A 54,489-nucleotide genomic window follows, 5' to 3' on the forward strand; every position below is an offset into this window, starting at 1 on the left:
TTGAGCGTGTTGCTGAGCTGAGCCATGCGCGGGAGCATCTCGGCCACGAGGTCGAACGCCGCGTCGGAACCGCCTTCGGGGTCGTCGCGGTCTGCCGCGTGCGGCTCCTGGGCGCTCATGCCACTCCTTTAAATACCTAAGTTAGGTATATGGTTGGGTCCGCGGCATCGCTTCACGGGCTTCTCGCGCCCGCCAAAAGGATACCTAAGTTACGTAGATGGTGAGAGTCTGCGTGCCTGTCGAGAGGGGACACCTCATGACCAGCACCTACGGTACGGAATCCGGTCGCGGTACGGCCGCCGGTACGGGCACCACCGCGCCCCGCACGCGCAGCGTCCTGATCTCCGGCGCCAGCATCGCGGGCCCCGCGCTGGCGTACTGGCTCCATCGGTACGGCTTCGCGGTCACGGTGGTCGAGAAGGCGGACGCGGTACGCGGCGGCGGCTACCCCATCGACATCCGGGGCACCGCCCTCCAGGTCGTGGAGCGGATGGGACTGCTGCCCCGGCTGTGGGACGCGCACGTGGACAGCCGGCAGGTGTCGTTCCTGGACCCGGACGGTTCGGTACGGGCCGCGCTCCGGCCGGAGACGATGACCGGCGGGGTGGACGGCCGGGACGTGGAGGTGCGCCGGGGCGATCTGGCCGACCTCCTGTACGGCCTCGTCCGCGAGGACGTCGAGTTCCTCTTCGGCGACTCGATCGCGACGCTGGACGACCGGGGCGACGGGCCCGAGGGGGGCGTGGACGTGGTGTTCCGCGGCGGAGCCCGGCGCACGTTCGACCTGGTCGTGGGGGCGGACGGCATCCACTCGCACACCCGGGGACTGGTGATGGGGCCCGAGGAGCGGTACCACCGCTCCCTCGGCCAGAGCTTCGCCGGCTTCACCCTGCCCAACGACTTCGGCCTCAGCCACGAGGGCGTCATCCGCAACACCCCGGGCAAGGGTGCGGTCCTGTACGCCGTGGAGGAGTCCGAGGACCTGCACGGCTTCCTGGTGTTCGCCTCCGACCTGGCGCCGAGGACCGTACCGGCGGCGGCGTTCCGCGACCCTGCCGCCCAGCGCGAGCTCGTCGCCGCCGTCTTCGCCGACGAGGGCTGGGAGGTTCCGCGCATGGTCGCCGCGATGCGCGAGGCGGACGACCTCTTCTTCGACGTGGCCGGGCAGATCCACCTGCCGTCCTGGTCCACGGGCCGGGTCGCGCTCGTCGGCGACGCCGCGTACGCCCCGTCGTTCTTCTCCGGGCAGGGATCGAGCATCGCGCTGATCGGTGCGTACGTCCTCGCCGGTGAGCTCGCCGTGCGGGAGGACCACACGGCCGCGTTCGCCGCGTACGAGAGCGGGCTGCGGGAGTTCGTGGAGGCCAACCAGGCCCTCGCGCACAGCGGACTCGCCGTCCTCGCGCCGCGTACGGCCGAGGCTCTCGAAGCGCGCAACAAGGCCCTGGCCGAGCCGACGTTCGCCTCCGGCGAGGAGGGGCGGAGCATCAACGCGGCGCTGGAGCTGCGCGACTACGCGGTGGGTGCCCGTGCCTGTGCCCGTGGTCGTGCGGGTGATCCGGTCGGCTCCGCCTGATCCGCCTGAGTCGCCTGATCCGTCTGATCGGGACGGCCGGAGCGTCGTACCCGCTGTCGGTGGAGTTCGTTGGACACGGGAAGAGCCGGGCACCACGCTGGGAAGGGCCGTGGGAGAGGCCCGGGCCAGGCTCCGGTCGGACTTGAGGAAGAAACTCTGCCCGGTGATGTCGAGAACCCGGGGCCGGCTCCGTCCCCGTAGTGAAAGCGACGAACGCGGCCGCGAGCGAACACGGTCGCCGCAGCGAGGAGAGACACCATGGCCAAGTACCTGATGCTCAAGCACTACCGCGGCGCCCCGGCACCGGCCAACGACGTGCCGATGGACAAGTGGACCCCGGAGGAGATCTCGGCCCACATCCAGTACATGAACGACTTCGCGGCCCGGCTGGAGAAGACCGGCGAGTACATCGACGGCCAGGCGCTCGCCCCCGAGGGAACGTGGGTCAGGTATGACGGTGAGGGCCGCCCGCCGGTCACCGACGGCCCGTTCGCCGAGACCAAGGACCTCATCGCGGGGTGGATGGTGATTGACGTCGACAGTTACGAGCGCGCCGTCGAGCTGGCCGGGGAGCTGTCGGCCGCCCCCGGCGCGGGCGGCGCGCCGATCCACGAGTGGCTGGAGCTGCGCCCCTTCATGGGCTCGCACCACCCCACCATCACGGAGTGACCTCACCGATGGGCGAGGCGGTGGACGAGGCGGCGAGCGGGGCGTCCGGCGGGGGGACCGGCGGCGCGTCCGGGACGACCGGTGGCGTGTCCGGGGCGACCGGGGCGACCGGGGCGACCGGCGGCGCGTCCTGGGCTACCGGCGGCGCGTCCGGGACGGCCGGCGGGGCGTCCGGCACGGCGTTGGACGAGGCTCTGCTCAGGAGCCTCACGCCGGGCGTGCTCGCCGTCCTCGTCCGCCGCGGAGCCGATTTCGCGGCGGCCGAGGACGCGGTGCAGGAAGCGCTGCTCCAGGCGGTACGCGTGTGGCCGGACGCCCCTCCGCGGGACGCGAAGGGCTGGCTGGTCACGGCTGCTTGGCGCAGGTTCCTCGACGCGACCCGGGCGGAGACCGCCCGCCGCCACCGCGAGGTCCGGGTGGAGGAGGAGCCCGTACCGGGGCCGGCGCCCGGGGTGGACGACACGCTCCAGCTCTACTTCCTCTGCGCCCACCCCTCGCTGACCCCGGCCTCGGCGGTCGCGCTGACCCTGCGCGCCGTCGGGGGGCTCACCACCCGGCAGATCGCCCGCGCCTATCTGGTGCCGGAAGCGACCATGGCGCAGCGCATCAGCCGGGCGAAGCGCACCGTCTCCGGCGTGCGGTTCGACCGGCCCGGCGACGTCGGCACCGTGCTGCGCGTCCTCTACCTGGTCTTCAACGAGGGCTACTCCGGCGATGTCGACCTCGCCGCCGAGGCCATCCGGCTGACCCGGCAGCTCGCCGCCCGCATCGACCATCCGGAGGTGTCCGGGCTGCTCGCGCTGATGCTGCTCCACCACGCCCGGCGAGCCGCGCGCACCGCCTCGGACGGCAGTCTGGTGCCGCTCGCCGAGCAGGACCGGGACCGGTGGGACACCGTGTCGATCGCCGAGGGCGTCGGGATTCTCCAGGCGGCCCTGGCCCGGGACCGGTTGGGCGAGTACCAGGCCCAGGCCGCCGTCGCGGCCCTGCATGCCGACGCGCCCACCGCCGCGGAGACCGACTGGCCGCAGATCGTCGAGTGGTACGACGAGTTGGCGCGCCTGACGGACAGCCCGGTCGTCCGGCTGAACCGTGCGGTCGCCGTCGGTGAGGCCGACGGCCCGCGCGCGGGATTGGCGGCACTCGCGGCGCTGGACGACTCGCTGCCCCGCCACACCGCCGTGGCGGCGTACCTCCACGAGCGCGACGGCGACCTCACGAAGGCGGCACGGCTGTACGCCGAGGCGGCTCACGGGGCCGCCGACCTCGCCGAGCGCGACCACCTGACGCGCCAGGCCGCCCGGCTCAACGCGCTTGTGGAGCGCTGACGTTGCCCGCCGGGTGGCCCTTCAGTGGCTGGTGGGACCTCAGCTCGTCCCGGTCGGCGGGGTGGCGCGGTTCTGGGTACCTCGCCGTCGGACGGTCACACCGGCGCGGCCCCGGGGGCGGTCCTGGCGGGGGATCAAGGCCGCGCGGACCTGGGACATGCGGCTGCGCACGTCGTCGTGGGGGACCGTTCCCGGTGGGCCCTCGATGGGTGCGAGGTCGCCCCGGCAGGGTCGGCAGAGACCGTCGAGCAGGGCGCCCTCGGGGCCGGGGGCCTTGCATTCACGGCATTCGGAGGTGCGCCGGGCGGACGGCGCGGGCGGGGGCGGCGGCGCTGCGATCCGGACGGGCGGCAGCTTGTCGATCAGTCGGCGCCGGACGAAGGAGGGCGGGTGGTGGACGGGGAACGGCAGTCCGCTGGTGAGCGCGTGGAGCAGGTAGGCCTCGTCGGCGCCGCGCTCGAACCACTCGGTGACCTGCGGTTCCAGCAGCACGCAGGCGGCCTCCGGCAGCGCCAGCGACTGGTTGATCTCGCCGAGGGCGGCCAGCAGGATGAACGCCCGTGAGCGCGTCGACCGTTGGGGCTCCGCCGGCACGTCGCCCCGGAGGAACGTGTTCCACCAGTCGGCGTCGCGGGCGGTACGGGAGAAGTGCGTACGGGTCACCCAGAGCAGCGAGGTCTCGTTGGCGACGACGATCTCGTCGCGGTGCAAGTGCCCGGCGGCCTGGAGCCTCCTGAGCGCGGTGCCCATCGCGCACTGTCCGTAGGGGAGGACTTTGGCGAGGGTCTTCACCGAGATGTCGGAGCCGTCCGGCAGCTGGTCGATGTAGGTGGCGATGGCGGCTTCGCGGGGCTCCAGATGTGCGAAATCGCTTGCGGAAGGCGGCTTCTGGTTCGGGGCGGAACGCTTGCCGTACCCGGGGTTGGACATCGGGTGAGCGGTACGGGGCATGGGGGCGTGCGGGGGGCAAGGGGCAGCACTAAGCTGGGCGGCAGCCATAGGGATCGCTCGATTCGATCTTGTTGGTCAGACCCCTGTCAGGTGTTTGCGCACCGGCAGGGGTCGACTCTTTTGTGGTCTGGATGAGGCGAACGCTAGATCGCCGACACCCTGCGTGGCAAGCCGGTCACCAATTGTCAACCCTGGGGGATTAATCGGGCGCGCGAGGGTGACGCGGTGGCGGTCCGAGCTGGGGTGATTGCCGCTCCAGGGCGGGGTGTTCGGGCCGTCGGCCGGGGCAGGGGCACCCTCGTGGGCGGCTTCCTGTGGGGTCCGTCCGCGTACGGATCCCCGTGAACGGCTTCCCGTGCGTGTCCGTGAGCGGCGCTTCGCGAGCGGCGCTTCGCGAGCGGCGCTTCGCGAGCGGCGCTCCGTGAGCGGCGCTCCGTGAGCGGCGTCTCGCGGCCAGGGGTGGGTGGGTGGGAGAACAGTCCCATCCAGCCCTTCCTTGTTAAGAGCGCTCGGATCTCGACGCTTGAGCTCCGGGTGTGGGGCGCGGCGGCATGGCATCCCCTGAACGGGTGAGCGCACTCGGTGGTGAAGAGGGTGCGCAGGCGCGAATGGTGTGCGCCTGCAGCGCGAACGGCACGGCCCGCGCGCGCGGTTGAAAGGAAAGCCCCAGGATCACCCAATGGGGGTTAGTTCACGCAGCGTCATGGTCACGCTGTGCCTCGGCTTGCTACTTTCTGTAATCACGGGCCGCCAAGAGGTGGTTCGGCGGCGCGTCGGCAGGAGGTCGGCCATGTGGGGCGAGTTGGGCATCCCGAACACTGTGAACACCCCGAGCATCCGGAGCACCGTGCGTTTCGCGAAGTCCCCGGGTCTGCGTTTCGCGAAGTCCCTGGGCGGGGGCAGCCGCAGCGAGGGCAGCAGCAGTGGCAGGGCCGGTCGCTGTGGCGGGGGCAGGCGGAGGGCCGTGGTGAGCGCGGGGCTCGCGGCCGGACTCTTCGCCGGGGGTGCCGGGGCGGCACTTGGCGCCAGTTGGCACGCCGTTCCCCGTCTGAAGAGCTCGGGCGCGCTCTTCAGCAGCGGCACCTACAGGTTCAACCCGAAGGGCACCGAGCACGGTGGATTCGAGTTCAAGGGGAAGCTCAAGGACACCGATTCCAGCGACGGTCACAACGTCTACCTGGAGGTTCGTGTCGAGGGATACGACTGGAACCGCTTCTACGGCAAGCAGAGGAAGACGGTCTCCCTCCACAAGGTCGTGTACGACGCGGCCGCTCTGTACACCAGCGATGCCAGCGTCCGGGTGTGCCGCGACAAGGGCACCCTCCACCCGGACAACTGCGCCGCCGCCCCGCACTACAAGAGGTGACACACGCCCGATGGGGGAGGGCGGGACTTCTCCGTGGGGGCCCGGAGGGGCGGGATTCCACGGGATGTCACGGATCCATCGGTGACCGAGCGAAAGAACACGTGGGTGCGGGCGAATCCCGGACCCCGATCCGAGGGGGTAAGAACCGTGCAGAACAGCAGGATCGGGACGCTGGTGGCCGACGACGTCTGCCTCTCCTACGGCTCCACCGTGGCCGTCAGGAATGCGCGGCTCTCCGTGCGGCCGGGGGAAGTGGTGGCGATCACCGGGCAGAGCGGATCGGGGAAGTCCTCCCTCCTCTACTGCCTGGCCGGAGTCGTCCCGGTCACCGGCGGACAGGTCGTCTTCGACGGCCGGCCGCTCGGCGGCCTGGGGGACGAGGAGCTGAGCGCGCTCCGCCGCGACCGCTTCGGATTCGTCTTCCAGTACGGCGAGTTGCTCCCCGAGCTGACCATCGAGGAGAACGTCGCCCTGCCGCTCCGCCTCGCGGGGCTCCGCAAGAGGACGGCCCTGGGCGAGGTGGGGGAGTTGCTCGACCGGCTGGGGATCGGCGGTCTGCGGGGCCGTCGGCCGTCGCAGGTCTCCGGAGGCCAGAGCCAGCGGGCCGCCGTGGCCAGGGCGTTGGTGCACCGCCCCGCCGTGGTGTTCGCCGACGAGCCCACCGGCTCGCTCGACAGCTCCAACGCCACAGCCGTACTCGACGAGTTCCTGACCCTCGCGAGGGACCGGGGGAGCGCGGTCGTCATGGTCACCCACGATTCGTCGGTGGCCACCAGGGCCGACACCCGCTGCACGATGTCGGACGGCGTGCTCGCGCAGCAGGTGACGGTATGAAAGAGCTGGCACTGGGGCTCAGGCTGCTGCTCGGCTCCGGCCGGGGGAACCGGGTCCGCTTCATCCTGATGGTCGTGGGCGGCGCGATCGGAGTGTGCTGCCTGGCGGCCGTGCTCACCATCCCCGCCATCCTGGACGCCCGCGACGGACGTGCCGCGGCGCGGCAGCCGGCAGCCTCCCCCGACCCCACCACCCCGGCGAACCCGCACGGCACCCGGCAGCTCCTCCTCGACGACGCGTACGGCTCCCGACCACTCAGCCGCGTCTTCATCGCCCGGGGCGACGAGGTACCCACCCCACCGCCCGGCATCCCGGAGCTTCCCCGGCCGGGGGAGGTGTACCTCTCGCCGGCCCTCCACGCCCTGGTCCAGGACCACCCGGCGCTCGCCGAGCTCCTGCCCGGCCACGAGCGGGGCCGGATCACCGCAGCGGGTCTCGGCCACCCCGACGAGCTGTACGCCTACATCGGGGTCACCCCGGACCGGCTGGCCAGGGGTACCGTCGTCACGGCCTACGGGGGCACCTACGCCGACGCCCCCGCCGTCGATCCCTCCACCCTCGACATCCTCCGCTTCACCCTCGCCACCCTCGTCCTCCTGCCGCTCGCGGTGTTCCTCACCGTCTGCGCCCGGCTCTCGGCGGCGAGCAGGACCCGCAGACTCGCCACTCTGCGTCTGCTCGGCCTGAGCGCCAGGGGCACCCAGCGGGTGAACGCGGCGGAGACCGTCGCCGCCGCGCTGCTGGGAGCGGTCGCGGGCCTGGGCCTGTACACCCTCGTCAACCAGGTCGTCGCGCGCACCGGCTTGCCGGGCCTGCGCTGGTACGCCCCCGACGGAGCGCTTTCGGTCTCCACCGTGGCGACCTGCCTGGTGGTCTGCCCGGTGCTCGCCTGGTTCGCCGGGCGGGCCGGAGGCCGGCGGGCCGCCCGGGACCCCCTCGCCGTACGCCGGACCGCACCACCGGCGCGCCCCCGGCACTGGGGCGTCTACCTCCTTGTCGCGGGCCTGGGGGTGGTGACCGCCTACTGCCTGCTGGGGGCGACCGGCCGGAAACCCGCCGACGAAGGGCTGTCCGGCCTGCTCGTTCCGGTGGCCGCCCTGCTGGTGGGCAGCGGCCTGATCCTCGCCCTCCCCTTCCTCAGCCACTGGCTTTCCCGCCTGGTCGCCCGGTCCACCGAGTCCCTGTCGCTCGGACTCGCCATGCGGCGCAACGAGGTGGAGCCGGGCAGCGCGCTCCGGGTCGCCTCCGGACTCGTTCTCGTGGTCTTCGCAGCCTCCCTCGCCCAGGGTGTGCTGGTCGAGCTGAGCCAGGTCTCCCGCCCCAACTCCTTCCGCCAGGACTACTCCGTCTCGCTGGACGGCGTGGACGCGGCGGGCCGGGCCGCCCTGACCGAGATCCCCGGCGCCCGGGGCCACGCGCTGGCGGTGCACTCGTGGACGGACATGAACCGCGAGGAACCCGGACCCGCCACGGACGCGGTGGTCGCCACCTGTGCCCAGCTGGCCGAGCTCGTCATCGACCTCCGAGGGTGCGTCGACGGGCAGGCCATGCGCCTCACCGCCCGGAACACCTCGGTCGGCGGCGACCTCGAACACCCAGGCACCACCTACCCGTTCACCTATCGCGAGGACGGCCGGACCCGGATGCTCGACGTCACCGTCCCCGGGGCGGAGGCCCACTACACGGCGTACGAACCCATGGCGGCCGACCTGCCTCTCCTGGTGCCGCCCTCCGCCTTCCCGGAGGGGGCGGTACCCGACCGGGCGACGGCCCTCCTCACCAGCGCCCCGGACGCGGACGCGGTGCGGAGGGTCCTGGACGGAATCGGAGCCGCCGCACCCACCGCCTACACCACGGCGATCGGCGTCGACGTGGGCGCGCTCCAGCAGATCGCCGTCATCGAGGCGTTGCTCGGCGCCGGAATGGTCCTCGGTCTGGTTGTCGGCGTCGCCGCCTACGTGGTCGCCGCCACCGACCGTGCGGTGGAGCGCCGTTCCCAGGTCACCGCCCTCGCGCTCCTCGGCGCCCGCCCCCGCACCCTGCGCGCCGTCCAGTGCGCCCAGGTCGTCCTCCCCCTGTTCCTGGGCCTGGCGCTCGCCCTGGTCACCGGCAAGCTCACCGAATCCAGCTACCTCGTCGCGGGCGGCGGCGACATCCTCTGGGACGCCGACGGCCTCCCCCTCCTCGCCCTCTGCGCGGCCGGCGTCCTCACCCTGGCCACCGTGGGTTCCCTCCCCCTCGTCGGCCGCCGGATCAACCCCGAGCTGATCCGGCGGGATTGAGGAGGGGGCGGCAGGACCGCCACCGACCCCTGGGGCCGGTGGCTCAGGGGCCCCGGGTCTCGGGTCTCAGGTCTCAGGTCTCGGGTCTCGGATCGGTCTGGCGTCGGGATGGCCCTCGGCGGCCGGCCTCCGGTGGACACGGCAGGCCGCGCCCGGCAGGCTCAGAGCCCCACTTTGCCGGTGGCCCAGTACGGCTTGGTGGTGACGGCGCGGCGCGGCAGTATCCGGCTGTCGACCAGGGCGGCCCGCTGGCGCTGGATGGACTGGGCGTGTCCCAGCAGCATCGCGCCGTCGAGCCGGGTGAACTCGCCCTCACCGGCGGCGCATTCGAGCCAGGCGAACAGTGCGTCCCCAGGAGCCTTGGCGACGGGCAGGAACTGGTACCGGGGCCAGCGGGCGGCCAAGGCCTCGACTGCGGGCGGCGGCACCTCGATGGCCACGAGGGACTGCTCGTCCATCCGGGCGTAGGCGTCGAGGGTACCGAGGGCGGAGCCGTCACCGAGGTAGAGGCGTCTGCCCCCGGTCTCGCGGAGCGGACGGTGTCGGCCGGCCAGCATCACGGTCTCCGCACCGGCCCGGAGTCCGCCCACCCAAGTGGCCCCGGGTCCCTGGGAATCGGTGGCGACGAGGATGCCGATCCGCTCGCAGTCGGCCCCGAGGCCCCCGCCGGAGCCCCCGCCGGAACCGGTGCCCCCGCCGGAGCCGGTGCCACTGCCGGTAGCGGTGCCAGGGCCGGCGCCGGGCGAGCCCACGGTCCGTACGGTGTAGCGGCGGCTCAGGGTGGGAGTGACCCGGAACTGGATCTCGTGTCCGGGGTGCCAGCCGCCGGGCGGCGTCTCGGCGCTCAACGTGAGTTCGAGGAAGCCGGGAGCGGGCTGCTGGACATCGAGTACGCGCGCACGGCGGCCCATGGCGGATTCCGCGAGTTTGCCTATGAGGGCGGGCGCTTGGGGCATGGTGATCTCTTCTCGGGGAGGCTGGCGGGGTGGGCCGGTGGCCGACCGGAGCGGGGGAGGGCCCAGGGCACCGACTGGCGACGCGGACGCGGAGGTACGGGACGAGTCCCGCGCGGTGTACGTGACCTGCACAGTAGGGCCTGTTCGAGCCGTACGCCCCCGACTGGGCGTCGTCACCCCTCACCTACCACCCGACGTCCGTTCACCAACCTGCCGGAACGGAGTTGATCACTTGGACGGGATGGTTCGGCCGGTGCGGCCACTCGCCCTGCGGGCCGCCGCCCTTGTGGGCGCGAGTGGAAGCGGGCGCAGGCGTTGGAGCGCTCGTCCCGCCCCTCGCCCCGCTCCCTCAGAATAGGGCCATGGCCCCTCTCGCTATCGCCCCGCGCCCGCTGAACGCGGACGAGAGAGCCGTGCTCGAACACGTTCTGTCGGCGGAGTTCGTCGGCGCGTCGCAGCTGCGGAGTCAGCTGGACGGTACCGAGGTGGTCGCCGTCTGGGGGCCTGACTCCGTGAGCGTCGACCTTCAGGTCCGGGAACCTTGCGAGCATGCGGGGCTGCGGCAGGCGCTCGTGCCCGTGGACGCGCACGTCCGAGACCGGTCGGGTGCCTTCGTCGGCGAGATCCTCGTGTGGACGGACCAGGGGGACACGCTCGCAGGCCTGGAGTTCGCCTGGGTCACCGACGAAATGCCCACGGCACTCCCAACCGTCGTGAACGGGCGGCTCAGCACGTCGGCTTGACCTCCCGTGCTGCGGCCTCCACCCCCGCCCTTCTCTTCGAAGGCAGGAGGAATGCGAGGACAAGCGGGACCGTGCTCAGCCCGAAGGTCCACCAGAACGCGGTGGAGAACGCCGCCAGCCGCTCCGACGCTGTGATCGTGCCGCCGAGGCGGCTCTGCAGGACGACGGCGATGACAGCCACACCGAAAGGCGCCCCGACACGCTGTACGACGCTGAACGCGGCGCTGCCGCGCGGGGCTTCGTCGTGGCTCAGGTTCGAGAAGGCGAGCGTCATCACCGGGAACGTCGTCGCGGCGAAGCCGAGTCCCTGGGCGAACTGCGCGGCCAGCAGCAGCGGCGTACCGCCGTGGGTGTCCGCGAGGGCGAACGGCACCGTACCGAGCATCGCCAGCGCCACCCCTGCGGCGACGACCAGGCGCCCGTCGTGCCGGGCGGCGACGGTGCGCAGGGCCACCACGAAGAACATCGTGCCGAGCCCCTGCGTGACGAGCAGCAGACCGGTGTGGAGCACCGTCGCCCCACGGACCTGTTGGTAGAAGAGCGGCAGCAGGAACGACAGCGCGTAGGTCGTGAACCCGCTCGCGAAGGTGATGACGCTCCCCAGGCCGAAACTGCGCCGGGCGAACATCCGGACGTCGACGAGCGCGGGGTGGCGGGCCCGTAGCGAGTGCACCGCGAAGGCGGCGAGCAGCCCGGCACCGCCGGCGAGCGGCGCCCAGGCGGAGGCGGCCGCGAAACCGTCGGCCCCCGACGTCCGGCTGATCCCGTACGCGATGGCGACGACCCCGGGCGTGAGCAGCAGGAACCCGGGTACGTCGAGCCGGTGGCCGCGCCGCCCGGCGGTCGCGGGCAGCAGGCCCGGACCGAGGGCGAGAGCGGCCAGGCAGACCGGCACGTTCAGGAAGAACAGCCAGTGCCAGCTCAGCGACTGCACGACGGCACCCCCGAGCACCGAACCGAGGAGCGGGCCGAGCAGGCCGGGGAGCGCGACCGCCGCCGTGGCGCGGTCGATTCGTTCCGGGCCGGCCGCCCGGGTGATGAGCGAGAGCGTGATCGGCATGACCATGCCGCCCCCGATCCCCTGGACCACCCGGAAGGCGATGAGTTCGGGCAGGGAGTCCGCGAGTCCGCAGAGCAGCGAACCGACGAGGAAGGCACCGATGGCGAACATCCACGCATGGCGCGCGCCGAACCGTTCGGAGAGCCAGCCGCTGACCGGGATCACGGAGACGAATGCCAGCAGGTAGCCCGTCGACACCCACTGGGTCCGGGCCACCGAGGCATGGAACGTCGTGTGCAGGTGGTCGAGGGCGATGGTGACGATCGTGGTGTCGAGGAGGGTGGTGAACGTACCGAGCGCCAGCACCAGGCCGATGAGGGTCAGCCGCCGATCGGTCACCTCGGGCGTGGCCGTGGAGGCCACCGGGGTCGCAGTCATGGCGGGGACACTACACCGTGCAGTGTAGCTCTGACTACACCGCCCGGTGTAGCCTGTTCGGGGAGGCAAGGATGAGCGCAGGCGGTACGAGAACGACAGGCACGACAACAGCCGGCACGGCCGGCGGCACGGTGAAAACGGTGCGGGAAGGGTCGCTGGAGAAACGGCGGGCGATCCTCGCCGCCGCACGGGACCTCTTCGTGCACCAAGGCGTGGACCGCGTCAGCATGGACGCCATAGCGGCCCGTGCCGGAGTTTCCAAGCGCACCGTCTACGACTACTTCGGCGACAAGCGGAGTCTCTTCCTCGCCATCCTCTCCGACGTCTCCCAGTCGCTGCTGGTGACCGTGGGGCGGGCGCTCGACGAGCACCTCCCGGAGGACGCGCGGATCACGACGGTCCCGCAACTGGAGGAGAGCCTGGCCGCGTTGGCGATCGAGCTCGGCACGACGATCGTCGGCTCCGCCGACTACGCCGCCGGGTTCGCACTCGTCGCCCAGGAACGCCTGCGGACACCGGCGACCGAGGACGACATCGCCACGGAGGCCGTGGCGAGGGCGTTCACGGAACGCCTCGCCCACTTCGCCGACGCCGGGCTCCTGGACGCGGACGATCCGGGCCTGGCCGCCGACCACTTCTTCGCCCTGACGGTGCTGCTGGCCTACGACCGCCAGCCGGTCCCCGCCAACCCCGACCCGGACCGGGTCCGGCAGACCATGGTCGACGGGGTGCGTGCCTTCGTCCGCGCGTACGGCGCACGCTGAGGGCCCGGCAGAGCGGGGCCACCCGGTACGTCCGCGTACCAGGGTGTCCCGCTCGGCCGGGCCCATTGCCGTCATCAGGGTCGGCCCAGTAGGTGTCAGCCCAGCCCGCCGGTGGCCCGGATGTTCTGGCCGGTGATCCAGCGGCCCTCGTCCCCGGCGAGGAAGGCGACCACGGCCGCGATGTCGGCGGGCGTCCCGAGCCGCCCGAGCGGCGTCATGGCCGGGATGGTGGCCAGCGCCTCGGCCGGGTTGGTGCCCCGCAGCAGGTCGGTGTCGGTGGCACCGGGGGAGACGGTGTTGACGGTGATCCCGCGCGCGCCCAGCTCGGCCGCCGCCCCTGCGGTGAGCTGCTCCAGCGCACCCTTGCTGACCAGGTAGGGCACGATCCCCGGGGCGGTCCGCAGGGTGTTGAGCGTCGAGATGTTGATGATCCGGCCGCCGTCCGGCATGTGCCGGGCGGCGTACCGCAGAGTGAGGAACGCGGCCTTCGTGTTCACCACGAACGCCTGCTCGAAGACCTCCTCCTCGATCGCGGCGAGCGGGGCCGGGGTGAAGGCCAGCGCCGCGTTGTTCACCAGGATGCTCACGCCGCCGGACGACTGCTCCTCGGCGGCCTCCATCAGCTTCTCGGCCGCCCCGGACTCCGCCAGGTCCAGCTTCAACGCCCTTGCCCGGCCGCCCGCCTCCCCGACGGTACGCACGACATCCTCGGCCGCCTCGGTGTTCTGCGCGTAGTTGAACACGACCTCGGCGCCCTCACGCGCGAGCCGTTCCACGACGCCCCGGCCGATCCCTCGGGAGCCGCCCGTCACGACGGCGGTTCTGCCTTCCAGCGTTCCCATGGTGCTCCCCTTGTCTTCCGCGCACTCCGGACACTTCGGTTCAGCGCTCCGAAGGTACGGACGCCCCACCCGCCGGATGCCGCCTCTCGCCGACAGCGAAATGCCCCGCGTTGCCCGGCAGAACCTGATTGCGTACCACGAACCGGAATCGTGCCCCCCGGAAGAGATCCGTCACCCCGCACTGGTGGGGTGGAGAGAGGCGGCAGGGGCGGTAGGGGTGGCCGGAGGGTGCTGAACGCCCTGTCCACGGGCACTGGTTGAGGCGGAACGAGGCATTGATCGTTCCGGGAAATTCACTCTTTGGTGTCATGTATCGAGGGTCAGTTTGACTGTGGGGAGAGCTTGGCTCTCAGGTGAGGACGGGGAGGTCCCGCCGGGCAACTCCTCGCCGGGCGCGGAGGCGACTTCGCCCCACCCGTCCTCCTCGGCGGCGAACCACTTCTCCGCGCCCGCACCGCTCAGATGGATGCCCGTGCGCCGGAACGTACCCGGGGCCACCGGCGACGACCACGGCGTCCTGCTTCTCGACCGCCCCGCCACGGGGAACCACCGGTCGCCCCACGACGCCATCCGGCGTGAGGCCCGGGCCGCTCAGGCCAGTTCGTCCGCGAGCAGGTCCATCAGCAGACCGTCCTCCCAGGCACCGGTGTGCTCGTTGTGCCAGTACGCCCGCATGATGCCCACCGGCTTGAACCCGACCTTGCCGTAGCAGCGGATCGCCGGGGTGTTGGCCGCCGCCGGGTCGATGGTCAGCCGGTGATGGCCACGTTCGCGCACCAGCCACCGGGCCAGCGTGCGTACCGCGTCGGTACCGAGCCCCCTCCCGCGCAGCCTCGTCGTCAGGAAGACGTCGATGCCGGCGCGGCGGAACTGCGGGTCGTTCTCCTCGCTGAACTGGATGGCGCCGACGACCTCGCCCTCGAAGACGATGGCCAGCTTGTCCTGGTAGCTGTCCGGGGGCGGTGACCACCAGGCCGCGACCTCCGGTTCGCGTACGACCCGGTGGAGGACCTCGGCGTCGCCGTCGGTCGTCGGCCGCAGCAGGACCTTCTCCCCGCTCAGCTCCATGCCGTCCTGGCCGTCATTGCCGTTGTTCACCTCGGACCGGTGTCAGTGCTCGATGGAGTCGATCAGCTCGCGGGCGCCCTGGCGCAGCAGGGTGACCGCGACCGAGGTGCCGAGGGTGGCGGGATCGAGCGGGCCGGCCCACTCGTGGGCGTTCAGGACCGTTTTGCCGTCCGGGGTGAACACGCATGCGCGCAGCGAGAGTTCGCCACTCCGGCCGAAGGTGGCGTAACCGGCGATCGGGCTGTTGCAGTGTCCCTGGAGCACGTGCAGGAACATCCGCTCGGCGGTCATTTCCCGGTACGTACCAGGGTGGTTGAGGCCGCTGACCGCGTCGATCGTGGCGCTGTCGCCCTCGCGGCACTGGAGCGCGAGCACCCCGGCCCCGATCGGCGGGCACATCGTGTCCGTGGAGAGCACCTCGGAGATGACCTCGGAGCGCCCGATGCGTGCGAGCCCGGACGCCGCGAGCAGCAGCGCGTCCGCCTCGCCCGCCGTGAGCTTCTCCAGCCGCCGGTTGGCGTTGCCCCGGAACGGTACGCATTCCAGATGCGGGTGCGAGGCCGACAGCTGCGCGATCCGGCGTACGGACGAGGTCCCGATACGGGTCCCCTCCGGCAGCTCGTCGAGCGTGAGGCCACCGGGGTGCACGAGGGCATCCCGTACCTCGTCCCGCTTCAGGAACGCCGCGAACACCGTCCCGGCCGGCAGCGGCCGGTCCGCGGGGACGTCCTTCACGCAGTGCACCGCGAGATCGGCCTCCCCGGCGAGCAGCGCGGCGTCGACCTCCTTGGTGAACGCGCCCTTCCCGTCCACCTGGGAGAGGTCGCCCATCCACTTGTCCCCGGTCGTCTTCACCGGGACGACCTCGGTGGCGATACCGGGGTGCAGCACCGCCAGTTCGGCCCGCACGCGCTCCACTTGGGCCAGGGCCATGGGCGAGTCGCGGGAGACGATACGGATGAGTTCGGGAGTGGCCATGTGTTCACGATAGACCCGCGAGGCGGGGCCGTGGGGCACCACGCGGGGGCCCGACACGCGGTCGGGGCCGGGGGCCGGGGTGGCCGGGCCGGGGAGCCCTCGGCATGGCTTCCCTGGAGCGGTCGACGTGGTTCCACCGGCCGTTGCCCGCGGCCGAACGCATGAAGGGGGAGATCGAGGGGGAGGACGGGCAGGTGAAGGAGGGTGTGGAACATGTCGGTCGAAAGGCTTGAGCCGTGTGTGCCGGAGCGGGGATCGTTCGCGGTCGACGCCCGGACGGGCAAGGTCGGGCGGGTGGTGGGCAGGGTGGGCCCCGATGTCCGGCTGCGTCCGCCCGGCGGCGGCCCGGAGTGGGACTGCCCGCCCGACGCGGTACAGCCGGCGCCACCCGGCGTGGTGCTCCGCGCACGGGTGACGGAGATCAACCGCGAGGGACAACTGCCCCGTTGAGGGGCCCGGCGGCCGGGTAGGGGCCGGTGGCCGGGCACGCGTCGCGGGGCGAACCCTCTTCGGGCCCGCCCCGCTCTGTGCGACGAGATGTGTTGCGTGACGAGAGGTGCTCCGTACGGAGAACGCCTCTGCGGGACTCCTCCGGCGGCGTCAGATCAGCCGGTGCATCCCGTAGTAGACGGCCAGGTCCGTGTAGTAGGCCGGGTCGCCCGAGTGTGTCTGCCGTTCGAACTCCGGGGAGTCCTTGATCTGTTCCTTCGTGAGGTCCACGTGAACCTCACGTTCCTCCGTGTCGATCCGGGAGACCGCGCCTGCGGGCAACAGGATCTCCCGCCCGAAGATCCACACACCGGTGTCCACCAGGAGATGGGCGGAACCCACCTCGTCGGAGTGGCTGTCGACCTTGCCGACGTGCCCGTCGACGGCCTCGACCGCGAATCCGGTCAGGTCGATTCCGGAGATGTGGCCGCTGGCAGGGTGGTAACCCCACGGGTCGGTGCTCATGGGTCGCTCCTTCCTCGGCGGTCCTTCGGTCGCGCTCCCGCCCCGCGTTCCGCACTGCCATGCGTACGGCGATTCCTGCAGCCGGCGGGATGCGCTCATTGGTTCGCGTGCCCGCGAACCCGGCCTTCATACCCGCGTTCCGCGAACGCAGCGGAGTTCGAATTCGGCTCCCCGTGAAGACGGCGGACGGGGGCGCCTGTTCGGGACGACCGTGTTCGGCGGTCACGGCGCCTCGGCCGGGAACACGAGTGCGCCGGCGGGACTTCCGGCGCACGCCCTACTCGCTACTCGCGCGTCCGGGTGCGCACCGACGGTTCCTCCACGTCACCGCTCTCCGTGCCCAGGCTCGCCAGCAGGCGCAGTCCGTCCTCGCCGGGACTGCCGGGCGCGGCGGAGAGGACCACCAGCTCCATGCCGGACTCGCCGGGCAGGCCGAAGTTCTCCTGGTGCAGTTCGAGCGGGCCGACCAGCGGGTGCCGGTACGGCTTGCGCCCGTGGGTGCGGGCGCGCACGTCCGCGCGGGCCCAGAGCCGGCGGAAGCGCTCGCTCCCCATCGCCAGCTCGCCTATGAGCGAGGCCAGGCGGGGGTCGTCGGGGTACTGGCCGACGGCCAGACGCAGATGTCCGACCACGTCCAGGGTGCAGGTCTCCCAGTCCGCGTAGAGACCGCGCTCGGCCTCCTCCAGGAAGAGGTGCCGGGCGGTGTTCAGGCCCGGCACCGGCCGGCCGAAGAGAAGTCCGGCGAGGCGGTTCCCGGCGAGCACGTCCAGGCGGTGGTTCATGATGAAGGCCGGGGCGTCCGCGACCAGGTCGAGGACCCGCAACAGCTCGGGCCGGATGCGGCTGCCCGGCGCCTTCGCCCGGCGACGCTGGGAGCAGGAGAGCCGGGAGAGGTGCCCGCGTTCGGTCTCGTCCAGGCCGAGCACGCGGGCCAGTGCGTCGAGTACCTGTTCGGAGGGCTGCGTGGCGCGTCCCTGCTCCAGGCGTACGTAGTAGTCGACGCTGACCCCGGAAAGGTGTGCGACCTCTTCGCGGCGCAGCCCCGCGACCCGGCGGCGGCTGTCGGCACGGATGCCGACCGACGACGGGTCGACCCGGGAACGCCGCGTCCTCAGGAAGCCCGCGAGATCGTCCATGGTCCCAGTATGGTCGCGGCCGCACCCGACGGGGCCCGGTGAGGGTGGTACCGCTGTTACCAGGAAGTCCGGTCCGACGGAAGCGGCGCCCCTGAACACCGGGCGTCGGGGCGACCAGACTCCGGGGCACCCGATCGAAGGAGTTCCCATGAAGACGCTGATCGTCCACGCCCACCCGGAGCCGAAGTCCTTGAACGCGTCGCTGAAGGACCTCGCGGTGTCCACCCTGGAGGGCGCCGGGCACGAGGTTCGGGTGAGCGACCTGTACGCGATGGGCTGGAAGGCGGTCGTGGATTCCGCGGACTACGGCCCCGCCGCCTCCACCCCCCTGCAGGTGGCGAGGGACTCGGGCCGGGCCTTCGACGCCGGGACGCTCACCCCGGACGTCCGCGCCGAGCAGGAGAAGTTGCTGTGGGCCGACACGGTCATCCTCCAGTTCCCGCTGTGGTGGTACTCGATGCCCGCGATCCTCAAGGGCTGGGTGGACCGGGTGTTCTCCTTCCACTTCGCGTACGGCGTCGGCGAGCACAGCGACACCAAGTACGGCGAGCGCTTCGGTGAAGGAACGCTCGCGGGCCGCAGGGCCCTGCTCTCGGTGACCACCGGTGGCCCGGAGTCGCACTACACGGCCCGCGGGATCAACGGTCCCATCGACGATCTGCTCTTTCCGATCCAGCACGGCATCCTCTACTACCCCGGCATCGAGGTGCTGCCGCCGTTCGTGCTGTACGGCACCGACCGGATGACCGACGCGGAGTACCCGGAGGTCGCCGAGGCATGGCGGCAGCGACTGCTGACCCTGGAGACGACCGATCCGATCGCGTTCCGGCCGCAGAACTTCGGCGACTACGACATCCCCTCGCTGCGGCTGAAGGAGGGCCTGGAACCGGCGGGCCGCAGCGGCTTCGGGCTGCACGTGCGGGGCTGAGCGGGAAGGCCCCGGCGGCCTCCTCGGCGGAGCCGGCCGAGGGCTGAGTGGGGCCGCCGGTTTCCCTCGCGGTCCTACTCAGCCCTGGCCTGAGTGCGTGGGCTCAGGCCAGGCGGGCGTGGCGCGGCGAGGATCGGTGCAACGGCGCACGGTCGAGGCGCCGGTCCCGCTGAGATGATGACGGAGATCTTCCATGTCCCGACGTATCGCCCTGTCCGTGGCCGCAGGTGTCGTCGCCCTCGGGGGCGCCGGGGCGTTCGCCCTCGCGTACGCCGACGAGGCGCGGCCCCTGACCCTGGCGCACAGCACCGCCCGTTACGAGGCGCCGAGCGGCGATCATGACGGTTCGCTGACCTTCACCACGGACGTCACGGCGTCCGGGGGCGTCAAGAGCGTGAAGGTGCTGGCCTGGCCCGGGGACTCGGTCCTCGCCGACCAGGGCCTGACCGAGAAGGAAATGGCCTACGCCGAGCCGGCCGTCTGCAAGCCCTCCGGTACGGACGCGGACACCGTGCGCTGCACCTACCGGGTGGCCGTCACCGGCGAGGACGCGAAGGACTCGCCGCGCGGAGCCTGGCACGTGGCCGTGCTGGCCACCGCGAAGGACGGCACCACGGTGCTGGACACCGAGGCCGCCGGCTTCACGGTGGAGTGAGGGTGGACGACGTGCACGGGCCGCCCTTCCTGTGCGGAAGGCGGCCCGTGCCGCGTACCGGAGTGCCCGGGTCTCTCAGACCTTCGCGGGCGACGGCCGCTGCCCCGGATCGGAGGAACCGGGGTCGGCGGAGCCAGGTTCCGCCGAGCCAGGTTCCGCGGCGCCCGGCCCGGTCGTACCCGCCGACCCGGCCACCACCGTGGTCGCACCGGCACCAGCACCGGCACCCGCCACCGCCTGCTCCACGTCGAACTCGGCCAGCAGCTCCTTGCTGAAGCCGAAGAGGTACGTGGCCGCGAACCCGGCGACGTACCCGACGAGCAGCCCGCCCGCGTAGATCGCGAGCGTGCCGCCGAGGCCGTGGTTGCCGTCGAGGAGCGGGAAGAGGGCCCAGCCGGACGGGCCGATCGCGGTCGAGCCGACCGAGGTGCCGAGCTGGTTGAAGAGGCCGACGAAGGCCCCGCCGAACGCGCCGCCGACGCACGCCGTCACGAACGGGCGGCCCAGCGGCAGCGAGACGCCGTAGATCAGCGGTTCGCCGACGCCCAGCAGACCGGCGGGAAGGGCGGAGCGGATGGTGCGGCGGATCGACTCGTTGCGGGGGAGGCGTACGTACACGGCCACGGCCGCGCCGACCTGGCCGGCGCCCGCCATGGCGAGGATCGGCAGCAGCACGGTGTACCCCTGCTGCTCGATCAGGGTGGTGTGGATCGGGATCAGCGCCTGGTGCAGGCCCAGCATCACCAGCGGCAGGAAGAACCCGCCGAGCAGGAGTCCCGCGCCCGCGCCGCCGTGCGAGAGCAGCCAGTCGGCGGCCGTACCGATGGCGGAGGAGGCCTCGCCGGCCACGTACATCAGGCCGAAGATCGTGACCAGTCCCGAGATCAGCACCGTGAGGGTCGGCGTGACCAGCACGTCCAGCGCCTCGGGCACCCACCGGTGGCACCACTTCTCCACGTACACCGCGAGCACCGCGGCGCCCAGCGCGCCGAGCACACCGCCCTGGCCGGGGGAGAGTTTCTGCCCGAAGGCCTCGATGTTCGCGACCCCCGGGAACACGATGATCGCGGCGACCGCGCCGCCGAGGACCGGCGTACCGCCGAACTCCTTCGCCGTGTTGTAGCCGACGAACACCGCGATCAGCGCCATGAACCCGGACGCGATCGCCGCCAGCGCGGGCGTCACGCCGGGGAGCCAGTCCAGGTTGACCAGCAGGCCGTTGAGCCCGGCGATGATGCCGCAGCCGATGAGGGCCGGGATCAGCGGGACGAAGATGTTCGCGATCTTCCGCAGGAGGAGCTTGAACGGGGTGGCGTTCCTCGCCTTCCGGGCCGCCCGCAACTCGGCTCCCTGGGCGGCGAGTTCATCGGCGGTCGTGGGGGGTGCGGCGGGCCCGGCGACGGCCTCGGCGACGGCCCCGGCGGCGGGTACCGGGGCCGTGGCGCGGGCCTCCTCCACCAGGGCTTCGAACTCCGGAGTGACCCGGGCGACGCTGCCCGGGCCGAGGACGATCTGGTACGTGTCGTCCTCGACCACGCCCATCACGGCGGGCAGCGCCTTCAGCGCCTCGTCGTCCACGAGGGACGGGTCGAGCAGGCCCAGCCGGAGCCGGGTCATGCAGTGGGCGACGGTACGGACGTTGGAGGCGCCACCGACGAGCGGAAGAATCGCGGCGGCTGTGGCGCGGTGCTTGTCATCTGTTGCCATGGTGCGTGGTGCCTTGCTGTGCGGGGGGTGGGGGGTCCGCCCCGGGCCCCGTCCCGGAGCGGGACGGGGGTCGGGACGGGGGTCAGGGGGAGGGGACGGCGGCGAGCGCGGCGCGCAGATGGCCGTCCGAGGCGGCCAGCAGACCGACGGCGGTGGGGCCGTCGACCTGGCCGAGGATGGTGAGGATCGCGGGCTTCACCTCACCGCCGGTGGCGGCGAGGGCGGCCTCGATCTCCTGGTCGGAGGCGCCGGTCGCCAGGGCGACGATCCGGCGCGAACGGGCGTGCAGCTTCTCGTTGGAGGCACGCACGTCGACCATCAGATTTCCGTACGTCTTGCCGAGCCGGATCATCGTGATGGTCGAGATCATGTTGAGGACCAGCTTCTGCGCCGTGCCCGCCTTCAGCCGGGTGGAACCGGTCAGCAGCTCCGGGCCGGTGACGACCTCCACGCCGTGTTCGGCGGCGGCGGCCAGCGCCGAGCCCTCGTTGCAGGAGAGCCCCACGGTGAGTGCGCCCCGGGCGCGGGCGTGTTCGACCGCGCCGATCGCGTACGGGGTGCGGCCCGAGGCGGAGATCCCGACGACGGTGTCCTCGGCGGTGATGCCCAGCGCGTCCAGGTCGGCGGCGGCCAGCTCGCGGCTGTCCTCCGCGCCCTCCACCGCCGTCACCATCGCGGTCGGGCCGCCCGCGATCAGCCCGACGACCCGGGACGGATCGGTGTTGAAGGTGGGCGGGCACTCGCTGGCGTCCAGCACCCCGAGGCGCCCGGCGGTGCCCGCGCCCATGTAGATCAGCCGGCCGCCGCGCGCCATGCGCGCCGCGATCGCGTCGATCGCGGCGGCGATCCGCTCCAGCTGACCGGCCACGGCATCCGGCACGGACCGGTCCTCGCCGTTCATGACCCGTGCGATCTCCAGGGTGGGCAGCCGGTCGATCTCGGCCAGCTCGGGGCGGAACTGCTCGGTGGTGAGGGTGGCGAGCTGGGCGAGGAGGCCGTCGTGGCCGGACGCGGTGGAGGACATGAGGCGTGGCTCTGCTTTCTCGTGGTGCTCGTACGGGGTGCGGGTGCTCGTGCGTTTCTGCGCGGGTTGCGCGTACGGGCTGCCGGTGCGGCGGCCGGTCAGCGGCGGCGGTGCGTGTGGCGGTGCGCGAGGGCCTCGTACGAAGCGGAGAGGGCGGGTGCCGCCGTCTCGTAGGTGCGCTGGGCGATGCCTATGAACAGGCAGTCCACGACGAGTAGTTGGCTCGTCCGGCTGGACATGGCGGCCGGACGCAGCTCGCTCTCGCGGGAGGTGGCGGTGGTCAGCACGTGGTCGGCGTACTGGGTGACGGCGCCGCCGGGGCGGCCGGTGATGGCGACAGTGGTGGCGCCCCGGTCGAAGGCGGCGCGCAGCGGCTCGATGACGTCGCTGGTCGAACCGGAGTGGGTGATGGCGATGGCGAGGTCCCCGGGGCGCAGCTGCACCGCGTTGGTGACCGCGAGGTGCGGGTCGGTGTGGGCGTGCGCGATGAGGCCGATCCGGAGCAGCTTCTGCGCCAGGTCCTGGCCGACGAGCGAGGAGGCGCCGGCGCCGTAGATGTCGATCCGGCGGGCGGTGGCGGCAGCGGTCACGACCGCGGAGAGCTGCCCGGTGTCGAGCCCGGCGGCGGTGTCCGCGAGGGTCTGCTGCTCGTCCTGGGCGAGCTTGGCGACGACGTCGGCGATCGGGTCGTCCACGGCTATGTCGGCGGTGACCGCGGGGGCCCGCCCCGACTGCTGGTGGGCGGCGAGCCCGGCGAGGGCGAGGCGCAGGTCGCGGTAGCCCGGGTAACCGAGGAGCCGTGCGGTCCGGACCACGGTGGCCTCGCTCGTACCCGTCCGCTCGGCGAGACCCGTGACGGTGAGCGCGGCGCACCCGGCGGGGTCCCCGGCGACCGCCTCGGCGACGCGCTGCATGGAACGGGTCATGGAAGGGGCGAGCGTACGGACCTTGGCGGCGAGGGCCGCCGGGGCCGGCGGGGAGTCGCTGCTGAAACTTTCCTTCAGTTCACTGGTCACTCCTGAAAGGTATTTTCATCACACTCGCCCGTCAACCCCCCATTGGTCCCGCTTGCGCGCGCCCCGCGAACGACGACGGCTCCCCCTCCGGGTGGAGGGGGAGCCGTCGTCGTTCGTGTGTGATCCGTGGCCCCGCGGACCCGCCGGATCAGGCGTGGCGGTGCGAGTGTCGGTTACCGGTGACCAGTCGGTAGAGGGCCAGCAGGATCACCGAACCGGCGATGGCGGCGATCCAGGTGGAGAGGTCGAAGAAGCCGTCGATCGAGTCGACGCCGAAGAGGACCTTGCCGAGCCAGCCGCCGAGGAGGCCGCCCGCGATACCGATGAGCATCGTGATGATGATGCCGCCCGGGTCCTTGCCCGGCATGAGCGCCTTGGCGATGAGGCCGGCGAGCAACCCGATGAGAATCCAAGCGATGATGCCCATGATGCGTCTCCTACCTCGTCATGCGAGCCCCCGTCGTGGGAAGCCCCGGTGTGTAAAGCCTTTGTGAGGTTGCGTCTTTACCGGTTCGCCGGGACCAAACCTGCGTTTTCCGGGGGAACTTAGGGACGGAGCGAACCCGTGCGCGGAGGGCATACGAGGGCGGGACGACGGGCATACGAAACGGCCCGCACGCCCGGGCGGGGCGTGCGGGCCGGCCGTGGACGGCGCGCGGCGTCAGAGGGGGCGGACCTGCTCGGCCTGCGGGCCCTTGGGGCCCTGCGAGGTCGAGAACTCCACCCGCTGGTTCTCCTCCAGCGACCGGTAACCGGTGGAGTCGATCGCGGAGAAGTGCACGAAGACGTCCGGAGTGCCGTCGTCCGGCGCGATGAACCCGAACCCCTTCTCCGAGTTGAACCACTTCACAGTCCCCTGAGCCATGCCATGCCTTTCCTGTGGGCGCCGGACACATGATCGTGTCGGCGATGCGGCGATCCTCTCCCAGTCGCCGGGAGGAGAAACGGATCGGCACGCACCGCACACGTACGAGTGACGGCCCCCGTGTCCCCGGCCGTAATCCGGCCCCTGTCCGGCCGTGACGGGACGGCTGCCCGACTGCCCTCCCGGCCGCCCTCCAGGCCCGCGCGCGGAGTCGCGGCCGGGGGGTACGGGCGCCGGGGGAGTGGCCGGGCGCGCGGGGTGACAATGGAGCCATGGAGCTGAACCCCCTGGAGCAGGCACTGCACACCGCCCGAGCCCTCGTCGTGGCCGACCTGGCGGCGGGAGACGTCGCGGACGCCGACATCGTGTCCCTCGTGGAGGACGCGGTGACCCAGCGGCGGTGGTGGGTGGAGCAGTGGCCGGACGGACTCGAATTCCTCGTCGGACTCGTTGCCCAGGACGTCCAGGACGCCCTGCTCGAACGGTACGGGCGGTGGCCGCTCTGCCCCGTCTGCGACGAGGGCGGCCCGCACGCGCTCGACGTCGAACCCGAGCTCGGCGCCGACCCGCACTGGGTCTGCACCCGCGCGACCGTGTCGGTGGCGCCGGTCGGGGCGCTCGCCGGAGTGCTGCGGCGGTGACCGTCTACATAGACCCCCCGACCTGGCCGGGCCACGGCCGTCTCTGGTCGCACCTGGTCAGCGACGAGTCCTTCGACGAACTGCACGCCTTCGCCGCCGCGATCGGTTGCCCGCCGCGTGCGTTCGAGCGCGACCACTACGACGTCCCGCAGTCGAGCTACCCGGACGCGGTACGCGCCGGGGCGCGGGAGATCGGCTCCAAGGAGCTGGTCCGCCGCCTGACCGAGGCCGGCCTGCGCCGCCCGAAGCACCGCCCCGCGCCGGGCCGTACGGCCACCACGGGCTGACACGCCCCGGCCGGCCACTCGCCGCCGGAACTCATCGCTCGGTGCCCGGCCCGTACGACCTCGCCAGGACGCACCACCGCCCCCGGAGGTGTCCTCCGGGGGCGGTCGCGTCACGGGTTCAGGGGGGTACGCGTCAGGCGCTGGGAGCCTCCGCCCGCTCGTCCGCGAGCGGGGCCCGGGGGCGCACGACCGTCGGGTCCGTCGCGTCGGCGGAACCCGCCCCCGCGACCAGCCGGGACCGGGAGGTGGCGCCGCGCTGGACCCGGAGCGCGAGGGTCACCGCCGCCAGGCCGACGACCAGCATCGCGGCGCCCGCCCACGCGGGGGAGGAGTAGCCGAAGTCGGCGTCGATCACCGCACCGCCGAGCCACGGGCCGGCGGTGTTGCCCAGGTTGAACGCGGAGGTCGTCGTCGCTCCGGCGAGCGTCGGCGCGGCACCGGCCACGTTGAACATCCGGGCGTTGAGCGCGGGCGCCGTGTAGAACGCCGAGAAGCCCAGCAGGAAGGCGAGGAGCACCACGGCGACCGGGCTCGACGCGAAGAGCGCGAGCGCCACCAGGAACACCGTGGAGGCCGCGATGCCGCTGAGCAGTACGCCGAAGAGGTGCGCGTCCGCGACCCGGCCGCCGATCGTCGTACCGACCAGAGCGCCGGCCCCGAAGAGCGCCAGCACCCACGGCACCCACCCGGAGTCCAGCCCGGCGACATCGGTCAGCAGCGGGGCGAGGTAGCTGAACGCGCAGAACACACCACCCGCCGCCAGCGCGGTGATCACGATCGCCAGCCACACCTGGCGGTCGCGGTAGATGGAGAGCTCCTGCCGCAGCTGTGGGCGCTGCTCCGGCACCGGGATGCGGGGGATCTTCGTGACGACCCCGACCAGCGCCACGGCCGACGCGGCGCCCACCGCCCAGAACGCCGACCGCCAGCCCAGGCTCTCGCCGAGGAACGCGCCGAGCGGCACGCCCAGCACGTTGGCGATCGACAGACCGCCGATCATCACCGCCATGGCCCGGGCGCGGGCGTTCTGCGGCACCATCGCGATGGCGACGGCCGCGCCCACCGCCCAGAAGCCCGCGCAGGCGAGCGCCGCGACCACCCGGGAGACGAAGAGGATCTCGTACGTCGGCGCCAGCGCCCCCGCGACCTGACTGAGCCCGAAGACCGAGATCAGCGCGATGAGCGTGGTGCGGCGCGGCAGCCGGAGCGTGGCCACGGCGAGCAGCGGGGCGCCCACGACCATGCCGATCGCGAAGGCGGATATGAGCATCCCGGCCTGCGGAATCGATACGCCCATGTCGTCGGCGATCGGGGGGAGCAGACCGGAGAGCATGAACTCGCTGGTCCCGAGGGCGAAGACCGAGAGGCCCAGGATGTATACGGCCAAGGGCATACGGAGTCGACCGGTGTCGGTTTCAGGCATGACTGTGGCCAACGGGCCCGGAAGCCCGCACATTCCCGGTCGCGGCGAATGATCCCCGTTTGTTATCGCGGCGTTCGCGCCGGACGCTGGGTATGTGCCGCGATGTGCTCATGAGCTTCGAGATGGGTCTTGAGGCAGGGTTTGAGACGGCGCAGGGCGGTCACACGGATCAGTGTTCCTGAAGTCGAGCACAGCAAGGTGGGAGTGATCATGGCTGCAGATGAGAAGGCCCAGGCCAAGGTGGAGCAGACCAAGGGCAAGGCCAAGGAGGCCGCCGGCCGGACCGTGGGCAATGAACGCCTCACCGCCGCCGGGCGCGCCGAGCAGGCCAAGGGCGACGCCCGTCAGGCCAAGGAGAAGACGAAGGACACCTTCAAGCACTGAGTGTCCCGACCCGGGAGCGCCGAGTGCCCCGGTGCCCCCGCAGTGAGTGCCCTCAGCGCCGCACCCCCTTCCCCTCAGGTGTGTCGCGACCGTGGCCCGGCCGATCCGGCCGGGCCACGCGCATGCTCGCCGGGCGCGGTCCACGCGCAGGTGCTGGCATGGGAGGGGGACGTGCAGGTCCACGATCGAAGGAGTACGTGTGCGCACGACCGTCACCACGGATCAGGAACCCGTGTCCGAGACACCCGTGACGCCGGACGCCGTCGCGTGGCGCCGCGCCGCGGCCGACCGGTTCGCGTCCTGGGTACGCGCCGGTGCGGCGGACGTGCCGCTGCCCGGGTCCGGCCGCACCTGGGAGAGGTTCCAGGCCCTGCACGGGCTGGGCCGCGAGGACCTGGCGCTGGCCCGGCTCGCCGAGGGCCACGCCGACGCGGTGGCCATCCTCGCCGAACTGGGCGCCTCCGCCCCCGCCACCGGCGAGCTCTGGGGTGTCTGGGCCGCCCAGCCCCCCGGTGCCCGGCTGACGGCACGGCCCGGGGCGGACGGCCTCTGGCAGCTGGACGGAGTGAAGCCGTACTGCTCCGGTGCGCACAGCTGCACGCACGCGCTGGTCACCGCCGACACCGAGCAGGGGCGACGGCTGTTCGCCCTGGCCACAGCCGTGCCCGGGTACGCCCCGGTGCCCGGCACCTGGCAGGCGGTCGGCATGGCGGGCAGCGACACCCCGGACGTGCGGTTCACCGGGGTGCCCGCGGTGCCGGTGGGCGGCGTCGACGCCTATGTCCGCCGCCCCGGGTTCGCGCACGGGGGCATCGGAGTCGCCGCCTGCTGGCTGGGCGGGGCGCGCGGGGTGGCCGACACCCTGTTCGCCTCCGCCGCCCGCCGCGCCCCCGACCAGATCGCCGCCGCCCACCTGGGCGCGGTGGACGTCGCCCTGCACGGGGCGGAGTGCGTGCTGCGGATCGCCGCCGCCGAGATCGACGCCGACCCGGCGGACCGCGGTGGCGAGGCCGCGCTGCGGGCCATGCGCGCCCGGGCGGCTGTGGAGCGGGTCAGCACCCTCGTGCTGGACCACGTCGGCCGTGCGCTCGGGGCCGGACCGCTCTGCCACGACGCCCGGCACGCCCGCCGCGTCGCCGACCTCACCGTCTACCTCCGCCAGCACCACGGGGACCGCGACCTCGCGGCCCTGGGGAGCGCCCTGGTGGCTCCGCCCGAGGACACCCCCCGATGAGCGGCACCGAAACCGGCCCCAGGCCCGCCCCAGCCGCGACAGCGCCCACCCCAGCCGCGACAGCGCCCGCCCCAGCCGCGACAACGCCCACCCTCGCGGCGCCGCCCGCCTCCGGGACCGGCCCGACCGGGCGCGAGCGGGCCGCCGCCGCACTCCGGGCGGCGGGCACCCCCGAGGCGGAGTGGGCGCGCTGGGAAGGCTGGCGGGCGCTGGCGGACGCTCCCCGGATCGACGGGCCGGTGGTCGTGGTCGCCGCCCACCCCGACGACGAGGTGCTGGGCGTCGGCGGCACCCTGGCCCGGCTCACCACCGCGGGCGTGGAGGTCCACGTCGTCACTGTCACCGACGGTGAGGCCTCCCACCCGGGCAGCCGCCGTGTGCCGCCGGACGCACTCGCCCGGCTGCGCTCGGCCGAGCTCGCCGCCGCCCTCGACGACCTGGGCGTCGACCGCCACCGCCGGACCCGCCTCGGAGTACCGGACACCCGGGTGGACGCGTACGAGAACGAGGTGGCCGCGCGTCTCGTGGACGTACTGCGGACCACCGGCGCCCAGCTCTGCCTGGCACCGTGGACCGGGGACCTGCACGCCGACCACGAGGCGGCGGGCCGTTCGGCGCGCACGGCGTCCCGGGTCACCGGTACCGCGCTCTGGTCCTACCCGGTGTGGACGTGGCACTGGGCCGTGCCCGGCGACCCCCGGGTGCCCTGGGACACGGTCCGGCGGCTGCCACTGACCGCCGCAGAACAGGCCCGCAAGGCGGCCGCCGTCGGCCGGTTCCGTACCCAGATCGCCCCGCTCGCGGACGACCCCGACGACCCCACCGTCATCCTGCCGCCGGCCGAACTGCTCCACCACCGCCGCGCCTTCGAGGTGATCCTGCTGTGAGCCCCGACCGGCCCGTCGGCCCCGACCGGCCCGTCAGCCCCGACCGGCCCGTCAGCCCCGACCGGCCCGTCAGCCCCGACCGGCCCGGGACGGGCGAGGGGACGGGCGCCTCCACCCCGGCCTCGTACTTCGCGCGGATGTACTCCGGTACGGCGGACCCCTGGGACCTCGCCGGCCGCTGGTACGAACAGCGCAAGTACGCGCTGACCCTCGCGGCCCTGCCCCGCCGCCGCTACCGCAGGGCCTTCGAGCCGGGCTGCTCGGTGGGCGTCCTGACGCGGCTGCTCGCCGAGCGGTGCGACACGGTGCTGGCCACCGACCGGGTCCCCGCCGCCGTCGCCGAGGCCGCCGCGCGCAACCGCGACCTGCCCCAGGTGGAGGTGCGCGCCCTCACCGTGCCCGAGGAGTGGCCGGAGGGCACCTTCGACCTGATCGTGCTCTCGGAGCTGCTCTACTACTTCGACGCGCCCGCGCTGGCCGGGATCCTGGCGCGTGCGGTCACCGCCCTGGAGCCCGGCGGGACCCTGGTGACCGTGCACTGGGACCACCCGGTTCCCGAGCACCGGCTCACCGGGACAGAGCTGGCGCCGCTGCTGCGGGAGGTGCCGGGGCTGGTGGCCGGGGCGGAGTTCCACGACCCCGACTTCGTCCTGAGCCTGCACCACCGCCCTCTGGCGGACGGCTCGCCGCCGCCCTCCCCGGCCCGCGCCGAGGGGCTGGTGTGAGGCGGCGTGTCGACGGGCTCGTGGTCGCCGTCCCGGCGCACGACGAGGCCGACACCCTGCCCGCCGCGCTGCGTGCCGTCCGCGTCGCCGAACGGTACGCGCGCAGTCGCCTGCCGGACATGCCCCCGCTGACCCTGGTGGTCGCCGCCGACGCCTGCGCCGACCCGACCGCGGCGTTGGCCCGTCGGGCGGGCGCTGACGTGGTGACGACCGGCCACCGGTCGGCCGGAGCGGCCCGGGCGGACGCCGTCGCGCACGGGCTGCGACGGGCGGCCACCCCCGCCGCGCACACCTGGATCGCGACGACCGACGCCGACAGCCGGGTCCCCGCCGACTGGATCGCCCACCAGCTGACCTGCGCCCGCGACGGCTGGGACTGCGTGCTGGGCACGGTCCGCCTCGCCCCGGCCCGCTCTCTGGAGGAGGCGGTCGTACGGGACCTGCACCTCGCGTCCTACTTCGCGCAGCGGCCGGCGGGTGCCGGCTCCGGGTGGGAGCACCCGCACGTGCACGGCGCCAACTTCGGCGTGGCGGCGGACGCCTACCTGCGCGCCGGGGGGTTTCCCCGCGTCCCGTCCGGTGAGGACCGCGCGCTGGCCCGCGCGCTCGGCGACCGGGGCGCCCGGGTGCTGCGGACGAACGCCTGCGCCGTCGAGACCTCCGGCAGGCTCACACCCCGCGCCCCGCACGGGTTCGGCGCGTTCCTGGGCGCGCTCCGGACCGGGGCTCCCCCCACGGACAGCGCCGCGGGCGGGCCGCTGCACCCCGGCGGAGGCGGTCGGGCGGAGTCCGGGACGGTATGACGGGGCCCCGGGGCGTCGCCGCCGGGGGCCCGCACCGTGCCGGGGACTCGCGTCGGAGGGTTACCGCGCGCTCAGCGAGAGGGCGCCCGTGGGGGTGAGGGAGACGGAACCCGCCGGGACCGGCGATCCGGGGGCCGCCGGGGCCGGGGCGGTGGAGGGCGTCGGAGCGGTGGAGGTGGAGGTCGCGGGAGCGGACGTGTCGGCGTCCGCCGGGAGCTCCCTGGTACGGCCGACGGGACGGAAGTCCGGGTTGGTGATACAGCCCAGGTTCTCGTAGATGTCCACGTTGTTCTGCGGGTTCTTGCCGGCCCAGTGGTACTGGCACGCCCCCTCGATGAACCGGCCCTGGATCCCGCCGATGAAGTCGATCTCCTTGTTCCACAGGTACTGCGACTGGATGCCGGTCATCCGCGCGGTGGCGTTGATGTCGATCCCGCCCGGCGCCTGGATCGCGTACACCCAGCCGTCGTTGTTGTTCCCCGTGGCGAAGCCCTGTGCCACCCAGCGGTCGCAGCTGGTGCTCACATGCGCGGAGTTCTGGCCGCCGCCTCCGATGATCCACTTCGCCAGTGGCGTCACCTCCGTGCCCAGCGGGGTGAAGCCGCTGCGGAAGATCGCCCGGGGGTCCGGCCGGGTGTCCCCGCGCCACAGCGTGTTGTCGTCGTGGCGCCAGTACCAGCCCTCGCTGATCGCGGCCGTGTCCACCTGGGGCCGCAGCGCGCGGTTGGTGGTCGTCCGCTCCCAGTCCGAGGACCGGTAGCCGCCGGTCGGTCCGCAGGGGCCGGTGTCGCGGATCTGCTCCGGGGTGCCCGGGAAGGGGTCGGTGTCGGCGCTCGCCGTGGAGGCGAAGGCCAGTGAGGTGGCGGCGAAGGCGGCGGCGGAAGCGATCCGCAGCGCGGTCTTGAACATGGCGGGGGAGTCCCTCGGTCGGGTGCACGGACCGTGTTCCCTAGCCCGAACCCGGGGTGCGGGCCCCTGGCGACCGCGCCCACCACCCACCGGCACCACAGGGTTCACCTGCCCGGCGCAGGCGGGCGGAGGTTTTTTCGACGGGGCCCGAGCCGGACACCACCCGGGTCAGGCCGGCGTGTCCCCCGCGCCCGGGGACTCCGCCGCGCCCGGGGACTCCGCCGCGCCCGGGGACTCCGCCGCGCCGGGGGACTCCGCCGCCTGGGCTTCCGTCGCGCCCGGCGACGGGACGAGCCGGTGGGCGATGTCGCGGGCCACCCGGGCGATCTCGTCGTCGGAGACCTCGAGACCCCGCGAGGCGAGCAGGGCGAGGTTCACGCTGAGCAGGGCGGACCGCAGCCGCAGCTTCTCCTCCACCGTGGCGTCGGGCCCGCCCATGACCTCGCTCAGCTCGGCGAACTTCTCGAGGGCGCCGCCCTTGTCGGGGCGCAGCTCGTGGATCACCCGGTGGTTGGCGGTCGCGAACTGGATGGCGGGCATGCCCTCGGCGATGAAGACGTCGACCATCCGGTCCACGATCCGGGTGGCGAGATCCGGGCCGGAGGGCTGCTCCCGCGCCCACTCCACCAGGGCGTCGACCGCCTCCAGATAGGTGGTGAAGAGCGAGAGGACGATGTCCTCCTTGCTCTTGAAGTGGTAGTAGAGGGCCGCCTTCGTGATGCCCAGCCGCTCGGCGATCTCCCGCAGCGAGGTCGCGTCGTACCCCTGCTCGGTGAAGAGTTCCAGGGCCACCTTGCGGATCTCGGCCCGTGTGTCGATGCCCCGTCGGCGTCCTGCGGCTGTCATGGCTGTGCGTTCCTTTCGCCCCGAGCGTCTCGTCTCCGCACGGGAGCGCCCTGCGTCGATCGTGGTCCCCCTGCCCCCCTTTGCCAACTTACCGTACGGCAAGTAATCTACTGACCGCCCGGTAAGTGGATTCCGGGATCAGCCTGCCCTGCCGCCGAGCCGATGACACCGCTGTCGTCCCCGGACAGGGCCCCTGCCGCCGAGTTCGGGTCCGTCGTGCGACCCCCTTCCTGACCGAAAGGCATTGCGCCGTGACGCAGACCTCCCCCGCCCCGGCCGCTGCCGGGGCAGCCCCGGAACCGCCACGCTTCACCCACCGCGAGATCATGGTCACGATGAGCGGCCTGGTCATCGCGATGCTGCTCGCGATGCTCGACAACATGATCGTGGCGCCCGCGCTGCCCACGATCGTCGGGGACCTCGGCGGCCTCAAGCACCTCGCGTGGGTGACCACCGGATACATCCTCGCCTCGACCGTCGCGACCCCGATCTGGGGCAAACTCGGCGACCTGCTCGGCCGGCGCATCACCTTCATCACCTCCATCGCGATCTTCCTGATCGGATCCGCGCTCTGCGGCCTCTCCCAGAACATGGGCGAACTGATCGGCTTCCGCGCCCTCCAGGGCCTCGGCGCCGGCGGGCTCATGGTCGGCGTGATGGCGGTGCTGGCCGAGATCGTGCCGCCCCGCGACCGCAGCAAGTACCAGGGCGTGATGATGGCGGTCATGCCCGTCGCCATGATCGGCGGCCCGCTCGCCGGTGGCTTCATCACCGACAACCTCAACTGGCGCTGGGCCTTCTACGTCAACCTGCCGCTCGGCATCGTCGCGCTGTTCGTCTGCTGGTTCGTCCTCGCCAAGCTCCCGCGCAAGACCGCCGCCCGCGTCCGCATCGACTGGACCGGCGCCGCGCTGCTCAGCATCTGGATCACCACCCTGGTCCTGATCACCAGCTGGGGCGGCAGCGAGTACGACTGGGACTCGGCCATGATCCTCGGTCTCGCCGCGGTCACCGTGGCCGTCTTCGCCGCGTTCGTCCTCGTCGAGCGCCGCGCCGAGGAACCGATCATGCCGCTGTCGGTCTTCGCCGACCGCAACTTCTCCCTCGCCGGTGCGCTCAGCTTCATCGTCGGCTTCGCCATGTTCGGCGGGATCACCTTGCTGCCGCAGTTCCAGCAGTACGTCCAGGGCTCCTCCGCGACCAACAGCGGCCTGCTGCTCATGCCGATGATGCTCGCCGCGATGGTGCTCTCCCTCGCCGGCGGTACGTACATCAGCAAGACCGGCCGCTACCGCATCCTGCCCATCGCGGGTACCGCCCTGATGGCGGCGGGCCTCGCCCTCTTCGCGACCATGGGCCCCGACACCACCCGCTTCACCACCGGGCTCTTCATGGTGGTGCTCGGCCTCGGCATGGGCTGCCTGATGCAGACCACCATGCTCATCGCGCAGAACAGCGCCCCGCTGCGCGACATCGGCGCCGCCACCGGCGCGGCCACCTTCCTCCGCAACATGGGTGGCTCGCTCGGCGTCTCCCTGCTCGGCACCCTGTACGCCAGCACGCTCACCGACTCCTTCACCTCGGCCGCCGGTTCGGCGGCGGGAGCCGCCGAGGCCGGCTCCTCGGTCTCCGGCATGACCCCCCAGGCGCTGCGCGCCCTGCCCGAAGCGGTCCAGCACGCCTTCGCCCAGGCGGTCAGCGACGGCGTCGACACCGCCTTCGCCTGGGGCGCGGGTGCCGCGGCCGCCGGCATCGTCATCGCCCTCTTCATCCGCCAGGTGCCGCTGCGCGGTTTCACCGGCGCCGACGCGAAGAGGACCGAAGCGGCGGAGGCGACGGAAGCGGCGTCCGGGACCGGCACGGCGGTCGCGGCTCCGGCAGCCGCCGAGTGACCCGCTGACCTCCACCCGCTCGTGACCGCGCCCCGTACGGAACTTCCGTACGGGGCGCGGTCGTCGGCGGGCACGCCCCGTCACGGCAGCACGGCCTCCAGCAGCTCCAGCTCCGTCGTCAGGTTCTGCCGCGCCCGCGCCTCCCAGTGCCCGGCCCCGTACGGCGTACGGAACAGCCTCGGCAGTCCGAGCAGTTGCCGCAGCACACCGGCCCGGCCCTCCCGGAAGAGGTCGTCCGGCACGAAGCCGTACTCCGCGCGGACCTCGGCGGTGTAGTGCGCGTACTCCTTGGGGCCCGACGCGAGGATCGCCAGATCGGCGTCGCACAGCACCTCGCCGTTGCGGTCGCCCTCTGCCGGGTCGTGCGTCACGGTGAGCCGGACCAGCCGCGCCACCTCGGCGGTCGCCCCGGCCGGGACTCCCGCCTCCGGCAGGGCCCGCTCGGCGAGGGCGGCGCTGCGCTCCTCGTTCTCGGAGCGGTCGGGCCGGTAGACCGCGTCGTGGAACCAGGCGGCCAGCCGGACGAGTTCCGGCGCACCGGCGTGCGCGGCGAGGACGTCGATCCCGTCCAGGACCGCCGTCAGATGCGCGGTGGTGTGGTACTTCCGCTGCGGCTCGGCCCACCGTTCCAGCAGGTTCTCCGCGTACGGGAGCGGATCGGGCCCGGCCGCCCCGCCCCGGGCGGCCACCAGGGCCTCCTGCCAGCGGATGCGGAGATCGGGGGTGTGCGCGGTGTCGTCGGACATGCGGGAACTCTAAGGCTGTTCCCTGACGCTCACGGTCCCAGGCCCGAACGGGGGAGCGCACTGCGGAAGTGCTTCCGGTGCGCGGCGAACCTCCGGGACGGGTCATTGGCCGGGGACTTTTCGCATGATCGTCTCGGTCCGTGCACACTCGCCACGCGCTCGTACTCGCGTCCGCATTCGCCCTGGCCCTCGCGGGCCCCCTCGCCACCAGTGCGGCTTCCGCCCCCACGCCGCCGAACCCGGAACCCGCGCCGCTGATCCGTACGGGGGACCCGATCCCCGGCCGGTACATCGTCACCCTCGACCCGCTCGTGGACGCGGCCAGGACCGCGCAGAAGCTGGGTCTGACGCCGACCTTCACGTACAGCAAGGCGCTCAACGGCTTCGCCGTCCCGCTCACCCCGGCCCAGCTGACGACCCTCCGCAGCACCCCCGGCGTGACGTCGGTGGAGGAGGACGCGAAGAACTCCGTCCCCGTGTCGGAAGCCGTCCCCGCGTACACCCCCGTCCCCGCCTCCAGGGCCGCGAACGCCGTGGCAGTAGCCGCCCGCCGCGCACCGGCCTCCACCTGGGGCCTGGACCGCATCGACCAGCGGAACCTGCCGCTCGACGGCGACTTCACCACCGGCGGCGACGGTGCCGGGGTGACCGCGTACATCCTCGACTCCGGCATCGACTACCAGCACACCGAGTTCGGCGAGGCCGATGGGACCCGCGCCTCCTTCGGCTTCGACGCCGTGGGCGACGGCCGCAGGGGCGCGGACTGCCACGGCCACGGCACGCACGTCGCGGGCACCGTCGCGGGCGGCACGTACGGCGTCGCCCGCCGGGCGAGCCTGGTCAGCGTCCGGGTCCTGGGCTGCGACGGGTCGGGGTCGAACTCCGGGCTGGTCGCGGCCCTGGACTGGGTCGCCCGGAACGCCGTGCAGCCCGCCGTCCTCAACGGCTCCCTGGGCGGCGGCAAGTCCCAGGCGGTCAACCGCGCCACGACCGCGCTCTCCACCGCGGGGGTCCTCCCCGTTCTCGCGGCGGGCAACGACGCCAAGGACGCTTGCGACGCCTCGCCCGCCTCGGCCGACGGGGCCCTGACCGTCGCGGCCTCCAACCGCTCCGACGCGCAGGCCTCCTTCTCCAACTGGGGCGAATGCGTCGAGCTCTACGCGCCGGGCCAGGACATCGTCTCGGCCAGGCTCGGCGGCGGCTCGGTCTCCCTGAACGGCACGTCCATGGCGGCGCCCCACGTCACCGGCCTCGCCGTCCTCTACAAGCAGGCCCACCCCGGCGCCGGCCCCGCCGAAGTCGCCGCCTGGATCGACGAGGTGTCCACCAAGGACGTCCTGACGGGCGTCAGCCAGGGCACCCCCAACCACCTTCTCTTCACCGACGGCCTGTAGACCCGCCCGCCCGGTCCCGGCGGAACGCCCCCGGAACGCCCCGCCGGAACGCCCGGTGGGGCGTTCCGGCGGGACCGGAGCCCCCGGCTCCCTACCCGGCGGCCGGGAGGTGGACGGCGAGGAGGTTCGGGTCCTCGTCGGTGGTGTACGCGCCGCTCGCGACGTACGCCGTGGCTCCCCGAACCGCCAGCGAGGTGGGGTTCTGCAGACCGTCGGCGGCCGTCAGCACCGTGGAGTGCGTGCCGTCCCGCCGCACCAGGGCGACCGTGTTGTCCGCGTTGATCGCGGCCAGCAGGGTGTCACCGGGCCCGGTGAACGCGATGTCGTCGATGTTCACCAGGCCGGTGGCCCGGGTCTCGACCGCTCCGGCCGTGCCCCGCTGGGTGATCGGGATGCGCAGGACGGTTCCCCGGTCCAGGTTGGTCACCCAGGCGGCACCATGGTGGATCTTGATGCCGTTCGCCCCCAGGAACCCGGCGGCGTCCAGCTCGGGTGCCTTGGCCCACCCGGTGGGCGTACCGCCGGCCACGGGCACCCGCCACACCGTGCCGAGGACGGAGTCGGCGACGTACAGGAGGCCGCTGCGGTCGTCGAGGGCCAGCCCGTTGGGCAGGCCGTCGGCGGGGAGCGCGGCGATGCGCCGCGGGGTGCCGCCGGGGCGCAGGCGCCACAGGCCGGTCAGATCGCTGCTGCCGGTCGCGTAGAGGAAGTACAGCGTCCCGTCCCCGGCGCGGACGATGCCGCCGAGGAACGGCTGTGCCAGCGCGGGGGTCGTGGCGCCGGCCGGAGGCTCCGGCAGGGTGGCGAGGACCCGCACCCGGCCGTCGGGGGCGATGCGGGCGATCCGGCGGCTGAAGGCGAAGGTGACGTCGGCGCTGCCGTCGGGCTCCAGGGTGATGTTCTCCGGCCGCTGGCCGTCCGCCATGTCGAGGTGCGCCACGAAGTGTCCCCGGGGTACGGAGGAGCCGGATGCGGCGGTGGCGGGTCCGGCGGCGGTGGCGGCGAGAACCGCCGCCGCGACCACGCCGATGAGGCGGGTGCGCTTGAGTTTCACGGGTGTCGTCATCGTTGGTTCTTCCTCTGATCCCGGCGGCCGTTGTCCGCCGACTTCGGACGCACCGGGGCGCACGTCCCCTCCGCAAGCCAGGGCCTCTCGTTCGGATCACGCCGGGCTCGCGTGCCCCCGTGCCCCACCTCGCGGCGTTGTCGTCGGCCGACGACGCTCCGCGTCGCCTCCCCCTCCGCCTCGCGAGGTACGGCACCGGACCCCGCCCCCCGATCCAGCCTGATCCCAGGAAATGACCCTAGGCGGACGTCCGTCCGCCGCCTGTTCTCCCGGCGCACCGTCAGTTGACCCCTGGTGCCGTACGCGGGGTGCGCGGCGGGGGGATCGCCGAGGGCCGGGCACGGTGCTCTCGCGGGCCACACCTCGTACGCTTCCGGGCAAACGACCGGCCGGCCGCGGTCCTAACGTCGGGAGAGGAGGCGCGGACGAACCCGACGAACGGACACGACATGACCCAGCCGTCTTTCAGCACCGCCGGGACCTCGGTCGCGCACCAGGTGTCCGTCCACGTCCACGTCGCGGACGAACCCCCGGTGTCGTTGCCCGCCGAGCTGCGGTACGAGAGGTCCGACCCCTACGCCGTACGCCTCGCGCTCGGGACGATGTCGGCCAGAACCGTCGACTGGGTCTTCGCACGCGGCCTCCTGTCGGAGGGAACGATCCGCCCGGCGGGCACCGGAAGCATCCTGGTGACCCCCCGCCGGGGGTGCCCGGGCGACGTGGTGCGGATCGTCGTCCGGTCACCGGCGGGGTCCGCCGTGCTGGACATCGCCGCTCCGGCGGTCGGCGCGTTCCTGGAACGGGCCGCCCGGGTCGTGCCCCCGGGCGAGGAGAGGCACCACCTCGACCTCGACCGGCTGGTGACCGAACTCCTCGCCGACGGCGACTGACGGCGACCTGCGGCGACCGACGGCGACCCGGTACGGGGGCGGCGGGGCGCGCTAGCGTGCTCCACGTGACCACCACCATGGACCTCAACGCCGACCTCGGCGAAGGCTTCGGCCGTTGGACGCTCACCGACGACGACGCGCTGCTCTCCTGCGTCACCAGCGCCAACGTGGCCTGCGGCTTCCACGCGGGCGACCCGGCGGTGATGCGCCGTGTCTGCGAGGGCGCGGCGGCCCGGGGCGTGACGATCGGGGCGCAGGTGTCCTACCGGGACCTGGCAGGGTTCGGACGCCGCTCGATGGACGTCCCCGCGGCCGAACTGGCCGCCGAAATCGCCTACCAGATCGGTGCGTTGCGGGTCTTCGCCGAGGCGGCCGGCTCCCGCGTCGCGTACGTGAAACCGCACGGCGCGCTCTACAACCGCGCGGTCCACGACGACGCGCAGGCGCGCGCCGTGATCGAGGGGGTGCTGCTGGCCGGCGGCGGCCTCCCCGTCCTCGGCCTGCCCGGCTCCCGACTGCTCGCCCACGCCCGTGAGGCTCGACTGGGCGCGGTGGAAGAGGCGTTCGCGGACCGCGCGTACACCCCGCAGGGCACCCTGGTGCCGCGCGGCGAGGCGGGCGCGGTGGTGGAGGACCCCGACGAGGTCGTGCGCCGCGCGGTCCGGATGACGGTGGACCGCACCGTCGTCGCCGACGACGGCAGCACCGTTCCGGTCGCCGCCCGCTCCCTCTGCCTGCACGGCGACACCCCCGGCGCGGCGGCGCTCGCCCGGCGGGTGCGGGCCGCGCTGGAGGAAGCGGGCGTCGGTGTCCGGGCGTTCGCGTGAGCGGCACGGGGAGCGCGAGCGAGGCGGGTACGGGGAGCGAGGGTGGCACGGAGCCGGGGGCGGCCTCCGTGCGGGTGCTGCCGGCCGGGCCGGACGGGCTCCTGGTCGAACTCGCCTCCGGTGAGGCCGCCGAGGCGTTCCACGCCGAGGTGCTGCGCCGCCGCGACCGGGGCGAGCTGCCGCCGGTCCGCGAGATCGTGCCCGGCGCGCGCACGGTCCTGCTCGACGGGATCGGGGCCGCCGGGCGTGCAGGTGGAGCCGGGCTCGACCGGTTCGCCCGCGAGCTGGCCGGGTGGACCGTGCGGCCGCTGCGCCGCGCGGACGGCCCCGCCGTGGAGATCCCGGTGGTCTACGACGGCCCGGACCTCGACGGGGTCGCCGCGCTCTGGGGCGTACCGCGCGGGGAGGTGGCCGCCCTGCACTCCGGTACGGCGTTCCGCGTCGCGTTCTGCGGGTTCGCCCCCGGGTTCGGGTACCTCACCGGGCTTCCCGAGCGCCTGCACGTACCCCGGCGCGCGACCCCGCGTACCCGGGTCCCGGTGGGGGCGGTCGCGCTGGCCGGGCCGTACACCGGGGTCTACCCGCGTGTCTCGCCCGGCGGCTGGCAGCTGATCGGTCACATGCCGGACCCGGCCCGGCTCTGGGATCCGGCCCGCGACCCGGCGGCCCTGCTGGTCCCGGGGGCGCGGGTGCGCTTCGTACCGGTGGACTCCCCGAGCGGGAAGGAGCGGGCGTGAGCGGGTTGCTGCACGTGGTGCGCGCCGGCGCGCTGACCACCGTCCAGGACGCCGGGCGCACCGGCTGGGCGCACCTCGGCGTCCCCCGGGCCGGGGCGCTGGACGCGCCCGCGCACCGGCTCGCCAACCGGCTGGTGGGCAACGACCCCACCGCCGCCGTGCTGGAGACCACCGTCACCGGCTGCGCGGTCCGCCCCGACCGGACCGTGGTCGCGGTGGTCGGCGGCGCCGTCTGCCGGGTGACGGTCGACGGCCGCCCGGCGGCCTGGGGCGCCCCCGTCCGGGTGGCGGCGGGCGCGGTGCTGGAGGCGGGTCCCGCGCTCAGCGGCGTGCGGAGCTACCTGGCGTTCGCGGGCGGCCTGGAGCCGGAACCGGCGCTGGGCAGCCGCTCGGCCGACCTGCTCTCCGGGCTCGGCCCGCCCCCGCTCCGCGACGGGGACACGCTGCCGCTCGGCGAACCGCCCGCCACCCTCCCCGCGCTCCCGGCCGCCGCGCCCTGGGCGGCGGCTCCCGCCGCGCCCGGCGGGCTCGTACTGCCGCTCCACCCGGGCCCCCGGCGTGCCTGGTTCACCGAGGACGCCCTGCGGACCCTGACGACGGCCGCGTACCGCGTCTCCGCCGCGAGCAACCGCGTCGGGCTGCGCACCGAGGGCCCCGCGCTGGAACGGGCCGTCGGCGGCGAACTCCCCAGCGAGGGCATGGTGCTCGGCGCGGTCCAGGTCCCGCCGGACGGCCGGCCGGTGGTGTTCCTGCACGACCACCCGACGACCGGCGGCTACCCGGTCGTCGGGGTCGTCCCGCGCCACGCCCTCGCGGCGGCGGCCCAGGCGGTCCCGGGGACACCGCTCCGGTTCGTACGGATGTGACACCAACTAAGGGCTTTGCCGAGGTCAGGGTCACCCGCAAGGGCCCGTGAGGGCTGCGCCGCCGCGCGATCGACCGTAGGCTGGCCCGGATATTGGCCTAGACCTCTTGACGTCGGTCCCATCCGATCCGGTCCGATCCGAGGGCGTCATCCCGAGAAGTGGGGACACATGAGCAAGCGCGCACTCCTGGAGGTGATCGCGCTCGACGCCGAGGACGCGGTCGCGGCCCAGGCCGGTGGGGCGGACCGACTCGAACTGGTCACCGACATGGCCGCCGACGGCCTCACCCCGCCCCGGGAGACCTTCGCCGCCATCCGGGCGGCCGTCGACATCCCGCTGCGCGTGATGCTCCGGCAGGAGGACGGGTTCGCCGTCGGTGACATCGACCGCCTCCTCGGGCGGCTGGGCGAGCTCCGCGAGGCCGGTGCCGACCAGTTCGTCTTCGGATTCCTGGACCGGGACGGCCACGCCGACCTGGTCACCGTCGAACGGCTCGTCGCCGAACTCGGCGGCTGCCCCTGGACGTTCCACCGCGCGATCGACCGGGCCACCGACCGGGGCTCGCTGCGCAAGCAGCTCGCCGACCTGCCCGGACTCGACACCTACCTGACGGCGGGCGCCGCGACCGGGGTCGACGACGGCGTACCGATCCTGGTCGACGAGGCCGCCCGCTCCCGCGAACCGGGGTACGAGCCGCGGATCCTGGTCGGCGGCGGCCTCCGCCTCGAACACCTGCCGAGCCTGCGGGCCGCCGGACTCGACGCCTTCCACATCGGCGGCGCCGCCCGCCCGCACGGCTGGACCGGCCCGGTGGACGAGGCCGCGGTGCGCACCTGGCGCGAGGCCATCGACGCGTAGGCGGGATCCGGTGGGCGCGGTCCCGCGGGGAGAGGCACGGGCCCCGTACCTCTTCCCCGCGCCTCACACCGCGCCGGCCAGCGCCTGGGGCAGCGGGGCCGCGTGCACGACCGTGAGGCCCGACACCGCACGGGTCAGCGCCACGTACAGCCGGCGCAGTCCGGTGCGCTCGTCGGGCTCGCCGTCGACCACGGCCGCCGGCTCGTCCAGCACCACGTAGTCGTACTCCAGGCCCTTCGCGAGCGAGGCGGGGACCAGCGTCAGCCGTGACGCGGCGCTCGTCTCCTCGCCCGGCGACAGCACGGTGTGCCCGGCCGTCGCCAGCGCCTCGGCCAGCGCGGGGACGCGGGCGTCGGCGGCGATCAGGCCGATCGAACCCTCCTGCTCCAGCGCCTCCTCGCACGCGGCGACCGCCGCCGCGACCAGCTCCTCGGCACCGCCCACCGCACGGACCGCCAGCGAACCGGGCGACTCACGCACCGACTCGACCGCCGCGAGCCCGGGAGCGATCGCGGGCAGCAGCCGGGAGGCGTACGCGATCACCTCGCGCGGCACACGGAAGCCCGCCGTCAGCTCCTCCACGTGCGCGTCCCGCTTGCCCAGATGCCCGAGGGCGTCCGCCCAGCTCCGCGTCGACCAGGGCGTCGTGCCCTGCGCGAGGTCGCCCAGCACCGTCGCCGAACCCGTCGAACAGCGGCGCCCCACCGCCCGGTACTGCATCGGGGAGAGGTCCTGCGCCTCGTCGAGCACCACATGGCCCAGCGAGTGCGTACGCTCCACCAGATCGCGGGCCTCGTCGATGAGCACCGCGTCCGCCGTCGACCACTTCGCCGACTTCACGCTGCGGGCCGGCTTCGTCCACACCACCGCCTTCTGCTCGTCCTCGGTGAGCAGACCCTCCGCGTGCGCGGCCAGGAACTCCGGGTCGGAGAGCAGCCGCAGCACCAGCTTCGCCGGATCGACGGCGGGCCAGACCGCCTTCACCGCCGCCTTCACGGCGGGCGTCCGGGCCACCGCGTTCTGCACCCGGTCGTCCGGCGCCTCCCCGGCCTCCTCCATCCGCACCAGCACCCGGTGCGCGATGCGCTGCGGCAGCGCCTCGTGGGCGGCGCCGTACCGCATGTCGCGGGCGAGCAGCTCCTCGACCAGCTCCGCCACCTCGTACGCCGGGACCCGCCAGCGGCGCGAACCGCGCACCACCACGATCCCCTCGGTGGGCGGGGTGACGTGCGAGCGGATCGCCCGCCGCAGCACCTCGGCCATCCGCGCGTCGCCCTTCACCAGCGCCGCGGACGCCTCGTCCGTGCCGCGCACCTCGACGTCCTTGGTGACCAGGTCCTCCACGGTCGCCTGCTGCACCTCCATCTCGCCGAGTGCGGGCAGCACCTGCTCGATGTAGTGGAGGAACGACCGGTTCGGCCCGATGACGAGCGTGCCGGTACGAGCCAGCCGGTCCCGGTGCGCGTACAGCAGGAACGCGACACGGTGCAGGCCCACCGCCGTCTTTCCGGTACCGGGGCCTCCCTGTACGCAGATCGTGCCGCCCAGCTCGCTACGGACGATCTCGTCCTGCTCCGGCTGGATCGTCGCGACGATGTCCCGCATCGGACCGACGCGCGGCCGCTCGATCTCCGCCTGGAGCAGCTTGCTGGTGGTACCGGCGCCGGGGGCGTCGGCGGGAGCCGTGAGGTCCTCGTCCTCGTACGCGGTCAGCTCGCCGCCGGTGTAACCGAAGCGGCGGCGGAGCCCCACGTCCTGCGGGTCCAGGCGGGACGCCTGGTAGAAGGACTGCGAGACCGGCGCACGCCAGTCGATGACCATGGGGTCGCCGTGCGCGTCGTGGACGTGACGGCGGCCGATGTAGAACCGCTCGCCCTCCGCGCCCTCGGCGAACTCGCCGCCGACCGGGTGCCGGAAGTCGAGCCGGCCGAAGAAGAGCGGGGTGTGCGAGAGGTCGGCGAGTGCCTTGATGCGCTCGTCGATCTGCGCCTGGAGCACGGCGGCGTTCACCCAGTTGGCGGTGACGTCGCGGATGTCGAGGGCCTGGACGTCCTCGCGCATGACGCGCAGGGCCGCCCGGGACGCGGCGAGATGACCTCGCTCACGGGCCAGTGGATCGGTGGGGGGATCGGTGGGGGTGTCACTTTCTGCGGTGTGCGGCGCGGACACGGGTATGGCCTCCGGCAGTTCGACGCAGGGCGACGGCCGCACGGCGCGAAAGGGCGCACGGCCGGGTCCCGGTGGGCGATCACGAGGGGATACGCGCGAGGGCGCGCGTACCGGCCGCGCACGCGGTGGCGCGCACGGCAGTCGGCCGGTTTCCGTCCGGTCGGCGGCACTCCCCCGGCTGCCGGCGTGCGGAATGCCGGTACCACGGTGCGGGAGGGCGGGGCAGACCGGCGATTGTATCCAGGCCGTGAGGACCGGGCGAACCGGATTCCCGCAGGCCCCCTTCCTGCCCCGCGCGGGCGCCTTCCCGGCCCGCACGTGGCCGGGGTCCTGGCCTGTACGTGGCCGGGCGCCCGGCCCGTACGCGGGTGGGTTCCTCGCCCGTAGGTGGCTGGGAGGAGCACTCTGGAAGACATGAGCACCGCGATCCTGAACCCCCGCAGGACCGGCCCCGCGCACGGCGCGACCGCGGCCACCGGTCACCCTCGGTCCCACCCCCTCGGCGACGCCCTGCGCGCCGTCCGCGTGTACGTCACCACCGCCCTCGACGTTGCCGTCCGAGGGGAGTACGCCGTCGCCTCCGGCGTCCGCCGCGCCCGGTGAGACGGGACGGGTCTGTTGAGTACGGGACGGGTCTGTTGAGTACGGGACGGGCCGGTTGAGTACGGGACGGGACCCGGGATGAGTACGGACCCGGAGTTATCGGCTCCGGTTCCGCGATGGGCTGGTCCCATGCCTTCCCGTCGCCGAAGCCCCGGCCGAATCCGCAGCCCCCGCCCCGGCCCCGCAGGACCCGTCCCCCGCCGCATCCCCGGTGGCCGCTGGTCCGTCCCCGCCGCCGCCACGGCCCTGCTCCCGCAGCTGGCACCCGTGGTCGTCGGCCTGCTCTGGGTCGCCCTGCTCGCCGGCACCGGCTGCGACGAGGGGTGCGACCCCGCCGTGCGGGCCCCGCTGGACGTGGTGACCCTCGGCTACTCGCTCAGCCTCACCCTGACCCCGGCCGCGCTCGTCCTCTGCTGGCTGCTGGCGGTCCGCCGCTCCTGGTCCACGGCACGCTGGTCCGCTGCGCGCTGGGCTGCCGCCGGGCTCGCCTACGCGCCGCTGGCCATGATCGCGCTGGGCGTCATGCTGCTCTTCGTCCCGCGGCCCTGAGGGATGCCACCGGCGCCCGTACCTCCCGGGGCGCCGGCGATCCACACCTCAGTTCTCGGTGCTCTCCGTGCTCTCCGTGTTCCCGGTGTCCTCCGTCAGCAGATCGTCCGCGTCGACGATCCGGTACGCGTACCCCTGCTCGGCCAGGAACCGCTGCCGGTGCGCGGCGAAGTCCTGGTCGATGGTGTCGCGGGCGACCACCGAGTAGAAGCGGGCCTCGTGCCCGTCCGCCTTCGGCCGCAGCACCCGGCCGAGCCGCTGCGCCTCCTCCTGGCGGGAGCCGAACGTACCCGACACCTGGATGGCGACGGTGGCCTCCGGCAGGTCGATCGAGAAGTTCGCGACCTTCGACACGACCAGGACGTTGATCTCGCCCTGCCGGAACGACTCGAAGAGCTTCTCGCGCTGCGAGTTCGGCGTCTCACCCTTGATGACGGGCGCGTTCAGGTGCTCGCCCAGCTCGTCGAGCTGGTCGATGTACTGCCCGATGACGAGGGTCTGCTCGCCCGCGTGCTTGCGGACCAGGGCCTCCGTGACCTTCCGCTTGGTCACGGTGGTCGCGCAGAAGCGGTACTTCTCCTCGGGCTCGGCCGTGGCGTACGCGAGCCGCTCGTGGTCGGTGAGGTTGACCCGTACCTCCACGCAGTCGGCGGGCGCGATGTAGCCCTGCGCCTCGATCTCCTTCCACGGGGCGTCGAACCGCTTCGGGCCGATGAGCGAGAACACGTCCGATTCCCGCCCGTCCTCGCGGACCAGCGTGGCGGTGAGACCGAGCCGGCGGCGGGCCTGGAGGTCGGCGGTGAACTTGAAGACGGGCGCGGGCAGCAGGTGCACCTCGTCGTAGATCACCAGACCCCAGTCACGGGAGTCGAAGAGCTCCAGGTGCGGGTAGATGCCCTTGCGGCGCGTGGTGAGCACCTGGTACGTCGCGATGGTGACCGGGCGGATCTCCTTGCGCGTACCGCTGTACTCGCCGATCTCCTCCTCGGTCAGTGAGGTGCGCTTGATCAGCTCGTGCTTCCACTGACGGGCCGAGACGGTGTTGGTCACCAGAATCAGCGTGGTGGCCTTCGCCTCCGCCATCGCACCGGCTCCGACCAGCGTCTTCCCGGCACCACAGGGGAGCACGACGACCCCGGAACCACCGTGCCAGAACCCCTCGACCGCCTGCTTCTGGTACGGCCGCAGCGACCAGCCGTCCTGCGCCAGCTCGATCGGGTGCGCCTCACCGTCGACGTACCCGGCGAGGTCCTCGGCGGGCCAGCCGAGCTTCAGCAGCGTCTGCTTGATCTGCCCGCGCTCCGAGGGGTGCACGGCGACCGTGTCCGGGTCGAGCCGCGCCCCGACCAGCGGGGTGATCTTCTTCGACCGCAGCACCTCTTCGAGGACCGGCCGGTCGGTGCTGGTCAGCACGAGGCCGTGCACCGGGTGCTTGGACAGGGTGAGACGGCCGTACCGCGCCATCGTCTCGGCGATGTCGACGAGCAGTGCGTGCGGCACGGGGTAGCGGGAGTACTCCACCAGCGCGTCGACGACCTGCTCGGCGTCGTGCCCGGCGGCCCGGGCGTTCCACAGCCCGAGCGGCGTCACGCGGTAGGTGTGGATGTGCTCGGGTGCGCGCTCCAGCTCCGCGAAGGGCGCGATCACCCTGCGGCACGCGTCCGCCAGCTCGTGGTCGACTTCCAGCAGAAGTGTCTTGTCGCTCTGGACGATGAGGGGTCCGGTCACGCGCTGCGGCCCTTTCTCCGGGGGACGGCCGCCCATGCGGCCAAACGTCCAGTGTGCCGCATCCCCGCGCCCGGTGGGGGTGGCGGCGGGTGTGAGGTGCGGGGCGCGCGGTGCGGGAATGCGCGGGGCGTCGCGTGGCGGTGCTCAGGTCCGGGGCGGTGGCGGGGGCGTACGGCGTTCAGGTCCGGGGCGGGGCGGTACGGCGGTGGCGAGGGCGTACGGCGTTCAGGTCCGGGCCGGCGGCGGAGGCGTACGGGATTCCGGGGCCCGGACCGTCGCCCGCTCCCACAGCTCCTCTCCGTGTTCCGCGAACCGGTCGAACATCCCGCCCGCGCCCTGCCTGCGCAGATGGAGCAGTGGCGAGTCGTGCCCGACGAGCCGGGCGAGGTGGGGCGTGACCAGTGCGTCGTGGTCGAACCGGAAGACGGAGAGGCTGACGTGGTTGATCGCGTCCTCCGGCGCGCTGAAGCGGGTTTCCAGGCCCTCCAGCGGGCCGAGGCGATCCAGGTGTTCCAGGGTGATCCGGATGCGCGTGGAGACCGTCAGGGCCACGTCCTCGACGATCTCCCGCTGCTGGGTCACCTCCCCCTCCGGATCGCCCAGCAGGAACCGGACCCGGCACCCCGCCCGTGCCTTCCGGCGGACCGTCTCCAGGAAGGCGGGCACCTGGGTCCAGAGGAAGTAATTCGTGTATCCGGCGAAGAAGAGGTCCGAGCCGGCGTCCTCGGCCAACTCGCCCCACACCGTCGACGGGCACGCGGAACGGTACGGGTAGCTGCGGATCAGTTCGCGGTCGTGGCCGCTCTTGATGCGGTCCCCGAGTCTCCGGAGCCAGGTCATTTCTCGTCCACCCACTCCCGACGCCGGGCCTTTCCGTGACCGTAGCGAGAAGCGCTCCACGCCGTCCCCGGTTCGATGCGGATACGCCCCGGAAGGGATGGCACGGTCCGCACGGTCCGGACATCACCGTGCGGACGACGCCTCGGCCCGACCGCCCCGATCACCTCACGGATGCAGCACCGCCCCCAGCGGGTTCCCCGCCGCCTCCGCCGCCGGGCGGGACACGTACAGCGCGGTGTGGAAGGAGCCCTCGCTCTCCTTGCCGAGCGGGTCCTCGCCCGCGGCGAGGGTGGCGGCGACGGCGTACCGCTGCTCCTGCTCGCCGGTGAAGCGGCGTTGCGGGTAGGTCTGCGCGGTGTGCTTCTCCGTGGTCAGGCCGTGCGCGTCCAGGCAGTCGGCGATCGGCCGGTAGCTGCCGGTACGGAGGACGAACGCGGCCACCCACACCGGGGCGTCCGCCGCGGCGAGCAGCGGCCCGAAGGTGCGGGGGGAGAGGAAGCTGACGCCGCCGGTGACGGTGATCAGGCGCACATCCCGCGCGGCCCGCAGCAGGGCCGGGCTCGGGGGCGCGGTCTCCAGGTTCTCGGCGAAGCCGTCGTCGAGCAGGCCCACGGCCCGGGCGTAGGCGATGGCGCTGGGGGCGGCGTCGAGGCCGAGGACGCGGACCGCGTCGGGGCGCCGGTGGGCGGCGTAGAACTCCTTGTCCCGCTCGACGAGCCCGGCGGTGGTCAGCCCGGCGGCCTCCTCGGAGGTGTAGTGGGTGTAGAGGTCGCTCAGGGTGAGGTGGTGGTTGAGCAGGGCCGCGTTGATGCCGTACGAGCAGCAGAGGTCCAGCACCGTGGTGGTGGACGGATCGGCTCCGCCGTCCCCGGGGCCGAGGGCGGTGAGCAGGCGGCGGAAGACGCTTTGCGCGTGGTGCGGCGTCTGGTAGCCCCAGGGACCCAGCCCCCGGAAGAACGCACGCGGGTCGGGCTGGTCGTAGGCGTCGTCGAACGGGGTCATGGCGTCGGCCGGCTGTGCGGAATTCGCAGAACTCGCAGAACTCATCAGGCGTCCCTCCCGAGCGTCCCGGCGGCCCCGCGCCCGTGTCGGGCGCGGTCGCACGGGCGCCGGGACCGGGGCGGAACCGGCATCCTTCCGGGCGAGTCAACGCCGGAAGGCGCGCGCCGGGAACAGGGCGGGTCGGAAACCGGCCGGCCGGAAGTCACGGGCCGGCCCGAGCGCCGCCTCCAGGGAGGGCGCCGACGAGCCCAGCACCACGGACCCGGCAGGCTGTTGTCTCACGCGGTGTCCTTGCCGGAGGGCGGCGCGCTCCCTTCCCCGAAGAGCTCCCGCCGGGCGTCCTCGACCTCCTGCTCCGTGAGCGCCCCGTGTCCCTCTTCGTGCGAGGCCACGATGTCCGCGAGCCCGTCCATGGCGAGCTGACCTCCGACGGCCTCGGTGATGTGACCGGACGGGCCCCGGCGACTTGTCCGGGATCGCAACTCACTGATCAGCTGCGCGGGCATGGACACGGAGACACGCTCGGCGGTGCCGGCTCGGGTCGGCTTCATGGCCCCAGTGTGCGGCAGCCACCAGCGCGGTCGCGGCCCACTCCTCACTCCTCCGCCAGCTCCGCGACCCCCGTGATGCGGTGCAGCGGATACGTGCGGACCTCGTCGGCGGTGTGGTCGTACGCGGTGACGAAGCCGCCCTCCACCCGTACCGGGGCGATCACCCGCTGGCTGGCGGCGCCCTCCGCGTTGACGTACCCGATCCAGAGCGTGGACCCCGTCATGGCGGCGGCCTGGACGGTGGCGAGGGTGTCGGCCGGGGTGGTGCGCGGGAGCGTGCCGGACGGGGTGCCGGCCTCGTCGGCGGCGGGCTCCTTGCGGACGACCGTGGCGGCCGTGTCGCCGGCCCGGATCGCCCGTACCGCCGCGCCGAGCAGCGTGTCGTCCGGTACCGGCGGGCCCTCGGGCACGGGGACGGGGGCGGTACGCGGCGGGGTGCGGCGGGCACCGGCGCGGGTGATCAGGACGTCGCCCTCGGCGGACTCGGCGGCGGGGGCGTAACCGAGGTCGCGCAGCCCTTCGAGGAGGGACGCGGGGTCGGTCTGGGAGGCGAGGACGGTCGGGGCGAGCCGCCGCAGCCGCAGGACGGCCGCGCGCTTGTCGGCCAGGATCTCGTTGAGCACGGACTCGTCGTCGCAGCGTACGTACGAGGACGCGGCGCCGATCCGGAGGTGGCCGTGGCGCCGGGCCACGTCGTCGATGAGGTAGGTCAGCGGCTGCGGCACCGGGGTGCGGCTGTGCGCGGCGAGGAAGGCGTGCAGGTCGGAGGCGCTCTGTCCGGCGTCCAGCGCCCGGCGCACCGAGCCGGGGGTGAAGCGGTAGACCGTCGCGCCGCCCTTGGACTCGACGTCGGCGAGGACGTGCAGGACGTCGGCGAGCGGGCGTTCCAGCGGCCCGGGGGCGACGGCCGTCAGGTCGGCCTGGAGGAGTACGTGGTCGAGCGGTTCCGGCAGCAGCGGGGCGAGCAGGGCCGCGGCGCGGGCGGAGTCCTCCGGGGTGCGCGGGAGCAGGGCGCGGGCCTGGGAGGAGAGCGCGCCGCGGCCGGTGATGCCGAGGAGCTCGGCCTCGTTGACCGTCCACAGCGCGACGCGCGAACGCAGGTCCGACGTATCGCCTGGGGCGCTCGATCCGGTCCCCTCGGGGCGTGGGTGGACGTCGCCGCGTGATCCGCCGCGCAGCGGGCGCTCCCAGCGCAGCCGGGTGAGCAGGGTCGCGGGGTCGGGTGCGGTGCCGGGCGGCAGCGCGGCGAAGAGGGCGAGCACCCGGCGGCGTACGTCGGGGGCGGCGGAGCGGTCCAGTTCGGGGCCGAGCGCGGACAGGGCACGGCCCTTGGCGTCCTGTCCGCCGACGAGTCCGGCGGTGCGGGTGGCCGCCAGCCAGGCGAGCGCGAGGCGCGTCCACCGCTGGGCGGCGGGGAGTTCGAGCCAGTCGTCGTACGCGGGGGTGGCGCCGTACCGTTCGTCGGTCTCGCCGTCGGCGGCGAGCAGCCCGGTGGCGTAGGCGAGTTCGACCCAGAACGCGGCGACCGGTTCCGTCGTGTCGAGCGCGCTCGCGACCCGCTTCAGCTCGCGCACGCTCAGCCCGCCGGAACGCAGCACGGCGGGACCGCCGCCGTTCCAGAGCTTCAGCAGGTCCTCGACGGTGGAGAGCGCGAGGAACGCCTGCCCGGCCGCCGCCCTGTCCACAGCCTGGGGATCACGTTCGGCGACCGGCTCGACGGCCGGGGGCAGCGGTTCGGGTACGCGGTGGGCGCGCCCGGCCCGCAGGTGCAGGGCCGCCTCGCGGGGGAGTACGACGGTGCGCGCCGACACCGGGAGCAGCAGCCCGCGGTCGCGCAGCCAGCGGACCGGCGGGGTCGGGTTCGGCGTGATCTCGCCGTACGGCGGCCCCCACACCAGCCGGTCCAGCACCGACAGTGCCTCCACCGGCGCGGAGTCCAGGAGTTCCGCCATGCGCGTGCGGTCGGTGAAGAGGCCGGTCAGCGCGGCCACGGCGGAGACCGGATCGTAGGTGGCGGGGAGCCCGGCGGCGGTAAGGATCTCCTGGAGCCGGCCCGGCGACATCCCGGCGGTGGCCTCCGAGACGGTCGGCCCGAGCCCGGTGGGGGAGGGGTGCTGCGGGGACGGCGCGAGCAGCTCCCGCGCGGTGCGCACCAGGTGCAGCCGCTCGTCCTCGCCCCAGACCAGGGCCTGTTCGCGCAAGGTGTCCAGGGCACCCGGCAGCGCCGCCGCGATGGCGGCCCCGGCGTCCTCGTGGTGGGCGCCGTCGTCGTGCCCGTCGCCGGTCAGCAGCCGCAGCAGCGTCTCGTACGGAGCCGGGTCGGGGGCCACCGCGAGGGCCTCGGCGGTCTGCAGTGCGAACCGGTCGAGGTGCTCCAGCGCGCGCACCACGGAGGCCCGGGTGCCGGCCCGGGTGGCGAGCTGGGTGATGTCGCCCGGTACCGGCGTGAGCAGGTCGGGACGGGCGCGCAGCAGCCCGGCCAGCGCTTCGTCGCCGCGGGCACGCAGAGCTTCGGCGAGCGTGCGCGGTGGTGTGGTCGTCCCCATCCGTCCCACGGTAGCCGCTGGAACGCTACGGTCGGAGCAGGTCAGCCGGAGGGAACCGAGGGGACGGGCCACGTGGGGATCGAGAGCGACCAGCTCGTCTACGAGTTCTTGAGCCGTGTCGGGGACCTGGCGCAGCGACAACAGCTGTCCTCAGGAGCCCGGATGAGACTCGTCGGCCAGGTGCGCGACGAGATCGAGAAGCAGCGCGGGAAGTCCGGGGCGGACTCGCCCGCCGCGGTGCGGCGCATCATCGGACGCCTCGGGGATCCCGGCGAACTGGTCGCCGCCGCCGCCGAGTCGGCCCCCGGCGCGGAACCCGCCCCGCCCTCCGCCCCACTGCCGCCGCCGCGTTCGGAGACCTCCGCGCGGGAGACGGCGTACCGGCCCGGTGACACCCCGGCAGGTCCCGTACCGGCGCCCCGGCGCGGAGTGTTCCGCCCCCGGCCCGCCGCCGGGGAGGCCGGGGAGGCCGGAGCGAGGGGGGAGACCGGTGGAACCGGTGCGACGGACGGGCAGCGCCGCGAGGAGGGATCGCGGTGGGGCGCGTCGCCGTTCCGGAAGAGCCGGGGCGGGGGACGGGGTACGGAAGGTGCGGGAGGCCCAGGACGTACGGACGGCGCACACGAGCCGGACGCGCCGCACCCGGCGCACGGGGTGTCCGGGGTGTCCGGGGCGTCCGGACCGGGCGTGGGCCCGTCCGGCGTGGACTGGGCGGCGGAGACGGGGGACTCCGGGTACTGGCCCGACCCCTCCGCCCCGCACGTGATCGGCCTGGACCGGCTCGGCGACACCGTGGGCGAGCGCGACTGGTGGCGGGTCGAGCCGGGGCCGTTCGGCGAGTTCGGCGACGGGGTGCGGGTGCCGGGGTTCGTCGGCGGGGTGGAGATCCCCGCCCTGCTGAAGCCCCCGCCCCGCCCCCGTGCGGACGGCGAGGACGGCAAGGGCGGCAAGGACGGCAGGGACGGCGATCCGGACGGGGCGGACGGCCCGGACGGTACGAAGCGGGCAACCCGGCCCGGTGACCCGGAGGGCGCGGAGGACGGCGGCGAGGGCGCTGCGGGGGGCGCTCCGGTCGCGCCCGCCCGCCGGCGCCTGCCGCTGCCCCGGATGCGCCGGCGCGCCCCGGCGCCCGCTCCCGCCGCGCCCGCGGCCCCGGCCGGGCGCCGGTTCGGCCATCCCCTGCTGCTCGTCGCCGCCGCGCTGCTGGTGGCCGGTGCGGTGATCGGCTCCTGGCTGGCCCTCGCGGGCGGCTGGCTCCTCGCCTACAGCTCCCGGGCGCTCTCCCGGGCCGAGGCGAAGTGGGTCGCCCTGGGGCTGCCCGGCACGGTCGCGGCCGGGGCGGTGGTGTGGGTCTGGGGCAGGGTGCGCGGGCGCTGGGGCGAGCCGATCGCCGAGGGCGCCATGGGCGACGAGCTGACCGGCCTGTGGCCGGTGGTGCTCCGCACGGCGGCGGTGGCCTCGGCCGCGTACCTGGTGTGGCGGGCGCGCCGGGCCCGGGGCTGAGGAGCGCCCCGCCCGTACCTCCCCGTATCCCGCCGGGAACCCCCGACCGGCCCGCCCCGGCGTCCGGTCCGGGCGGGTCGGCACAATGGACGGCATGGCTTCGCACATGGTTTCGCACACGCTGACGGTCGGCTTCGACCTCGACATGACGCTCATCGACTCCCGGCCCGGCATCAAGGCCGCCTATGTGGCCCTCTCGGCTGAGACCGGGGTGCCCATCGACGCCGACCTGGTCGTCAGCCGGCTGGGGCCGCCCGTCGAGGACGAGCTGGCGAACTGGTTTCCGGCGGACCGGGTGGCCGCGACCGCCGACCACTACCGGGCGGCCTACCCGCGCCACGCGATCGCTCCCACCACCGCGCTGGCCGGGGCACGGGCCGCGATCGAGGCGGTGCAGGCGCTGGGCGGCCGGGCGATCGTCGTCACCGCGAAGCACCAGCCGAACGCCGAGCTCCACCTCACCCACCTCGGCCTCACCCCCGACCTGGTGATCGGCAACCTCTGGGCGGAGGGGAAGGGCACAGCGCTGCTGGCGGAGGGCGCGCAGGTCTACGTCGGCGACCACGTCGGCGACGTACGCGGGGCGCAGGTCGCCGGGGCGGTGTCCGTCGGCGTCACGACGGGCCCGTGCGACGCCGACGAGCTGCGGGCGGCGGGCGCGAACGTGGTCCTCGCCGACCTCACGGCCTTCCCGGACTGGCTCCAGGGGTACGAGGCGGGCCGCGCCGCGCTCACGTCGTAACGAGCGGACCTCGCGCGGGGCGGCGAGCGGCCCGCCGCCCTCTTCCGCGCCCTACGAGCGGCTCGCCGCCCTCTTCGGCGCGTTCGCCCACACCGAGCGGACGACGCCCGCGGCGGCGATCAGGAAACCGACCCCCATGAGCATGCAGACCGCGTACGCGATCGACGGGAAGGGGTCGGTGCCGAGGAACAGCGGGGCCACCGTGACCAGGGTGGCCAGTGCGCCGATGAAGAAGACGATGGCGCCGATCCGGACCAGTCGGTCGCCCGCGCCTGAAGGAGTAGTGCTCACCCGGCAAGGGTAGTTCCCGCTGACAGACAATGGCCCGGCGACGTCTTGTCCCGGGCCCAGGGGCCACTAGCCTGAAGATCGGCGGGTCCTGGCGGCCCGCTCTCCTGCTATCCGGAGCCGTTTCGCGGCTCCCCGCGCATCGACGAGCGACGAGGACGAGGACGAAGTGCCCACCGGCAAAGTCAAGTGGTTCAACAACGAGAAGGGCTTCGGCTTCCTCTCCCGTGACGACGGCGCGGACGTGTTCGTGCACTCGTCGGTCCTGCCCGACGGAGTCGACGGGCTCAAGCCCGGCCAGCGCGTCGAGTTCGGTGTGGTCGCCGGGCAACGCGGTGACCAGGCGCTTTCCGTCGCGATCCTCGACCCGACCCCGTCCGTCGCGGCGGCCCAGCGCCGCAAGCCGGACGAGCTGGCCTCGATCGTCCAGGACCTGACGACGGTCCTGGAGAACATCACGCCGCTGCTGGAGC

General features: G+C 73.5%; 57 protein-coding genes (2 of these 57 running past the window's edge). 30 read left to right on the forward strand and 27 right to left on the reverse strand.

The annotated features are described in order from the left end of the window. Positions 1-119, reverse strand: partial view of a MarR family winged helix-turn-helix transcriptional regulator gene (locus ACWCSV_RS00435; protein ID WP_451137662.1) — the 5' portion only. 406 nt of this gene lie to the left of the window's left edge; only the first 119 of its 525 coding nucleotides appear in the window; it begins with the start codon at positions 117-119; its stop codon lies beyond the left edge, outside the window. A gap of 137 nt (positions 120-256) precedes the next feature. Here ACWCSV_RS00435 and ACWCSV_RS00440 point away from each other — a divergent pair, with 137 nt between their 5' ends. From ACWCSV_RS00440 to ACWCSV_RS00450, 3 genes are all read left to right on the forward strand, one after another. Further along, a complete protein-coding gene (locus tag ACWCSV_RS00440) occupies positions 257-1,576 on the forward strand; it encodes an FAD-dependent monooxygenase (RefSeq protein ID WP_451137663.1) in 1,320 nt (439 codons plus the stop codon). Between the two features lie 258 nt (positions 1,577-1,834). Continuing rightward, complete coding sequence (locus tag ACWCSV_RS00445) at positions 1,835-2,245, forward strand: YciI family protein (RefSeq protein WP_451137664.1); 411 nt, start codon at positions 1,835-1,837, stop codon at positions 2,243-2,245. A gap of 182 nt (positions 2,246-2,427) precedes the next feature. Beyond that, on the forward strand, positions 2,428-3,573 hold the full coding sequence (locus ACWCSV_RS00450; RefSeq protein ID WP_451137957.1) for an RNA polymerase sigma factor: 1,146 nt from the start codon (positions 2,428-2,430) through the stop codon (positions 3,571-3,573). A 39-nt stretch (positions 3,574-3,612) separates the two neighbouring features. On the opposite strand, the gene ACWCSV_RS00455 is transcribed toward ACWCSV_RS00450, so the two are convergent. Next, on the reverse strand, positions 3,613-4,503 hold the full coding sequence (locus tag ACWCSV_RS00455; protein ID WP_451137665.1) for a hypothetical protein: 891 nt from the start codon (positions 4,501-4,503) through the stop codon (positions 3,613-3,615). 988 nt (positions 4,504-5,491) lie between these two features. On the opposite strand from ACWCSV_RS00455, the gene ACWCSV_RS00460 reads away from it, so the two are divergent. From ACWCSV_RS00460 to ACWCSV_RS00470, 3 genes are all read left to right on the forward strand, one after another. Then, positions 5,492-5,890, forward strand: a complete 399-nt coding sequence (locus ACWCSV_RS00460) for a hypothetical protein (RefSeq protein WP_451137666.1) — start codon at positions 5,492-5,494, stop codon at positions 5,888-5,890. Positions 5,891-6,037: 147 nt separating this feature from the next. Beyond that, positions 6,038-6,724: an ABC transporter ATP-binding protein gene (locus ACWCSV_RS00465; protein WP_451137667.1), complete on the forward strand. Its 687-nt coding sequence runs from the start codon at positions 6,038-6,040 to the stop codon at positions 6,722-6,724. Continuing rightward, positions 6,721-9,006 (forward strand): FtsX-like permease family protein, encoded by a 2,286-nt coding sequence (locus tag ACWCSV_RS00470; protein ID WP_451137668.1) that lies wholly within the window; start codon positions 6,721-6,723, stop codon positions 9,004-9,006. Before ACWCSV_RS00465 ends, ACWCSV_RS00470 begins: the two co-directional genes overlap by 4 nt. A 161-nt stretch (positions 9,007-9,167) precedes the next feature. Here ACWCSV_RS00470 and ACWCSV_RS00475 read toward each other — a convergent pair whose 3' ends face one another. Next, entirely contained in the window at positions 9,168-9,962 is a 795-nt protein-coding gene (locus ACWCSV_RS00475; protein ID WP_451137669.1) for a hypothetical protein, read from the reverse strand. 362 nt (positions 9,963-10,324) lie between these two features. Between ACWCSV_RS00475 and ACWCSV_RS00480 the strand changes: the two genes are divergently transcribed. Next, the gene (locus ACWCSV_RS00480) at positions 10,325-10,705 is read left to right on the forward strand and encodes a hypothetical protein (RefSeq protein WP_451137670.1); all 381 of its coding nucleotides are present in this window, start codon (positions 10,325-10,327) and stop codon (positions 10,703-10,705) included. Here ACWCSV_RS00480 and ACWCSV_RS00485 read toward each other — a convergent pair. Further along, entirely contained in the window at positions 10,689-12,143 is a 1,455-nt protein-coding gene (locus ACWCSV_RS00485) for a DHA2 family efflux MFS transporter permease subunit (RefSeq protein WP_451137671.1), read from the reverse strand. The genes ACWCSV_RS00480 and ACWCSV_RS00485 overlap by 17 nt on opposite strands. A 140-nt stretch (positions 12,144-12,283) precedes the next feature. Here ACWCSV_RS00485 and ACWCSV_RS00490 point away from each other — a divergent pair, with 140 nt between their 5' ends. Further along, on the forward strand, positions 12,284-12,907 hold the full coding sequence (locus tag ACWCSV_RS00490) for a TetR/AcrR family transcriptional regulator (protein WP_451137672.1): 624 nt from the start codon (positions 12,284-12,286) through the stop codon (positions 12,905-12,907). A gap of 95 nt (positions 12,908-13,002) precedes the next feature. Here ACWCSV_RS00490 and ACWCSV_RS00495 read toward each other — a convergent pair whose 3' ends face one another. The 3 genes from ACWCSV_RS00495 to hemC form a co-directional block, all read right to left on the reverse strand. Continuing rightward, complete coding sequence (locus ACWCSV_RS00495; protein WP_451137673.1) at positions 13,003-13,749, reverse strand: SDR family oxidoreductase; 747 nt, start codon at positions 13,747-13,749, stop codon at positions 13,003-13,005. 591 nt (positions 13,750-14,340) lie between these two features. Further along, positions 14,341-14,817 carry an aminoglycoside 6'-N-acetyltransferase gene (gene aac(6') / locus ACWCSV_RS00500; protein ID WP_451137958.1) on the reverse strand — a complete coding sequence of 159 codons (477 nt, stop codon included), beginning with the start codon at positions 14,815-14,817 and terminating at the stop codon, positions 14,341-14,343. 42 nt (positions 14,818-14,859) lie between these two features. Beyond that, the gene (gene hemC / locus ACWCSV_RS00505; protein ID WP_451137674.1) at positions 14,860-15,795 is read right to left on the reverse strand and encodes a hydroxymethylbilane synthase; all 936 of its coding nucleotides are present in this window, start codon (positions 15,793-15,795) and stop codon (positions 14,860-14,862) included. Between the two features lie 213 nt (positions 15,796-16,008). Between hemC and ACWCSV_RS00510 the strand changes: the two genes are divergently transcribed. Further along, positions 16,009-16,245, forward strand: a complete 237-nt coding sequence (locus ACWCSV_RS00510) for a hypothetical protein (protein WP_451137675.1) — start codon at positions 16,009-16,011, stop codon at positions 16,243-16,245. A 150-nt stretch (positions 16,246-16,395) separates the two neighbouring features. On the opposite strand, the gene ACWCSV_RS00515 is transcribed toward ACWCSV_RS00510, so the two are convergent. Beyond that, complete coding sequence (locus tag ACWCSV_RS00515) at positions 16,396-16,749, reverse strand: PRC-barrel domain containing protein (RefSeq protein ID WP_451137676.1); 354 nt, start codon at positions 16,747-16,749, stop codon at positions 16,396-16,398. A 284-nt stretch (positions 16,750-17,033) separates the two neighbouring features. After that, positions 17,034-17,885 carry a helix-turn-helix transcriptional regulator gene (locus ACWCSV_RS00520; RefSeq protein WP_451137677.1) on the reverse strand — a complete coding sequence of 284 codons (852 nt, stop codon included), beginning with the start codon at positions 17,883-17,885 and terminating at the stop codon, positions 17,034-17,036. A 148-nt stretch (positions 17,886-18,033) separates the two neighbouring features. Here ACWCSV_RS00520 and ACWCSV_RS00525 point away from each other — a divergent pair, with 148 nt between their 5' ends. Continuing rightward, on the forward strand, positions 18,034-18,813 hold the full coding sequence (locus ACWCSV_RS00525; protein WP_451137678.1) for an NAD(P)H-dependent oxidoreductase: 780 nt from the start codon (positions 18,034-18,036) through the stop codon (positions 18,811-18,813). A gap of 193 nt (positions 18,814-19,006) precedes the next feature. After that, entirely contained in the window at positions 19,007-19,468 is a 462-nt protein-coding gene (locus tag ACWCSV_RS00530; RefSeq protein WP_451137679.1) for a DUF5707 domain-containing protein, read from the forward strand. A gap of 75 nt (positions 19,469-19,543) precedes the next feature. On the opposite strand, the gene ACWCSV_RS00535 is transcribed toward ACWCSV_RS00530, so the two are convergent. The 5 genes from ACWCSV_RS00535 to ACWCSV_RS00555 all read right to left on the reverse strand — a co-directional run bounded on the left by ACWCSV_RS00535 (position 19,544) and on the right by ACWCSV_RS00555 (position 24,080). After that, positions 19,544-21,175 carry a PTS transporter subunit EIIC gene (locus tag ACWCSV_RS00535; RefSeq protein WP_451137680.1) on the reverse strand — a complete coding sequence of 544 codons (1,632 nt, stop codon included), beginning with the start codon at positions 21,173-21,175 and terminating at the stop codon, positions 19,544-19,546. An 82-nt stretch (positions 21,176-21,257) separates the two neighbouring features. Next, the gene (gene murQ, locus ACWCSV_RS00540) at positions 21,258-22,199 is read right to left on the reverse strand and encodes an N-acetylmuramic acid 6-phosphate etherase (protein ID WP_451137681.1); all 942 of its coding nucleotides are present in this window, start codon (positions 22,197-22,199) and stop codon (positions 21,258-21,260) included. Positions 22,200-22,297: 98 nt separating this feature from the next. Next, positions 22,298-23,215, reverse strand: coding sequence for a MurR/RpiR family transcriptional regulator (locus ACWCSV_RS00545; protein ID WP_451137682.1), 918 nt, complete (start codon positions 23,213-23,215; stop codon positions 22,298-22,300). Positions 23,216-23,363: 148 nt separating this feature from the next. Beyond that, on the reverse strand, positions 23,364-23,642 hold the full coding sequence (locus ACWCSV_RS00550; protein ID WP_390959591.1) for a GlsB/YeaQ/YmgE family stress response membrane protein: 279 nt from the start codon (positions 23,640-23,642) through the stop codon (positions 23,364-23,366). A 234-nt stretch (positions 23,643-23,876) separates the two neighbouring features. After that, positions 23,877-24,080 (reverse strand): cold-shock protein, encoded by a 204-nt coding sequence (locus ACWCSV_RS00555; RefSeq protein ID WP_390959593.1) that lies wholly within the window; start codon positions 24,078-24,080, stop codon positions 23,877-23,879. A gap of 272 nt (positions 24,081-24,352) precedes the next feature. On the opposite strand from ACWCSV_RS00555, the gene ACWCSV_RS00560 reads away from it, so the two are divergent. Continuing rightward, positions 24,353-24,721, forward strand: a complete 369-nt coding sequence (locus ACWCSV_RS00560; protein WP_327176439.1) for a hypothetical protein — start codon at positions 24,353-24,355, stop codon at positions 24,719-24,721. Further along, positions 24,718-25,008, forward strand: a complete 291-nt coding sequence (locus ACWCSV_RS00565; protein WP_451137683.1) for a DUF4031 domain-containing protein — start codon at positions 24,718-24,720, stop codon at positions 25,006-25,008. Before ACWCSV_RS00560 ends, ACWCSV_RS00565 begins: the two co-directional genes overlap by 4 nt. 133 nt (positions 25,009-25,141) lie before the next feature. Here ACWCSV_RS00565 and ACWCSV_RS00570 read toward each other — a convergent pair whose 3' ends face one another. Then, positions 25,142-26,401 (reverse strand): Cmx/CmrA family chloramphenicol efflux MFS transporter, encoded by a 1,260-nt coding sequence (locus ACWCSV_RS00570; protein WP_451137684.1) that lies wholly within the window; start codon positions 26,399-26,401, stop codon positions 25,142-25,144. 240 nt (positions 26,402-26,641) lie between these two features. Between ACWCSV_RS00570 and ACWCSV_RS00575 the strand changes: the two genes are divergently transcribed. The 5 genes from ACWCSV_RS00575 (at position 26,642) to ACWCSV_RS00595 (ending at position 30,464) form a co-directional block, all read left to right on the forward strand. Then, positions 26,642-26,815: a CsbD family protein gene (locus ACWCSV_RS00575; RefSeq protein WP_327176436.1), complete on the forward strand. Its 174-nt coding sequence runs from the start codon at positions 26,642-26,644 to the stop codon at positions 26,813-26,815. 199 nt (positions 26,816-27,014) lie between these two features. After that, positions 27,015-28,049, forward strand: coding sequence for an acyl-CoA dehydrogenase (locus tag ACWCSV_RS00580; RefSeq protein ID WP_451137685.1), 1,035 nt, complete (start codon positions 27,015-27,017; stop codon positions 28,047-28,049). After that, complete coding sequence (locus ACWCSV_RS00585) at positions 28,046-28,936, forward strand: PIG-L deacetylase family protein (RefSeq protein WP_451137686.1); 891 nt, start codon at positions 28,046-28,048, stop codon at positions 28,934-28,936. Before ACWCSV_RS00580 ends, ACWCSV_RS00585 begins: the two co-directional genes overlap by 4 nt. A gap of 137 nt (positions 28,937-29,073) precedes the next feature. Then, positions 29,074-29,661, forward strand: coding sequence for an SAM-dependent methyltransferase (locus ACWCSV_RS00590; RefSeq protein ID WP_451137959.1), 588 nt, complete (start codon positions 29,074-29,076; stop codon positions 29,659-29,661). Continuing rightward, positions 29,658-30,464: a glycosyltransferase gene (locus ACWCSV_RS00595; RefSeq protein ID WP_451137687.1), complete on the forward strand. Its 807-nt coding sequence runs from the start codon at positions 29,658-29,660 to the stop codon at positions 30,462-30,464. The genes ACWCSV_RS00590 and ACWCSV_RS00595 overlap by 4 nt, the downstream gene beginning before the upstream one ends. 60 nt (positions 30,465-30,524) lie before the next feature. On the opposite strand, the gene ACWCSV_RS00600 is transcribed toward ACWCSV_RS00595, so the two are convergent. Continuing rightward, on the reverse strand, positions 30,525-31,373 hold the full coding sequence (locus tag ACWCSV_RS00600) for a scabin-related ADP-ribosyltransferase (protein ID WP_451137688.1): 849 nt from the start codon (positions 31,371-31,373) through the stop codon (positions 30,525-30,527). Positions 31,374-31,541: 168 nt separating this feature from the next. Continuing rightward, complete coding sequence (locus ACWCSV_RS00605) at positions 31,542-32,219, reverse strand: TetR/AcrR family transcriptional regulator (RefSeq protein ID WP_451137689.1); 678 nt, start codon at positions 32,217-32,219, stop codon at positions 31,542-31,544. Positions 32,220-32,545: 326 nt separating this feature from the next. Between ACWCSV_RS00605 and ACWCSV_RS00610 the strand changes: the two genes are divergently transcribed. Beyond that, complete coding sequence (locus ACWCSV_RS00610) at positions 32,546-34,111, forward strand: MDR family MFS transporter (RefSeq protein ID WP_451137960.1); 1,566 nt, start codon at positions 32,546-32,548, stop codon at positions 34,109-34,111. 80 nt (positions 34,112-34,191) lie between these two features. Here the strand turns inward: ACWCSV_RS00610 and ACWCSV_RS00615 are convergent, their stop codons facing one another. Next, positions 34,192-34,857 carry an HD domain-containing protein gene (locus ACWCSV_RS00615; protein WP_451137690.1) on the reverse strand — a complete coding sequence of 222 codons (666 nt, stop codon included), beginning with the start codon at positions 34,855-34,857 and terminating at the stop codon, positions 34,192-34,194. Between the two features lie 140 nt (positions 34,858-34,997). Here ACWCSV_RS00615 and ACWCSV_RS00620 point away from each other — a divergent pair, with 140 nt between their 5' ends. Further along, positions 34,998-36,251, forward strand: coding sequence for a S8 family peptidase (locus ACWCSV_RS00620; RefSeq protein ID WP_451137691.1), 1,254 nt, complete (start codon positions 34,998-35,000; stop codon positions 36,249-36,251). Between the two features lie 91 nt (positions 36,252-36,342). On the opposite strand, the gene ACWCSV_RS00625 is transcribed toward ACWCSV_RS00620, so the two are convergent. After that, entirely contained in the window at positions 36,343-37,317 is a 975-nt protein-coding gene (locus tag ACWCSV_RS00625; protein WP_451137692.1) for a hypothetical protein, read from the reverse strand. A 449-nt stretch (positions 37,318-37,766) separates the two neighbouring features. Here ACWCSV_RS00625 and ACWCSV_RS00630 point away from each other — a divergent pair, with 449 nt between their 5' ends. From ACWCSV_RS00630 to ACWCSV_RS00650, 5 genes are all read left to right on the forward strand, one after another. Next, positions 37,767-38,207, forward strand: a complete 441-nt coding sequence (locus tag ACWCSV_RS00630) for an SsgA family sporulation/cell division regulator (RefSeq protein ID WP_451137693.1) — start codon at positions 37,767-37,769, stop codon at positions 38,205-38,207. A gap of 77 nt (positions 38,208-38,284) precedes the next feature. Beyond that, positions 38,285-39,034, forward strand: a complete 750-nt coding sequence (locus tag ACWCSV_RS00635; RefSeq protein WP_451137961.1) for a LamB/YcsF family protein — start codon at positions 38,285-38,287, stop codon at positions 39,032-39,034. A gap of 68 nt (positions 39,035-39,102) precedes the next feature. Beyond that, a complete protein-coding gene (locus ACWCSV_RS00640; protein ID WP_451137962.1) occupies positions 39,103-39,771 on the forward strand; it encodes a 5-oxoprolinase subunit B family protein in 669 nt (222 codons plus the stop codon). Then, positions 39,768-40,637, forward strand: a complete 870-nt coding sequence (locus tag ACWCSV_RS00645) for a 5-oxoprolinase subunit C family protein (RefSeq protein WP_451137694.1) — start codon at positions 39,768-39,770, stop codon at positions 40,635-40,637. Before ACWCSV_RS00640 ends, ACWCSV_RS00645 begins: the two co-directional genes overlap by 4 nt. Before the next feature lie 168 nt (positions 40,638-40,805). After that, positions 40,806-41,495 (forward strand): copper homeostasis protein CutC, encoded by a 690-nt coding sequence (locus ACWCSV_RS00650; protein WP_451137695.1) that lies wholly within the window; start codon positions 40,806-40,808, stop codon positions 41,493-41,495. Between the two features lie 63 nt (positions 41,496-41,558). Here ACWCSV_RS00650 and ACWCSV_RS00655 read toward each other — a convergent pair whose 3' ends face one another. Next, entirely contained in the window at positions 41,559-43,664 is a 2,106-nt protein-coding gene (locus tag ACWCSV_RS00655; RefSeq protein WP_451137696.1) for a HelD family protein, read from the reverse strand. 414 nt (positions 43,665-44,078) lie between these two features. Here ACWCSV_RS00655 and ACWCSV_RS00660 point away from each other — a divergent pair, with 414 nt between their 5' ends. Both ACWCSV_RS00660 and ACWCSV_RS00665 read left to right on the forward strand, forming a co-directional pair. After that, a complete protein-coding gene (locus ACWCSV_RS00660; RefSeq protein ID WP_451137697.1) occupies positions 44,079-44,267 on the forward strand; it encodes a hypothetical protein in 189 nt (62 codons plus the stop codon). 129 nt (positions 44,268-44,396) lie between these two features. After that, the gene (locus tag ACWCSV_RS00665; protein ID WP_451137698.1) at positions 44,397-44,816 is read left to right on the forward strand and encodes a hypothetical protein; all 420 of its coding nucleotides are present in this window, start codon (positions 44,397-44,399) and stop codon (positions 44,814-44,816) included. Between the two features lie 48 nt (positions 44,817-44,864). Here ACWCSV_RS00665 and ACWCSV_RS00670 read toward each other — a convergent pair whose 3' ends face one another. The 6 genes from ACWCSV_RS00670 to ACWCSV_RS00695 form a co-directional block, all read right to left on the reverse strand. Then, entirely contained in the window at positions 44,865-46,544 is a 1,680-nt protein-coding gene (locus tag ACWCSV_RS00670; protein ID WP_451137699.1) for a DNA repair helicase XPB, read from the reverse strand. Between the two features lie 225 nt (positions 46,545-46,769). Then, the gene (locus ACWCSV_RS00675) at positions 46,770-47,384 is read right to left on the reverse strand and encodes an XRE family transcriptional regulator (RefSeq protein WP_451137700.1); all 615 of its coding nucleotides are present in this window, start codon (positions 47,382-47,384) and stop codon (positions 46,770-46,772) included. A 165-nt stretch (positions 47,385-47,549) separates the two neighbouring features. After that, entirely contained in the window at positions 47,550-48,431 is an 882-nt protein-coding gene (locus tag ACWCSV_RS00680) for a hypothetical protein (protein ID WP_451137701.1), read from the reverse strand. A gap of 99 nt (positions 48,432-48,530) precedes the next feature. After that, the gene (locus ACWCSV_RS00685) at positions 48,531-48,668 is read right to left on the reverse strand and encodes a hypothetical protein (RefSeq protein ID WP_451137702.1); all 138 of its coding nucleotides are present in this window, start codon (positions 48,666-48,668) and stop codon (positions 48,531-48,533) included. Then, positions 48,665-48,937: a hypothetical protein gene (locus ACWCSV_RS00690; RefSeq protein ID WP_451137703.1), complete on the reverse strand. Its 273-nt coding sequence runs from the start codon at positions 48,935-48,937 to the stop codon at positions 48,665-48,667. The genes ACWCSV_RS00685 and ACWCSV_RS00690 overlap by 4 nt, the downstream gene beginning before the upstream one ends. Positions 48,938-48,981: 44 nt before the next feature. Beyond that, the gene (locus ACWCSV_RS00695) at positions 48,982-51,483 is read right to left on the reverse strand and encodes a helicase C-terminal domain-containing protein (protein ID WP_451137704.1); all 2,502 of its coding nucleotides are present in this window, start codon (positions 51,481-51,483) and stop codon (positions 48,982-48,984) included. A gap of 72 nt (positions 51,484-51,555) precedes the next feature. Between ACWCSV_RS00695 and ACWCSV_RS00700 the strand changes: the two genes are divergently transcribed. Further along, the gene (locus ACWCSV_RS00700; RefSeq protein ID WP_451137705.1) at positions 51,556-52,986 is read left to right on the forward strand and encodes a hypothetical protein; all 1,431 of its coding nucleotides are present in this window, start codon (positions 51,556-51,558) and stop codon (positions 52,984-52,986) included. Positions 52,987-53,071: 85 nt separating this feature from the next. Then, on the forward strand, positions 53,072-53,728 hold the full coding sequence (locus tag ACWCSV_RS00705; protein ID WP_451137706.1) for an HAD family hydrolase: 657 nt from the start codon (positions 53,072-53,074) through the stop codon (positions 53,726-53,728). Between the two features lie 51 nt (positions 53,729-53,779). On the opposite strand, the gene ACWCSV_RS00710 is transcribed toward ACWCSV_RS00705, so the two are convergent. Next, on the reverse strand, positions 53,780-54,019 hold the full coding sequence (locus ACWCSV_RS00710; protein WP_451137707.1) for a hypothetical protein: 240 nt from the start codon (positions 54,017-54,019) through the stop codon (positions 53,780-53,782). A gap of 166 nt (positions 54,020-54,185) precedes the next feature. Between ACWCSV_RS00710 and ACWCSV_RS00715 the strand changes: the two genes are divergently transcribed. Beyond that, positions 54,186-54,489 carry the 5' portion of a cold-shock protein gene (locus ACWCSV_RS00715; protein ID WP_451137708.1) on the forward strand. Its footprint extends 80 nt past the window's final position, so 304 of the gene's 384 nt are visible here — the first part of the coding sequence; it begins with the start codon at positions 54,186-54,188; the stop codon falls past the right edge of the window.

The organism is Streptomyces sp. NPDC001770 (genome assembly GCF_053596135.1).

Excerpts from the sequence above, each read along its gene's own strand:
- ACWCSV_RS00440 (WP_451137663.1), top strand. The coding sequence starts at position 257 with ATGACCAGCACCTACGGTACGGAATCCGGTCGCGGTACGGCCGCCGGT.
- ACWCSV_RS00445 (WP_451137664.1), top strand. The coding sequence starts at position 1,835 with ATGGCCAAGTACCTGATGCTCAAGCACTACCGCGGCGCCCCGGCACCG.
- ACWCSV_RS00455 (WP_451137665.1), bottom strand. The coding sequence starts at position 4,503 with ATGTCCAACCCCGGGTACGGCAAGCGTTCCGCCCCGAACCAGAAGCCG.
- ACWCSV_RS00470 (WP_451137668.1), top strand. The coding sequence starts at position 6,721 with ATGAAAGAGCTGGCACTGGGGCTCAGGCTGCTGCTCGGCTCCGGCCGG.
- ACWCSV_RS00475 (WP_451137669.1), bottom strand. The coding sequence starts at position 9,962 with ATGCCCCAAGCGCCCGCCCTCATAGGCAAACTCGCGGAATCCGCCATG.
- ACWCSV_RS00480 (WP_451137670.1), top strand. The coding sequence starts at position 10,325 with ATGGCCCCTCTCGCTATCGCCCCGCGCCCGCTGAACGCGGACGAGAGA.
- ACWCSV_RS00485 (WP_451137671.1), bottom strand. The coding sequence starts at position 12,143 with ATGACTGCGACCCCGGTGGCCTCCACGGCCACGCCCGAGGTGACCGAT.
- ACWCSV_RS00495 (WP_451137673.1), bottom strand. The coding sequence starts at position 13,749 with ATGGGAACGCTGGAAGGCAGAACCGCCGTCGTGACGGGCGGCTCCCGA.
- hemC (WP_451137674.1), bottom strand. The coding sequence starts at position 15,795 with ATGGCCACTCCCGAACTCATCCGTATCGTCTCCCGCGACTCGCCCATG.
- ACWCSV_RS00510 (WP_451137675.1), top strand. The coding sequence starts at position 16,009 with ATGTCGGTCGAAAGGCTTGAGCCGTGTGTGCCGGAGCGGGGATCGTTC.
- ACWCSV_RS00515 (WP_451137676.1), bottom strand. The coding sequence starts at position 16,749 with ATGAGCACCGACCCGTGGGGTTACCACCCTGCCAGCGGCCACATCTCC.
- ACWCSV_RS00520 (WP_451137677.1), bottom strand. The coding sequence starts at position 17,885 with ATGGACGATCTCGCGGGCTTCCTGAGGACGCGGCGTTCCCGGGTCGAC.
- ACWCSV_RS00525 (WP_451137678.1), top strand. The coding sequence starts at position 18,034 with ATGAAGACGCTGATCGTCCACGCCCACCCGGAGCCGAAGTCCTTGAAC.
- ACWCSV_RS00530 (WP_451137679.1), top strand. The coding sequence starts at position 19,007 with ATGTCCCGACGTATCGCCCTGTCCGTGGCCGCAGGTGTCGTCGCCCTC.
- ACWCSV_RS00535 (WP_451137680.1), bottom strand. The coding sequence starts at position 21,175 with ATGGCAACAGATGACAAGCACCGCGCCACAGCCGCCGCGATTCTTCCG.
- murQ (WP_451137681.1), bottom strand. The coding sequence starts at position 22,199 with ATGTCCTCCACCGCGTCCGGCCACGACGGCCTCCTCGCCCAGCTCGCC.
- ACWCSV_RS00550 (WP_390959591.1), bottom strand. The coding sequence starts at position 23,642 with ATGGGCATCATCGCTTGGATTCTCATCGGGTTGCTCGCCGGCCTCATC.
- ACWCSV_RS00555 (WP_390959593.1), bottom strand. The coding sequence starts at position 24,080 with ATGGCTCAGGGGACTGTGAAGTGGTTCAACTCGGAGAAGGGGTTCGGG.
- ACWCSV_RS00560 (WP_327176439.1), top strand. The coding sequence starts at position 24,353 with ATGGAGCTGAACCCCCTGGAGCAGGCACTGCACACCGCCCGAGCCCTC.
- ACWCSV_RS00570 (WP_451137684.1), bottom strand. The coding sequence starts at position 26,401 with ATGCCCTTGGCCGTATACATCCTGGGCCTCTCGGTCTTCGCCCTCGGG.
- ACWCSV_RS00575 (WP_327176436.1), top strand. The coding sequence starts at position 26,642 with ATGGCTGCAGATGAGAAGGCCCAGGCCAAGGTGGAGCAGACCAAGGGC.
- ACWCSV_RS00585 (WP_451137686.1), top strand. The coding sequence starts at position 28,046 with ATGAGCGGCACCGAAACCGGCCCCAGGCCCGCCCCAGCCGCGACAGCG.
- ACWCSV_RS00590 (WP_451137959.1), top strand. The coding sequence starts at position 29,074 with ATGTACTCCGGTACGGCGGACCCCTGGGACCTCGCCGGCCGCTGGTAC.
- ACWCSV_RS00600 (WP_451137688.1), bottom strand. The coding sequence starts at position 31,373 with ATGTTCAAGACCGCGCTGCGGATCGCTTCCGCCGCCGCCTTCGCCGCC.
- ACWCSV_RS00605 (WP_451137689.1), bottom strand. The coding sequence starts at position 32,219 with ATGACAGCCGCAGGACGCCGACGGGGCATCGACACACGGGCCGAGATC.
- ACWCSV_RS00610 (WP_451137960.1), top strand. The coding sequence starts at position 32,546 with ATGGTCACGATGAGCGGCCTGGTCATCGCGATGCTGCTCGCGATGCTC.
- ACWCSV_RS00615 (WP_451137690.1), bottom strand. The coding sequence starts at position 34,857 with ATGTCCGACGACACCGCGCACACCCCCGATCTCCGCATCCGCTGGCAG.
- ACWCSV_RS00625 (WP_451137692.1), bottom strand. The coding sequence starts at position 37,317 with ATGACGACACCCGTGAAACTCAAGCGCACCCGCCTCATCGGCGTGGTC.
- ACWCSV_RS00630 (WP_451137693.1), top strand. The coding sequence starts at position 37,767 with ATGACCCAGCCGTCTTTCAGCACCGCCGGGACCTCGGTCGCGCACCAG.
- ACWCSV_RS00635 (WP_451137961.1), top strand. The coding sequence starts at position 38,285 with ATGGACCTCAACGCCGACCTCGGCGAAGGCTTCGGCCGTTGGACGCTC.
- ACWCSV_RS00650 (WP_451137695.1), top strand. The coding sequence starts at position 40,806 with ATGAGCAAGCGCGCACTCCTGGAGGTGATCGCGCTCGACGCCGAGGAC.
- ACWCSV_RS00660 (WP_451137697.1), top strand. The coding sequence starts at position 44,079 with ATGAGCACCGCGATCCTGAACCCCCGCAGGACCGGCCCCGCGCACGGC.
- ACWCSV_RS00665 (WP_451137698.1), top strand. The coding sequence starts at position 44,397 with ATGCCTTCCCGTCGCCGAAGCCCCGGCCGAATCCGCAGCCCCCGCCCC.
- ACWCSV_RS00675 (WP_451137700.1), bottom strand. The coding sequence starts at position 47,384 with ATGACCTGGCTCCGGAGACTCGGGGACCGCATCAAGAGCGGCCACGAC.
- ACWCSV_RS00680 (WP_451137701.1), bottom strand. The coding sequence starts at position 48,431 with ATGAGTTCTGCGAGTTCTGCGAATTCCGCACAGCCGGCCGACGCCATG.
- ACWCSV_RS00690 (WP_451137703.1), bottom strand. The coding sequence starts at position 48,937 with ATGAAGCCGACCCGAGCCGGCACCGCCGAGCGTGTCTCCGTGTCCATG.
- ACWCSV_RS00695 (WP_451137704.1), bottom strand. The coding sequence starts at position 51,483 with ATGGGGACGACCACACCACCGCGCACGCTCGCCGAAGCTCTGCGTGCC.
- ACWCSV_RS00705 (WP_451137706.1), top strand. The coding sequence starts at position 53,072 with ATGGACGGCATGGCTTCGCACATGGTTTCGCACACGCTGACGGTCGGC.